Source organism: Terribacillus sp. FSL K6-0262 (assembly GCF_037977385.1).
Classification (GTDB): Bacteria; Bacillota; Bacilli; order Bacillales; family Amphibacillaceae; genus Terribacillus.
The window spans coordinates 1155001-1211592 of the sequence record NZ_CP150277.1; the positions used below are offsets into that span (position 1 = coordinate 1155001).

At 47.2% G+C, this 56592-nt stretch carries 63 protein-coding genes, 1 pseudogene and 1 riboswitch (2 of these 65 cut by a window edge); of the genes and pseudogenes, 15 read left to right on the plus strand and 49 right to left on the minus strand.

Annotated features, from left to right (window positions below):
• Positions 1 to 202 carry the beginning of a SprT family protein gene (locus MHI54_RS05930; RefSeq protein WP_340082616.1) on the minus strand. 275 nt of this gene lie to the left of the window's left edge, so the window shows 202 of its 477 coding nt (coding positions 1-202); its start codon is at positions 200 to 202; its stop codon lies off the left edge, out of view.
• An 88-nt stretch (positions 203 to 290) separates the two neighbouring features.
• On the opposite strand from MHI54_RS05930, the gene cmpA reads away from it, so the two are divergent.
• Positions 291 to 413 carry a cortex morphogenetic protein CmpA gene (gene cmpA / locus MHI54_RS05935; protein WP_095216911.1) on the plus strand — a complete coding sequence of 41 codons (123 nt, stop codon included), beginning with the start codon at positions 291 to 293 and terminating at the stop codon, positions 411 to 413.
• A 42-nt stretch (positions 414 to 455) separates the two neighbouring features.
• Here the strand turns inward: cmpA and MHI54_RS05940 are convergent, their stop codons facing one another.
• From MHI54_RS05940 to acpS, 15 genes are all read right to left on the minus strand, one after another.
• Positions 456 to 2618, minus strand: coding sequence for a Tex family protein (locus MHI54_RS05940; protein WP_340082620.1), 2163 nt, complete (start codon positions 2616 to 2618; stop codon positions 456 to 458).
• 89 nt (positions 2619 to 2707) lie between these two features.
• Entirely contained in the window at positions 2708 to 3304 is a 597-nt protein-coding gene (locus MHI54_RS05945; protein WP_233135138.1) for a SpoIIE family protein phosphatase, read from the minus strand.
• Positions 3297 to 4088: an RNA polymerase sigma factor SigB gene (gene sigB / locus MHI54_RS05950; RefSeq protein WP_093727605.1), complete on the minus strand. Its 792-nt coding sequence runs from the start codon at positions 4086 to 4088 to the stop codon at positions 3297 to 3299. The genes MHI54_RS05945 and sigB overlap by 8 nt, the downstream gene beginning before the upstream one ends.
• Positions 4060 to 4536 carry an anti-sigma B factor RsbW gene (rsbW, locus tag MHI54_RS05955; RefSeq protein WP_095216914.1) on the minus strand — a complete coding sequence of 159 codons (477 nt, stop codon included), beginning with the start codon at positions 4534 to 4536 and terminating at the stop codon, positions 4060 to 4062. Before rsbW ends, sigB begins: the two co-directional genes overlap by 29 nt.
• A 2-nt stretch (positions 4537 to 4538) precedes the next feature.
• On the minus strand, positions 4539 to 4868 hold the full coding sequence (locus tag MHI54_RS05960; protein WP_095216915.1) for an anti-sigma factor antagonist: 330 nt from the start codon (positions 4866 to 4868) through the stop codon (positions 4539 to 4541).
• A gap of 55 nt (positions 4869 to 4923) precedes the next feature.
• Positions 4924 to 5934: a PP2C family protein-serine/threonine phosphatase gene (locus MHI54_RS05965; protein WP_095216916.1), complete on the minus strand. Its 1011-nt coding sequence runs from the start codon at positions 5932 to 5934 to the stop codon at positions 4924 to 4926.
• 16 nt (positions 5935 to 5950) lie between these two features.
• Positions 5951 to 6352 (minus strand): anti-sigma regulatory factor, encoded by a 402-nt coding sequence (locus tag MHI54_RS05970; protein ID WP_095216917.1) that lies wholly within the window; start codon positions 6350 to 6352, stop codon positions 5951 to 5953.
• Between the two features lie 2 nt (positions 6353 to 6354).
• Positions 6355 to 6711, minus strand: coding sequence for an STAS domain-containing protein (locus tag MHI54_RS05975; RefSeq protein ID WP_038558142.1), 357 nt, complete (start codon positions 6709 to 6711; stop codon positions 6355 to 6357).
• Positions 6708 to 7580 (minus strand): STAS domain-containing protein, encoded by an 873-nt coding sequence (locus tag MHI54_RS05980; RefSeq protein ID WP_340082928.1) that lies wholly within the window; start codon positions 7578 to 7580, stop codon positions 6708 to 6710. Before MHI54_RS05980 ends, MHI54_RS05975 begins: the two co-directional genes overlap by 4 nt.
• Positions 7581 to 7785: 205 nt before the next feature.
• The gene (locus MHI54_RS05985; protein ID WP_093727599.1) at positions 7786 to 8136 is read right to left on the minus strand and encodes a type II toxin-antitoxin system PemK/MazF family toxin; all 351 of its coding nucleotides are present in this window, start codon (positions 8134 to 8136) and stop codon (positions 7786 to 7788) included.
• A gap of 4 nt (positions 8137 to 8140) precedes the next feature.
• A complete protein-coding gene (locus tag MHI54_RS05990; protein WP_095216919.1) occupies positions 8141 to 8416 on the minus strand; it encodes an antitoxin in 276 nt (91 codons plus the stop codon).
• Positions 8417 to 8572: 156 nt separating this feature from the next.
• Positions 8573 to 9745, minus strand: a complete 1173-nt coding sequence (gene alr / locus MHI54_RS05995) for an alanine racemase (protein ID WP_095216920.1) — start codon at positions 9743 to 9745, stop codon at positions 8573 to 8575.
• An 84-nt stretch (positions 9746 to 9829) separates the two neighbouring features.
• Positions 9830 to 10846: an outer membrane lipoprotein carrier protein LolA gene (locus tag MHI54_RS06000; RefSeq protein ID WP_095216921.1), complete on the minus strand. Its 1017-nt coding sequence runs from the start codon at positions 10844 to 10846 to the stop codon at positions 9830 to 9832.
• A gap of 50 nt (positions 10847 to 10896) precedes the next feature.
• The gene (locus MHI54_RS06005) at positions 10897 to 12408 is read right to left on the minus strand and encodes an NAD(P)H-hydrate dehydratase (RefSeq protein WP_095216922.1); all 1512 of its coding nucleotides are present in this window, start codon (positions 12406 to 12408) and stop codon (positions 10897 to 10899) included.
• Between the two features lie 61 nt (positions 12409 to 12469).
• Complete coding sequence (acpS, locus tag MHI54_RS06010) at positions 12470 to 12835, minus strand: holo-ACP synthase (RefSeq protein ID WP_095216953.1); 366 nt, start codon at positions 12833 to 12835, stop codon at positions 12470 to 12472.
• Positions 12836 to 12987: 152 nt separating this feature from the next.
• Between acpS and MHI54_RS06015 the strand changes: the two genes are divergently transcribed.
• Entirely contained in the window at positions 12988 to 13758 is a 771-nt protein-coding gene (locus tag MHI54_RS06015) for a rhomboid family intramembrane serine protease (RefSeq protein WP_095216923.1), read from the plus strand.
• A 9-nt stretch (positions 13759 to 13767) separates the two neighbouring features.
• Here the strand turns inward: MHI54_RS06015 and MHI54_RS06020 are convergent, their stop codons facing one another.
• From MHI54_RS06020 to MHI54_RS06040, 5 genes are all read right to left on the minus strand, one after another.
• Positions 13768 to 15228, minus strand: coding sequence for a PH domain-containing protein (locus MHI54_RS06020; RefSeq protein WP_095216924.1), 1461 nt, complete (start codon positions 15226 to 15228; stop codon positions 13768 to 13770).
• Positions 15221 to 15700, minus strand: coding sequence for a PH domain-containing protein (locus MHI54_RS06025; RefSeq protein ID WP_340082628.1), 480 nt, complete (start codon positions 15698 to 15700; stop codon positions 15221 to 15223). Before MHI54_RS06025 ends, MHI54_RS06020 begins: the two co-directional genes overlap by 8 nt.
• Before the next feature lie 103 nt (positions 15701 to 15803).
• Entirely contained in the window at positions 15804 to 17297 is a 1494-nt protein-coding gene (locus tag MHI54_RS06030) for a DEAD/DEAH box helicase (RefSeq protein ID WP_095216926.1), read from the minus strand.
• Between the two features lie 332 nt (positions 17298 to 17629).
• Entirely contained in the window at positions 17630 to 18322 is a 693-nt protein-coding gene (locus MHI54_RS06035; protein WP_095216954.1) for an alpha/beta fold hydrolase, read from the minus strand.
• A gap of 26 nt (positions 18323 to 18348) precedes the next feature.
• Positions 18349 to 18867: a YppG family protein gene (locus MHI54_RS06040; RefSeq protein WP_095216927.1), complete on the minus strand. Its 519-nt coding sequence runs from the start codon at positions 18865 to 18867 to the stop codon at positions 18349 to 18351.
• A gap of 335 nt (positions 18868 to 19202) precedes the next feature.
• Between MHI54_RS06040 and MHI54_RS06045 the strand changes: the two genes are divergently transcribed.
• On the plus strand, positions 19203 to 20096 hold the full coding sequence (locus tag MHI54_RS06045) for an SDR family oxidoreductase (RefSeq protein ID WP_340082629.1): 894 nt from the start codon (positions 19203 to 19205) through the stop codon (positions 20094 to 20096).
• Between the two features lie 39 nt (positions 20097 to 20135).
• Here MHI54_RS06045 and MHI54_RS06050 read toward each other — a convergent pair whose 3' ends face one another.
• The 7 genes from MHI54_RS06050 to MHI54_RS06080 all read right to left on the minus strand — a co-directional run bounded on the left by MHI54_RS06050 (position 20136) and on the right by MHI54_RS06080 (position 28179).
• Positions 20136 to 21749, minus strand: coding sequence for an ABC-F family ATP-binding cassette domain-containing protein (locus tag MHI54_RS06050; RefSeq protein ID WP_095216929.1), 1614 nt, complete (start codon positions 21747 to 21749; stop codon positions 20136 to 20138).
• Between the two features lie 340 nt (positions 21750 to 22089).
• Entirely contained in the window at positions 22090 to 22983 is an 894-nt protein-coding gene (locus MHI54_RS06055; RefSeq protein ID WP_340082630.1) for a YegS/Rv2252/BmrU family lipid kinase, read from the minus strand.
• Positions 22984 to 23068: 85 nt separating this feature from the next.
• Positions 23069 to 24409, minus strand: coding sequence for an Nramp family divalent metal transporter (locus MHI54_RS06060; RefSeq protein WP_095216931.1), 1341 nt, complete (start codon positions 24407 to 24409; stop codon positions 23069 to 23071).
• A gap of 126 nt (positions 24410 to 24535) precedes the next feature.
• Positions 24536 to 24856 carry a thioredoxin family protein gene (locus MHI54_RS06065; RefSeq protein ID WP_095216932.1) on the minus strand — a complete coding sequence of 107 codons (321 nt, stop codon included), beginning with the start codon at positions 24854 to 24856 and terminating at the stop codon, positions 24536 to 24538.
• 64 nt (positions 24857 to 24920) lie between these two features.
• Complete coding sequence (locus MHI54_RS06070) at positions 24921 to 26063, minus strand: CapA family protein (protein ID WP_095216933.1); 1143 nt, start codon at positions 26061 to 26063, stop codon at positions 24921 to 24923.
• Between the two features lie 175 nt (positions 26064 to 26238).
• Positions 26239 to 27921 (minus strand): arginine--tRNA ligase, encoded by a 1683-nt coding sequence (gene argS, locus MHI54_RS06075; RefSeq protein ID WP_340082632.1) that lies wholly within the window; start codon positions 27919 to 27921, stop codon positions 26239 to 26241.
• Positions 27922 to 27975: 54 nt separating this feature from the next.
• Positions 27976 to 28179 carry a hypothetical protein gene (locus tag MHI54_RS06080; RefSeq protein ID WP_095216935.1) on the minus strand — a complete coding sequence of 68 codons (204 nt, stop codon included), beginning with the start codon at positions 28177 to 28179 and terminating at the stop codon, positions 27976 to 27978.
• A 109-nt stretch (positions 28180 to 28288) separates the two neighbouring features.
• Between MHI54_RS06080 and MHI54_RS06085 the strand changes: the two genes are divergently transcribed.
• Positions 28289 to 28426, plus strand: coding sequence for a hypothetical protein (locus tag MHI54_RS06085; RefSeq protein WP_198946061.1), 138 nt, complete (start codon positions 28289 to 28291; stop codon positions 28424 to 28426).
• Positions 28427 to 28664: 238 nt separating this feature from the next.
• On the opposite strand, the gene MHI54_RS06090 is transcribed toward MHI54_RS06085, so the two are convergent.
• The 4 genes from MHI54_RS06090 to MHI54_RS06105 form a co-directional block, all read right to left on the minus strand.
• A complete protein-coding gene (locus tag MHI54_RS06090; protein WP_340082633.1) occupies positions 28665 to 28967 on the minus strand; it encodes a DUF1232 domain-containing protein in 303 nt (100 codons plus the stop codon).
• Positions 28968 to 29074: 107 nt separating this feature from the next.
• Positions 29075 to 30901 (minus strand): translational GTPase TypA, encoded by a 1827-nt coding sequence (gene typA, locus MHI54_RS06095; RefSeq protein ID WP_095216936.1) that lies wholly within the window; start codon positions 30899 to 30901, stop codon positions 29075 to 29077.
• Between the two features lie 100 nt (positions 30902 to 31001).
• Positions 31002 to 32318 (minus strand): HAMP domain-containing sensor histidine kinase, encoded by a 1317-nt coding sequence (locus MHI54_RS06100; protein WP_095216937.1) that lies wholly within the window; start codon positions 32316 to 32318, stop codon positions 31002 to 31004.
• Positions 32315 to 33007: a response regulator transcription factor gene (locus MHI54_RS06105; protein ID WP_095216938.1), complete on the minus strand. Its 693-nt coding sequence runs from the start codon at positions 33005 to 33007 to the stop codon at positions 32315 to 32317. The genes MHI54_RS06100 and MHI54_RS06105 overlap by 4 nt, the downstream gene beginning before the upstream one ends.
• Positions 33008 to 33186: 179 nt before the next feature.
• On the opposite strand from MHI54_RS06105, the gene MHI54_RS06110 reads away from it, so the two are divergent.
• The 3 genes from MHI54_RS06110 (at position 33187) to MHI54_RS06120 (ending at position 36809) form a co-directional block, all read left to right on the plus strand.
• Positions 33187 to 34575 (plus strand): trypsin-like peptidase domain-containing protein, encoded by a 1389-nt coding sequence (locus tag MHI54_RS06110; RefSeq protein WP_233135140.1) that lies wholly within the window; start codon positions 33187 to 33189, stop codon positions 34573 to 34575.
• A gap of 179 nt (positions 34576 to 34754) precedes the next feature.
• A complete protein-coding gene (locus MHI54_RS06115) occupies positions 34755 to 35195 on the plus strand; it encodes an NUDIX domain-containing protein (RefSeq protein ID WP_158221577.1) in 441 nt (146 codons plus the stop codon).
• A gap of 63 nt (positions 35196 to 35258) precedes the next feature.
• A complete protein-coding gene (locus tag MHI54_RS06120; RefSeq protein ID WP_095216940.1) occupies positions 35259 to 36809 on the plus strand; it encodes a glycosyltransferase in 1551 nt (516 codons plus the stop codon).
• Here MHI54_RS06120 and MHI54_RS06125 read toward each other — a convergent pair.
• Both MHI54_RS06125 and MHI54_RS06130 read right to left on the minus strand, forming a co-directional pair.
• Positions 36775 to 37443, minus strand: coding sequence for a class I SAM-dependent methyltransferase (locus MHI54_RS06125; protein ID WP_095216941.1), 669 nt, complete (start codon positions 37441 to 37443; stop codon positions 36775 to 36777). The genes MHI54_RS06120 and MHI54_RS06125 overlap by 35 nt on opposite strands.
• Positions 37444 to 37557: 114 nt before the next feature.
• Positions 37558 to 38271: a TraR/DksA C4-type zinc finger protein gene (locus tag MHI54_RS06130; RefSeq protein WP_095216942.1), complete on the minus strand. Its 714-nt coding sequence runs from the start codon at positions 38269 to 38271 to the stop codon at positions 37558 to 37560.
• A 106-nt stretch (positions 38272 to 38377) separates the two neighbouring features.
• Between MHI54_RS06130 and MHI54_RS06135 the strand changes: the two genes are divergently transcribed.
• Positions 38378 to 39043 carry a Type 1 glutamine amidotransferase-like domain-containing protein gene (locus MHI54_RS06135; RefSeq protein WP_158221578.1) on the plus strand — a complete coding sequence of 222 codons (666 nt, stop codon included), beginning with the start codon at positions 38378 to 38380 and terminating at the stop codon, positions 39041 to 39043.
• Positions 39044 to 39062: 19 nt separating this feature from the next.
• Here MHI54_RS06135 and MHI54_RS06140 read toward each other — a convergent pair whose 3' ends face one another.
• On the minus strand, positions 39063 to 41279 hold the full coding sequence (locus MHI54_RS06140) for a ribonucleoside-diphosphate reductase subunit alpha (RefSeq protein ID WP_095216944.1): 2217 nt from the start codon (positions 41277 to 41279) through the stop codon (positions 39063 to 39065).
• Between the two features lie 485 nt (positions 41280 to 41764).
• Here MHI54_RS06140 and MHI54_RS06145 point away from each other — a divergent pair, with 485 nt between their 5' ends.
• Complete coding sequence (locus tag MHI54_RS06145) at positions 41765 to 42643, plus strand: NAD(P)-dependent oxidoreductase (RefSeq protein WP_095216945.1); 879 nt, start codon at positions 41765 to 41767, stop codon at positions 42641 to 42643.
• Positions 42644 to 42669: 26 nt separating this feature from the next.
• Here MHI54_RS06145 and MHI54_RS06150 read toward each other — a convergent pair whose 3' ends face one another.
• The 4 genes from MHI54_RS06150 to MHI54_RS06165 form a co-directional block, all read right to left on the minus strand.
• Entirely contained in the window at positions 42670 to 43572 is a 903-nt protein-coding gene (locus tag MHI54_RS06150) for an AEC family transporter (RefSeq protein WP_095216946.1), read from the minus strand.
• A gap of 23 nt (positions 43573 to 43595) precedes the next feature.
• Positions 43596 to 44171, minus strand: a complete 576-nt coding sequence (locus MHI54_RS06155) for a xanthine phosphoribosyltransferase (protein ID WP_095216947.1) — start codon at positions 44169 to 44171, stop codon at positions 43596 to 43598.
• Positions 44172 to 44477 (minus strand): hypothetical protein, encoded by a 306-nt coding sequence (locus tag MHI54_RS06160; protein WP_095216948.1) that lies wholly within the window; start codon positions 44475 to 44477, stop codon positions 44172 to 44174. It lies immediately after the preceding gene.
• Between the two features lie 79 nt (positions 44478 to 44556).
• Complete coding sequence (locus tag MHI54_RS06165) at positions 44557 to 44754, minus strand: cold shock domain-containing protein (protein ID WP_077305238.1); 198 nt, start codon at positions 44752 to 44754, stop codon at positions 44557 to 44559.
• A 449-nt stretch (positions 44755 to 45203) separates the two neighbouring features.
• Between MHI54_RS06165 and corA the strand changes: the two genes are divergently transcribed.
• Together corA and MHI54_RS06175 are read left to right on the plus strand one after the other, a co-directional pair.
• The gene (corA, locus tag MHI54_RS06170) at positions 45204 to 46172 is read left to right on the plus strand and encodes a magnesium/cobalt transporter CorA (protein WP_095216949.1); all 969 of its coding nucleotides are present in this window, start codon (positions 45204 to 45206) and stop codon (positions 46170 to 46172) included.
• A gap of 113 nt (positions 46173 to 46285) precedes the next feature.
• Positions 46286 to 47245 carry a rhodanese-related sulfurtransferase gene (locus tag MHI54_RS06175; RefSeq protein ID WP_095216950.1) on the plus strand — a complete coding sequence of 320 codons (960 nt, stop codon included), beginning with the start codon at positions 46286 to 46288 and terminating at the stop codon, positions 47243 to 47245.
• Between the two features lie 103 nt (positions 47246 to 47348).
• Here the strand turns inward: MHI54_RS06175 and MHI54_RS06180 are convergent, their stop codons facing one another.
• Complete coding sequence (locus tag MHI54_RS06180) at positions 47349 to 47729, minus strand: VOC family protein (RefSeq protein WP_340082639.1); 381 nt, start codon at positions 47727 to 47729, stop codon at positions 47349 to 47351.
• Positions 47730 to 47833: 104 nt separating this feature from the next.
• On the opposite strand from MHI54_RS06180, the gene MHI54_RS06185 reads away from it, so the two are divergent.
• Positions 47834 to 48328: a glutathione peroxidase gene (locus MHI54_RS06185; protein WP_340082642.1), complete on the plus strand. Its 495-nt coding sequence runs from the start codon at positions 47834 to 47836 to the stop codon at positions 48326 to 48328.
• Between the two features lie 57 nt (positions 48329 to 48385).
• On the opposite strand, the gene MHI54_RS06190 is transcribed toward MHI54_RS06185, so the two are convergent.
• On the minus strand, positions 48386 to 48589 hold the full coding sequence (locus tag MHI54_RS06190) for a hypothetical protein (protein WP_095217053.1): 204 nt from the start codon (positions 48587 to 48589) through the stop codon (positions 48386 to 48388).
• A 170-nt stretch (positions 48590 to 48759) separates the two neighbouring features.
• On the opposite strand from MHI54_RS06190, the gene MHI54_RS06195 reads away from it, so the two are divergent.
• The gene (locus MHI54_RS06195) at positions 48760 to 49530 is read left to right on the plus strand and encodes an SDR family oxidoreductase (protein WP_340082644.1); all 771 of its coding nucleotides are present in this window, start codon (positions 48760 to 48762) and stop codon (positions 49528 to 49530) included.
• A gap of 24 nt (positions 49531 to 49554) precedes the next feature.
• Here the strand turns inward: MHI54_RS06195 and MHI54_RS06200 are convergent, their stop codons facing one another.
• The 7 genes and pseudogenes from MHI54_RS06200 to ribE (MHI54_RS06230) all read right to left on the minus strand — a co-directional run bounded on the left by MHI54_RS06200 (position 49555) and on the right by ribE (MHI54_RS06230) (position 53655).
• On the minus strand, positions 49555 to 50181 hold the full coding sequence (locus MHI54_RS06200; RefSeq protein ID WP_095217051.1) for a hypothetical protein: 627 nt from the start codon (positions 50179 to 50181) through the stop codon (positions 49555 to 49557).
• Positions 50178 to 50627: a permease prefix domain 1-containing protein gene (locus MHI54_RS06205; protein WP_095217050.1), complete on the minus strand. Its 450-nt coding sequence runs from the start codon at positions 50625 to 50627 to the stop codon at positions 50178 to 50180. The genes MHI54_RS06200 and MHI54_RS06205 overlap by 4 nt, the downstream gene beginning before the upstream one ends.
• Positions 50627 to 50950 (minus strand): PadR family transcriptional regulator, encoded by a 324-nt coding sequence (locus MHI54_RS06210; protein WP_255374718.1) that lies wholly within the window; start codon positions 50948 to 50950, stop codon positions 50627 to 50629. The genes MHI54_RS06205 and MHI54_RS06210 overlap by 1 nt, the downstream gene beginning before the upstream one ends.
• Before the next feature lie 133 nt (positions 50951 to 51083).
• Positions 51084 to 51608: a DNA topology modulation protein FlaR gene (locus MHI54_RS06215; protein ID WP_095217048.1), complete on the minus strand. Its 525-nt coding sequence runs from the start codon at positions 51606 to 51608 to the stop codon at positions 51084 to 51086.
• A 225-nt stretch (positions 51609 to 51833) separates the two neighbouring features.
• Positions 51834 to 52298: a 6,7-dimethyl-8-ribityllumazine synthase gene (gene ribE / locus MHI54_RS06220; protein WP_095217047.1), complete on the minus strand. Its 465-nt coding sequence runs from the start codon at positions 52296 to 52298 to the stop codon at positions 51834 to 51836.
• Positions 52299 to 52393: 95 nt separating this feature from the next.
• A pseudogene (ribB, locus tag MHI54_RS06225) lies at positions 52394 to 52996 on the minus strand (3,4-dihydroxy-2-butanone-4-phosphate synthase); the annotation flags it as partial.
• Positions 52997 to 53007: 11 nt separating this feature from the next.
• A complete protein-coding gene (gene ribE / locus MHI54_RS06230) occupies positions 53008 to 53655 on the minus strand; it encodes a riboflavin synthase (RefSeq protein ID WP_340082645.1) in 648 nt (215 codons plus the stop codon).
• A gap of 315 nt (positions 53656 to 53970) precedes the next feature.
• Positions 53971 to 54111: riboswitch (FMN riboswitch) on the minus strand.
• Between the two features lie 155 nt (positions 54112 to 54266).
• Here ribE (MHI54_RS06230) and MHI54_RS06235 point away from each other — a divergent pair.
• Together MHI54_RS06235 and MHI54_RS06240 are read left to right on the plus strand one after the other, a co-directional pair.
• Positions 54267 to 54887 carry a winged helix-turn-helix domain-containing protein gene (locus tag MHI54_RS06235; RefSeq protein WP_340082646.1) on the plus strand — a complete coding sequence of 207 codons (621 nt, stop codon included), beginning with the start codon at positions 54267 to 54269 and terminating at the stop codon, positions 54885 to 54887.
• Between the two features lie 2 nt (positions 54888 to 54889).
• A complete protein-coding gene (locus MHI54_RS06240; RefSeq protein ID WP_340082647.1) occupies positions 54890 to 56158 on the plus strand; it encodes an MFS transporter in 1269 nt (422 codons plus the stop codon).
• Here MHI54_RS06240 and MHI54_RS06245 read toward each other — a convergent pair whose 3' ends face one another.
• Positions 56159 to 56592: the 3' portion of a VanZ family protein gene (locus MHI54_RS06245; protein WP_095217042.1), read on the minus strand. 139 nt of this gene lie beyond the right edge of the window; the window shows 434 of its 573 coding nt (coding positions 140-573); its start codon lies off the right edge, out of view — the gene reads right to left on this strand; it ends in the stop codon at positions 56159 to 56161.

Consider the following 56592-nt stretch of genomic DNA (forward strand, 5'->3'; position numbering starts at 1 on the left):
TGATTCCAATCGTTTCTTCCTGTCCAAGCTCATCCAAATACTTAGGATTGATCTCAATGATCCTTTTCCCGGGCAGGTATCTGCCTCCAGTCGTCCTGAGACGATTATTATACCTTGCAGTATCTACAAATGGCTTTTGAAACCACATAATTGAAATTTCTTCAACTATCTGCTGCAGATTATGCATCGTTATTTCTTTCATTACATAGGCACCTCCTGTTTCTCTCATGCATATAATGCTGCAGACATTCATTTTTCCCGACATCCAAGGGCTGCAGGAGGTAAAAAGAATGCCTAATTGGTTGAAAAATCAACTATCACAAGCTTTTCTCACAAAAAACGTTAACCAATTGAAGGTGTTGAATCAATGCTGGTTCTTCTATAAGCGGAAACAGCATTCCAACGGCGGCTAAAACCCCTGTCCCAAACGGGACAGGGGTTTGTCACTGCTGTTGTCACTTCACCATTGTAAGGGCTATTCGCTGTTTGTCAATGTCCACTTTATCCACCCAGACAGTGACAACATCCCCTACCGAAGCAATATCCATCGGATGTTTTACGTATCTATCCGACATTTTGGAAATATGGACGAGTCCATCCTGTTTGACTCCTATATCGACGAACACACCGAAATCCACTACGTTCCGGACCGTTCCCTGGAGCTCCATTCCTTCCTTGAGATCTTCCATTGCCAATACATCTTGTTTCAATAATGGCTGAGCCAAATCATCACGCGGGTCTCTCCCCGGCTGATTCAGCGCCTGTATGACGTCCTGGAGCGTTAATCGACCAATACCTAACTCTGCAGCAACTTGGTCGATGTCAAGCTCCGCCAGCTTCTCCCGCAGCTGCGCGCTCCCTATATCCGCCACAGTTGCACCAAGCCGCTCCAGAAGCTGTTTTGTAGCTGTATAGCTCTCTGGATGGATCGGCGTCCTATCAAGCGGCTCCTCACCGTCCAAGACACGCAGGAAGCCGATACTCTGTTCATAAGTCTTGTTTCCAAGCCTGGGAATGGCTTTCAGCTGCTTGCGCGAGGTGAATTTACCGATCTCATTCCGCTGCTTCACGACATTTGCTGCTACCGTCTTACTAAATCCCGATACATACTGCAGCAAAGATTCGGAAGCTGTATTCACATTGACCCCGACTTGGTTCACTGCAGTCTCCACGACAAACCCCAAGGAATCATTGAGTTTTTTTTGGCTGACATCATGCTGATATTGTCCGACGCCAATCGATTTCGGATCGATCTTGACCAACTCTGCCAAAGGATCCTGTATTCTGCGGCCGATGGAAATAGCACTACGTTCCTCCACTTGCAGATCTGGAAATTCCTTTCTTGCCAATTCCGATGCTGAATACACACTCGCGCCAGCTTCGTTTACGATTATATAAGCGACACTGCTTCCGGATTGACGAATCACATCCGCAATGAATTGCTCCGTTTCCCTTGATGCAGTTCCATTTCCAATGGCAATCAGTTCGACATTGTACTTTTCAAGCAACGCATCGACGATTCTTTTGGCTCCTTTGACATCGTTGCGTGGCGCTGTAGGATAAATCACATTCTTTTCCAGCAGCTTCCCTGTCTCATCGATAACCGCCAGCTTACATCCTGTGCGGAACGCCGGGTCCACTCCCAATACGACGCGGCCCTTCAATGGCGGCTGAAGCAAGAGATTTTTCAGGTTCTCCGAGAAAATTTTAATCGCTTGTTCCTCTGCCTTCTCCGACAGCATGGAACGAATTTCCCGTTCCACCGATGGCTGGATGAGACGCTTATAGCTATCCTCGATCACTGCCTCCAATGCTGCAGCTACTTCAGCAGATGCCCCTTGTCTGATGATTTTACGTTTAAGATAAGCTAGGATGACATCCACAGGCGGCTCGATCGTAACACGCAATATCCCTTCCTTCTCACCTCGGTTGACAGCCAAGGTCCGATGGGAAGCCATTTGCCGGATCGGCTCCTGATACGCATAGTACATTTCGTATACGCCTTTGTCATCGTCTTCCGCCTTTTTGACTTTGGTCAAAAGAACACCTTGCTTCTCTGTCTTATCTCTAATATAATCCCGAAAAGCCGGTTGCTCACTGATCCATTCCGCTACTATATCACCGGCACCTTGCAGCACTTCCGCCTCGGAATGCAGCTCTTTTTCAGGATCCAGATAGTTTTGCGCTTCTTTTTCCGGATCTCGGATGGTTTGTTCATAAAGTCCTTTTGCAAGGGGCTCCAATCCTTTTTCCTTCGCAATCGTTGCCTTTGTCCTCCGCTTTTGCTTGTATGGACGATATAAATCCTCTATGCGCTGCAGCTGCATGGCAGCCAGAATGTCGCGCTTGAGCTCCTCTGTCAGTTTTCCTTGCTCCTCGATCAAACGGATCACTTCCGTTTTCCGTTGGTGAAGCTGCTGTGCATATTCCCACTTATCCTGAATCGCCTTGATTTCAACTTCATCCAGAGCTCCAGTCTGCTCTTTCCGGTAACGGGCAATAAACGGTACGGTATTTCCCTCTCCCAGCAGGTGGATGACCTGTCTGATGGATGATTGTTTGATGGATGTTTCTTTTTCGACCCATTGTATGAGCCTGTCTTGAATCGATGGTTCCAATTTTGTTCCTCCTGACTGCTGCTATCCTCATTGTATCAGAATTGCTGGGCAGATAAAAAAAGGATCGGCACCTGCGCGAGGTACCAATCCTATTCTGTGTATTTCATGGCAATCAATGTTATATCATCTTCATGCGGCTTTTGTTTGGTGAGAGCGAACATATCCCTTATTTTCCGAACATCCTTTTCCTTGAAAAGTTCCTGCGTAAGCTCGTTATCGGAAACACCATCAGAAAACATAACGAATATCATATCATCTTGCAGGATTCCCCGTGAAATCTTATATTTCCTCGGATACCCGGCAAGAAACCCTTGGCTCGGTATACATCGCTCTTTTTTACCACTTGTGATTGTCATGATCCCGATATTGCCAATGGAAGTGAAGGAATAAGTGCTTGTCCGATAATCCACCTTCAAGATACCCAGCACGACTCCGCGTTTACCGACCAATACCTCGTTCGATCTTCTGATCAGCTCATCGATTCCGCTATGCACATGGGCACGGATCACATCTATCACTACCTGTGATGACTCTTTGGCAAATTCCCCGCTTCCAAGTCCATCAGCCAGCACACAGATGAATTCATGTTCCGATTCATGGTAGAAATAACTATCTCCGCAATAATAATTGCCTTTTTTAGGCTCCTGAAACGCCGACACATCCATATGGAGATAGAAATCACTCAAAGCTGTCCGCACCTTCGGCTTGCAGGGCCTCCCGCAGTTTACGCAAAGCTCTGCGCTGCAGACGCGATACATGCATCTGAGAAATACCGAGTCTTTCCCCTGTATCTTTTTGGCTCATATTCTCGAAGTATGTGCAGCGAAGTATCTCCTGCTCCCGCTCACTGAGAATTGGAAGCACCTTTTCCAGCAGCATTCTGCGGTCTATGTCTTCGTAGCCATTATCCGTCGAGCCTACCAAATCGAGGATAGCCACCGTGCTGCCATCCGAGTCAGCCTCAATCTTTCTGTCGACAGACAATGCCTTATAGCTTTTGCCCATTTCCATCGTTTCCAAAATGTCTTCCTCGGACACTTCCAGATAAGCAGCGATTTCAGCCACGGTCGGGGATTTTTGATTTTCTGTCGTCAGTTCATCGATTGCCTTGCGTATTTTCGGACCCAGCTCTTTGATCCGCCGCGGTACATGGACACTCCATGTCTTATCACGAATGAAGCGTTTGATTTCCCCGATGATTGTCGGGATGGCAAATGATTCAAAGGATTTGCCGAAATCAGGATTATATCTCCTGATTGCTGCAAGCAGGCCCAGCATGCCGACCTGGACCAAATCTTCATGGATGGAGCTGTTCTTGGAATATTTCCTTGCTATGGATACGACGAGGTCTTTGTATGTGAGTACGATTTTTTCTTGGATTTCTTCATCTGTGGGATGCTTTTGCAGATGATCTATCCATTTATAAACCTCATCCTCACGGTTATTGTGTGGTTGAGATTTGGTCGTCATCTAGCCCCACCTCATTTTCATGAAGGTATTTCGTCATGAGGACGATCACTCCAGAATCGCTGTTGATTTCCACTTTGTCCATCAACGCATCTATCAGGAATAAACCAAAACCGCCCTCCCTCAGCTGTTCGATGGGTTCTGCTGCCTCATACGGGCCAATATTCCTTTTTACTTGATCCAAGTTGAAGCTGTCGCCATGATCGGCGACCATCACTTCGAGACGATTTTCATATACGCCGAAACCGATCGTAACTTCGCCATCTTCATCCTTTTCATATGCATGGTTAACCGTGTTCGTCACCGCCTCGGAAATTGCAACCTTCAAATCCTCGATATCCTCATAGGAAAAACCCATCCGGTTTGCAACACCTGAAGCAGTCAAGCGAATCACACCAACGTATTCTGGTTTAGCCGGTACTTTGATCTCGATAAAATCGAAAGATTCCATAATTAATAGCCACCTCGTACTGTTTTGTCAACATCGATCACATCGATCAAACCTGTAATCTCGAACAAACGGTATACACGATCCTGCAGCTGTACGAGCTTCAATTCACTGTTGTTTTCTTTCGTCGATTTCAACCCGCTAACGAATACGCCCAATCCGGTACTGTCCATATAATTCACCTGCTCCAGATTGACTTCGACTTTATTCCCCTCTTTACTCGTCAGGGATAAAAGTGTTTCTTTCAATTTAGGAGCTGTATAGGCATCTATTTCACCAGCTAAAAGAACAATTGATTTCCCTGCTTGTTCTTGTACGTCAACAGTTAAGTTCATCATGTACCTCCTAAGGGCTAGTTACCATCCTATGTAATACCCGTGTCTTCTCGATTCAAACATCTTTTTTGATAATTATTAAGGTAAAGTCATCCCGCAGATGAAAATCCTGCAGTTTTTCGAAATGTTTATATACGTTTTCCACCAATTCCTGTGCTGGGAGATGGGAAAAACTCTTGATGACCTCCAGCACTTCCTCACTCTCGATGAAACGATCTCCCTGACGGCATTCGGTAACGCCGTCCGTCAGCAGGATGATCATATCCCCTGCATGGATTTCCCTTTCATATTGGCGGTATTGGGCCGTATCCGTAACACCGAGGACGACCCCTTTCGCCCTGATCTCTTCGAATGCATCCTCGGCAGCATGATAATAAAAACCAGGTTCATGCCCTGCTGATGAGTAAGTGATCGTGCTGGCCTCCGGATTGAAAAGAGCATAAAACATCGTGATGAACATGCTGGGATCGACATTGCGCTCCACAACCCGATTAAGGCTTTCAAGAATCTCACTCGGTTTTTTATGCTCGGACGGAAAACTTTCCATCGCATATTTGATCATGGACATACATAATGCCGCTGGGATACCTTTACCGATCACATCAGCCACTGTGATACCTACAGTACCATCTTCATGATGAATGAAGTGATGGTAATCACCATTCATCTGATTCGCAGGTACGCTGACAACACCGATATCAAAGCCTTCCACATCAGGCTTTTCAGTCGACAGCAACGTATTCTGCATCCGAGCAGCCACGGAGATCTCCGATTTGATCTCGAGCTGCTCTTCCCTCAGATCCTGGAATTCCTGAAGCGCCAAACCGTAGGAAATCATCACCTCCAATAGGAAGCTCATCGAGTGCTGTATATTCTCTGGAAGATCCGGATAGATATCTTCCAGCGCATTGATATGCGTGTTGATGATCTCCTCCAGCGATATATTGTGCTGGATGGAGCGTTTACTTATCTGCTCCGCCTCATATAGGGCAGACTCATCCTGTGTATCGATGTATTGCTTGAGCAGTTCCCGATAGTGGGACAGATCTAGCTTAAGCGCATCCACCTGGCATCATCCTCCTCTAACGGACCCATTTCACGACGCGGATTTCCGTCCCTTCGCCTATCTTTGAAGTAATATCAAATTCATCCATCAGGCGTTTTACACCAGGAAGACCTGCGCCCAGACCTCCGGATGTGGAAAAACCATCCTCCATTACCTGACTGATATCTTTAATACCTGGACCTGTATCGATTGCGACGATGCAAATCCCGCGCGAACCGACATTCTCCACTTCATCAAAGCAGATTTTTCCGCTTCCGGCATAAAGATAGATATTACGTGCAAGCTCCGAAATAGCAGTTGCGATACGAGCTTGATCGACGATCCCAAAGCCCAGCTTTTTCGAAAAGTCGCGGCCGAATTGTCTTGCACCGACAATGTCCCATTCTTTCTGTATATTCACACAGGTTCTGAAGTCCATTTTCACTCCTCCAGTTCCTGGCGCAATTTGATCAATCCTTGTTCTAAATCTAATGCTGTCGTTACCTCATTCAAATGAATGCCCAAATCGATAAGTGTCACGGCCACAGCTGGCTGGATTCCGGTCAGGACGACCTTTGCCCCCATCAAGTCGGACATTGTCACTACATCGCCCAATACTTTGGCGATGAAGGAGTCGATGATGTCGACGGAAGTCAAGTCGATGACCACTCCTGTCGCCCCGCTCTGATGGATTTTATTGAGCAAGTCTTCCTGGAATTGAATCGCAGTCTGGTCATCCAGATCGATCTGGATACTGATCAGCAAATAGTTATGCAGCTTCAATATTGGGATTCTCACGGTTGTTCACTCCCATCAAGCGAATCGATCAGCTCTTCAATCGTCTGTTCTTCGCTGTTTGTTTGTACGATCATTTTGTTCGTCATTTCAAGAGCGGTAGTGAATCCCTTGCGAAGGGAGCTCTTCGTCGGGAACTTACTGAGATCTATCCCCAGATTCACAATCGTCTGGGCAATCTCCGGTCTGATACCGACAAGGATGCAAGTGGACCCGATCAGCCTCACTGCTTCTGCAGCCTGGATGATATGATGTGCGACCATGGTATCCACAACCGGTACACCAGTAATATCAATCAGCACTACCTCTGCATGATGCTTGATTACGCCATCGAGTAAATTCTCCATGATGAATTTGGCCCGCTCCGTATCAATGGTTCCAATCAGCGGCATGACTGTGATATTATCCATGACCGGGATCAAAGGTGCAGATAATTCCTGCAATGCGACACGCTGAAGGGATACTGTATTTTCCCAGTTGCCGGAATATTCATTCACCAGCTGGTTGATGAACGGATTCACAAGCTCATCCACATGCCTTAACACTTTCGACACAGGGACATCCAACTCTTCGTGATCGACAAGGAACTCCACTGCGACGCGTTTGAAAAGCTGCAGGCCATCCGTCAGATAGCTGAGCGGCCAGCCCAGATTGATGACTCGTTCTGTAAAGCTGTCCAGATCGGAAGTCAAGCTCTCCTTCTCGACACTGCCGAAAATGATATCGACGAATTCCCGGTTCGTGTTTTCGAAAAGATCCTGCGAAATAGTGGAAATCACGACATTTTTCTGTTTCTCTGCGACTTCCTCAAGCCACATATGAATCAGATTGTCACTGTTTTCAACCAGAATCTCCTTCAGATTTTTTGCCATCATGAAACCCCCGTATTGTAACGTTCACCTTGTAAAAAGCCGTTTTTGCAGTCATATGCTCAAGGCCACTTTATCTACTTATTAATCTAACACCAATACGCCCACCTTGCCAATAAGGCGGCTGCTTTTTAGTATATACCATAATCCAACAGGACTGAAATCAAAACAAAAAAGCCCTTACGTCACCGTAAGGGCTGGTCCGTTCCTAGAACTCTGTAAGGCCTAGGCTTATTTCAAGTGCTCGATTGATATTTCCCATCATCTGTGGGTCAAGCTGGGTGATCTTATCCGTCAGCCGCTGCTTGTCGATTGTTCGGATCTGTTCCAGAAGAATGACGGAATCCCGCTCAAATCCATACTTCTTGGCATCGATCTCCACATGGGTCGGCAGCTTGGCTTTTTGGATCTGTGCCGTTATTGCCGCTATGATGACGGTCGGACTGAATCGATTGCCGATATCATTCTGCAGGACCAACACCGGGCGTACGCCCCCCTGTTCTGATCCCACTACCGGGGACAGGTCGGCGAAATAGACTTCGCCTCTTTTAACGATCAAGGGCCTACACCCCGCTTACAAGGCGCTCTAACGTTACTTCTGCCTCCTCTTCAGCTTGGAAAGCTTCTGAAGCGATATTAAGATTGATACGTGCCATCTCCATGTAACCCTTCTGCATGGTCTCACGGATATTCTTTCTTTCCTGCACGTATGACTTCGTTGCTTGATAGAAGAAATGATCGAGACTATTGTTATTATTCTGCATCAAACCATCCACCTCATTCAGGAGTTTCTTAGGCAGCTTTACAACGATTTCTTGTAAGCCTTCGGACACAACCATACACCTCCACCAATTCACTCGGGTCGATTCTGTAAAAATCCATTTTCATCATACCATCCGAGCATTGTGTTTGCAAAGGACTCTCCGGAACTTTTTGATAAAAAAAGCCTTTTTCAAACAAAAAGCTTGGGAGGAAGGCTGGCTTCCTGCCGAAAATTACAAGCTTTCGCCGGGAGAAAGCGCATTGGTGACTTCGACAATCTCACCAGAGCGTTTATAAACGCGAGGCATCCGGGCGGCGATGAGGCAAGGAACCTCATAATTTATGGTATCGACCCAGTCTGCCACTTCATCCATGCTGATAAATGCATCCTGCTGCGGACCGATGAGAACGACCTCTGTACCGTTCGGATAGGCTTTATCAAGCCTCACCATGCATTGATCCATGCAAACCCTGCCGACAACAGGCATTCGTTTGCCATCTACAAGTACTTCGAAGCCCTGCATCTTGCGGATCCAGCCATCAGCATAGCCGATCGGCAGGGTCCCGATCCATTCGGGTTTATTTGTTTCATAGGTTGCACCGTAACTTACCGCTTCATGCGCTTCAAGCTGCTTCACATGCACAAGTCTGCTGTGCAGGGAAAACGCTTGGCGGAGATTGATCGGATGTTCCTCTTTGACGACCTTTGACGGATATAGTCCGTACATGCCGATTCCAAAACGGACAAAATCCGACTCATCCGCAGCGAAGCGCATACTGGCTGCGCTATTGTCCGTATGCACGATGATTGGGTGCTGCCACTCTTCCCGCAGCGATTGGAACAGCTTATCAAACTTACTCCGCTGTCCTTCAAAGTAAGCTAAATCCGCATCGTCAGCTGTTGCAAAATGCGTATAGACACCTTCAAGGTGAAGGGATGGGACATCGAGCAGCGGCAAGACCTCCCGTACTTCCTCCTCCGTCCGAAAACCTAATCTTCCCATTCCGGTATCCAGCTTCATATGCAGCTGCAGCGGCTTGCGGAATTGCTGTGCACGTACGGTCTCCAGCCAATCCTTGCGGTAGAAAGTCAGTGAGATATCATGATCTGCAGCTATTGCCGCATCCTCCGGCCTAGTCGCCCCAAGCACAAGGATGGCTGCATGAATGCCATTTTTGCGCAGATGGATTGCCTCATCCAAAAAGGCGACAGCCAGGGCTTGGGCCCCGGCATCCAGTGCCGTCTGCGCGACTTGGACATACCCATGTCCGTATGCATTAGCTTTGACAACTGCATAAATCCCTTTGTCTTCTCCGATATGTGCTGCCAGTTGCTTTATATTATATTCAACATGATCGAGATTTATTTCCACCCAGGAATCCCGATAAAATTGGTCATTCCGCATATGTATTCATCTCCTAGATTTTTTACCTTTGCTTATTATAACAGGAAAACAAAAAAGCAGACTCGGTTCGTCTGCTTCGAATCATCATTTCATGGCCTGGCCGTTTATGGATGCAGCCACTTCCTGTATTTCTTCCCGGGTCAATTCCTCGCTGGCCAGCATATAATCCACACCATCATGTGTCCATGTCAGACTGGAAGATGTAATGGCTCCCACAGTGAAACCAAGGCTGAATGGTTCTCCGCTGGCAGGTGTGGCAGCAGCCGGCGCGGTTTCCGAAACGTCCGCACGCTCCTGAATCAAAGTGAAACTCTTTTCTCCTTCATACGTCAGGATGACGCGTTCCTTCCCATCCACACTTACTTCCTTCTCCTCGGCAAGCGTCGCACCGACTGTTTCAGTAGGATACAGCACAGTCAGCCCTTGTTGTTCCGTTGGCACGGCCGAAGCAGGCACGCCGGATAAGGAACCGGTCAGGTTATTTTCCAGTTCAAAATCCTTGTCTGTGAACTTCGGATCCAGTTTGAAGGCAGAGAACGCCACTTCAACCATTGGTTTCTTATCTTTATCCAGCACTTTCACAAGCTCGGGTGTATACGTCTTTTTATTGAAATAGATCTCTTGATAAGGCAGTGTCGTATTGTTTTGATATGTCGTTTTCGTCTGGAAAACATAATGCTCCTCCGTTGTCTCGAAAGAAGCATCATCATCCTTCAGGACATCCTGGACCAGCGACTGGTACAAATAAGGCTGACTGCTGTTATAAGGCCATTCGCTTTGGAATTTGAAGCTTTTCTTCAAAGCGGGGGTGAGCACGAATACACCATCCTTATTTCGCAGGATCACCTGACTGCCTTGCTCGTCAGCATCGTTTTTCAATAAAACGCGGTAATGGTCGTCTTTTTGGTACCATATATCGATTCCGTAGGCCTGCTGTTCTTCTCCTGTGTTCAGCTTCATAGTGGCTTCGGCCTTGTAGCCTTGCAGCTCAGCAGATGTCTCTTCCAGATTTTGGACCACTTCCTCCCGGGAAGCATCGCCGCAGCCGGCTAGTAAGAATAAAAAGGCAGCAAAGACAATCAAACCAGCAAATCTTTTCATGGTCACACTCCTTTGTCAGCTATAAAGCGAACAAAGAGAACATGCCACCCTCAATCGGAAATGTCACGAAAGACCTTGGCCAGTCCTTTCATGAGATCAGTTGCCAGCAGATCCTGCTGCGAATGCATATCGCCGACCAGTACATCCGCCGCTTTGCCATGGACATAGACTCCGTTTGCGATTGCCTCCATCAGATCATCATGCTGCATCAGCATGGCCAGCAGGATACCAGAAAGTACATCCCCGCTTCCGCCTTTCCCAAGACCAGGGTTTCCTGTCGTATTGACCACCTGGCTGCCATCAGGGGCAGTAATGATCGTATACGTCCCTTTCAGCACGAGATGTACCTGATGTACAATCGCAAATTTCCTCGCGAGCTCAAACGGGCGCTCCAGGAGCTCTGGAACCTTCATATCCAAGAGCATCGCCATTTCTCCAGGATGCGGCGTCAATATCGTCGGAGCTTGCCTATTCCGCAGGATCTCCAGGTCGGATTTGATATGATGAAGGCCATCTGCATCCACCAGGACAGGAACCTCAGCCTGCTCCAGCACCCGCCTGGTCAAGGCTGCTGTCGCTTCGCTCCTTCCCATGCCCATGCCGACGGCGATCCCATCATATGCACTCACATCAAGTGTTTCCGTATCGACTATCACGCCATTTTCTCCTTCCAACACAGTGAATGTCGCTTCAGCCAAGTGAGCTGAGACAGATGGAATGACTTGGCGTAATGTACCGACGGTAAGAAGACCCGCTCCCGCTCTTAAAGCAGCCATGCTGGACATCGTAACCGATCCCGGCATCTCCATTCCTCCTCCGATGAGGAATCCTTTGCCATGGGTCCCCTTGTGTGAGAAAGGCTGCCGGATGGGGAATGACCGCTTCACGTCCTGTACTGTCCATATTCTGGCACCAGCTTGTCTGCCTAAATAAGCAGCTGGCAGACCGATGGATACGGTATCCCATATCCCGTAATAGGCTGCTGTCTTCTGGATGAATGCACTTGGCTTTGGCGCTTCGATGACGAAGGTATAATCCGCCCGGACCGCCTCATCGAATCCCGAGGCATCATCCGCAGGTACACCGGAAGGCAAATCAATCGCAATGACAAGTGCAGCCGAATCGTTGACAGCCTGTACCGTTTCCGTATAGGGACTTTTCAGCTCCCCCCGGATACCCAGGCCGAGCATTGCATCGACGATGACATCCGCTTTTTCCAAAGCCAGCCGGAATGTATCTGCTTCAACGTCCATCACTTCACCGCCAAGACGGTCATAGACTTGCTGATGCACGGCTGCGTCAGCTGTCAAATTTCGCCCGACCTGCACGGCAGCCGCATCATATCCTTCATTCAGCAGTGTTCTGGCTACCACATATCCATCGCCGCCATTATTTCCAGAGCCACAGAGGACAAGTATCCGGTCCGTGGTTCCGATCAGCGGTTTCATCCGTTCAGCGATGGCCCGGCCAGCAGATTCCATCAGGATGCTGCCGTTTATTCCGATATCCTCCATCGCATGACGATCCACTTCGTACATTTCCTTTGCGGTGACAATATACACGCTGTTCCCTCCTACCCGCACTACAATCTATGAGACATGCTTGAAAAATATGCAGACAAGTCTATTCACCCTGTGTGATGATGACTTGCGCTGCGGCATATGCATCCGAATGTGTAATCGACAAGAATACCAGTTCCCCCTCTGTCTGGTCGGCAGATGTCAGCACTGGCGCCCCAGCCTCATTGGGTAAAATTTCGATATCATGGAGCCCCAGTTTTCCCAATCCGGTTCCTCTGGCTTTCGCATAAGCTTCCTTGGCAGCAAAACGTCCAGCTGCGAATTCCACCTTGCGTTTATCGGATGTCAGTGATTCATAGTGCGTTTTTTCTGATTTTGTCAGGATCCTGTCCAGGATACGTTCATTATGCCCTATCGCTTTTTTGATTCGTGCTAATTCTGTAATATCTAAACCAATACCCTTTATCACGGGTGCACAACCTACCTTCCAGCTGAATTTCCCTACCAAGTATTGTACCCTATATGTATAAAAGCAGGGAGGAAAGTTATAGGATGTAAACAAAGCAAATTTCCATGCTTTGCGCTATGCTGATCAACAGAAGGTATGAAGGAGGAATTCGATTGTTCCGCAGGACCGAAAGCTTTAAAGAATATTTATATGCTTATCCTGTTATCAGCTTTATCGTGGCAGCCAATCTGCTGCTTTGGCTCATAACCGGACTGTTTCAGACGCCAGTCGGGAACAGCCTGTATCAATTAGGAGCAGGCGTAAATCTATTTATCTCGGGCGGGGAATACTGGCGTCTCGTCACTCCGATTTTCCTGCACGCCCCCGGCAGCATCTCGCACGTGCTTTTCAACTGTTTTTCCCTGGTGATCTTCGGACCTGCCCTTGAGCAAATGCTGGGAAAGCTGAAATTCAGCTTGTTTTACCTGCTTACGGGAATCATCGGTAATACCGTTACGTATATACTGGATCCTTATAGCTTCGTGAGTCATATCGGTGCCTCCGGTGCAATCTATGGATTGTTCGGAAGTTATCTGTTCATGGTTTATTTCCGCAAGCATTTGATCGATCCAGGAAATGCACAATTGATACTCATCATTTTTATTGTCGGTATCATCATGTCCCTATTTTCCGCAAATATAAACCTCACCGCCCATCTGGCGGGAGCTGCGGCGGGATTTGTACTGGCACCGCTCTTCCTTGTCAAAGCACAGCCATTCTCGATCTACCGGAACAAACGCCCCCGCCAGGGTGATGACGAGGCGGGATTTGATCCAGACCGCTGGAAAAAGCGTCCGTATGGCAGACGTACCAATAAAAAGCTGATCCTCTGGATTGTCATTGCAGTCTTGGTGCTGATCGGAATTTACGACTATATGAATTGAACCGCACATTTACTGTGCGGTTCTTTTTGGGCTTCGGAAGGAATACCAATCATAGGCCTCATCTGCATCCTTCTCATCCAAATGCTTTACTTTAAAGCTGCTTCCTGCAGCACCTCCCGATGCGACTGCTATCTTCAAAGTCCCAAGCTGCTTCTTTGATTGGAAGTAATGCTGGGATTCATGGAAGGACTGCACCTTTTTGCGATGCGAATGAACAGTGACACGTGTCAGTTCACGATAACGCATGGTCAGCATACCCTGCGTCCATGATACTCCTGCATCCCGATGGTCCAAGACACCGAATAGGATGGACAGCACTACGAGCGGAAGAGCAAATAGCCCATATCCGCCGAAGAAATAAATGAGCACACCCGTGATAAGAATGGATATTGCTGCCGGCAGGAATAGATACCTCATCAAAGCCCGCTTCGGCGGTTTCCGATAAGCGGTCCCGACTACATATTCAGGCAGCATGGCATCCAAAAAATCACGAAGCTCTTTTCGTCTAAGCAGCGGGAATAAAACAGTGGAAACACTCTTTTGATCCTTACCAGCTTCCCCACCTGCTATTTCCACACTGACCGCCAGCAGCCCGAATGGCTGACGGAATATATTCTCTTCCACTTTCAGTGCCTGTATCCTGTGCAATGGGATGGTCATTTCCTTTCGTTCCAAAAGCCCTCTTTGGATGAAAAGCTCATTCCCTTGTTTCGTTATTTCAAAGGAACAGTATTTCAGTATGGTACCGACCATCGCCACCATCCAAGTGACTGCCAAACTGCCGGCCGCAAAAAGGATGGACAAAAGCAGACTTTGCTTCAGCAGCCAGTGATAGAAGAAAGAATAGATGTTGATATCCATGACATTGTCAGCTTGCTGTGTGATTGCAAATAGAAAACCAAAGATGATCCCTGTACCGCCCGATGTGGCAGCAGCTGCCAACAAACGCCGGAAACTGAGCCGGCAGCTCACTCTATGCTCTGAAAGCTGTGTATCCTCTGCATTTTCAAGCACAGTATCTTGCTCTTTTCTTTTGACGAATTGCTGGATTGCTGCTGCATCCGATTTGGAAAGAGCCGGGATCACTCCCTCGGCTTCTTTCCCCCCGCCTGCTGTCTGTACTTCCAGCTTCACCAAACCAAATAATCTGTGAAAGATATTGGCACTTGTATTCACAGAATGGATGCGATGTTTGGAAATATATCTTTTTTTCCGGACAAAGATCCCAGACTCAATGCGAAGTTCATCTTGTTCCATCCGATACGTAAAACGGTACCAATACAAAAAGGCAAACAAGCCATCCAAAAGCAATACGATTCCGATAAGTGCATAAGGACTCCACCAAAATAATTCCGTCAATTCCCTTAATAATGCGATGAAAGCAATGACCAGCGGAACAATGGCATCCTTGATAAGCTTCAGCATCCGGAGGACGATGCTGATCGGATGCATCCGTTTCGGTTCAGACATCTTCTTCCTCCACGCGAGCAAGCACTCCGATCCTATCCCGCAGCTCCAGCGCTTCCTCCAAAGCGAGAGCTGGTATTTGATGAGTGGTTGCAGCTGTCGAGACAGATACCGTAGCCAAACCGAATTTCTTGAGTATCGGACCTTGCTCCGTATCGACATGCTGCACCCGGATCATCGGTATAATTGTCTGCGTGACAATGAAAATACCGCTTTGTATGTATATTTCCTGCTCAAACACCTCATAACGCCATCTCTTCCACCGAACTGCCGGAAGCAGCCAGATAAAAAAGAATAAAGCAGCGATGATCACACCCCATCCAATATACAGGACCAAATCCGGTATGGACCAGGCATCTTGAAAATATGTGACGACTCCTGCCGCAATGACCACAAGCAGCATATACAGACTCGCATTTATCCTCCAAACCTTCTTCGCGCTTGATGCAATTCTATTGCGCGGCTGTGCCTTCATGATACTCCACCCTCTTTCCAGTCATATCATACGATTGAACTAGTGATTTGTTTCACCATAAAGACCATAAAAAACAGACACCTTCTCAGGTGTCTGTCTCCGATCAATTATCGTTATTGCGTTTGCCGCGGTAGCCGCCGCTGTTATTGCGTTTGCCTTGACCTTGATAATTGCGGCTGCGAGGCTTACCATTGCGACCGCCATAACCGCGTCTGTCGCCGTTACCGCCGCGGGAACCACCGCGATATTTCTTCTTATCCTTGAAACTGCCTTTCACACTGACAGGAGCAAGGGAAGTAATACGGACCGGTGTATTACGACGCTCTTTTGTCAGCATTTTCAGTGCAGCTGCAACGACTGTTTCTGCTCCGAACTGCTCGATCAGCTCGTTCGCTTTCTCGTTGTATGCTTTCAGATCCTTGTTTTCGATCGTGCGCATCATTTTCTCGATCGCAATCTGCTGCTGTCCTTGGGCAGCTTCATCATTTGTCGGAGCTGGTTTACGAGCAATCTTGCTCTTTGTCGTTTTTTCGATCAAATGCAAGTGCGGGACTTCTCTCGGCGTGATGAAGGAGACTGCTTGTCCGCCTTTACCAGCACGTCCTGTACGTCCGATGCGGTGTACGTAACTTTCCGGATCCTGCGGAATATCAAAGTTATATACATGTGTAACGTTGGAGATATCAAGACCGCGGGCAGCAACATCAGTTGCTACCAAGATTTCCACTCGGCCATTTTTGAATTTGTTCAACACGGACATACGCTTGCCTTGTGTAAGATCGCCATGGATGCCTTCTGCGCGGAATCCGCGAGCCTGCAATCCTTCCGTCACTTCATCAACACGTTTCTTCGTTCTGCCGAATACGATTGCCAATGTCGGCTCATCGATATCAAGCAAATTGGAAAGTGTATCGAATTTCTGTCTTTCCTGAATTTCGATGTAAGACTGGTCGATGTTCGTCACAGTCATCTCTTTTGCTTTTACTTTGACTTCCGTAGGGTCTTTCATCAATTTTGTACCGATATCACGGATTTCCCTCGGCATTGTCGCACTGAAGAGCAATGTCTGGCGCTCTTCCGGGATCGATGCAAGGATTTCACGGATATCATCGATGAAGCCCATGTTCAGCATTTCGTCTGCTTCATCCAATACAGCAGTGTGTACATTGCTGATATTGATTGTTTTGCGGCGGATATGGTCAAGCAGTCGACCAGGTGTCGCAACGACGATATGCGGACCTTCTCTTAATGAACGGATCTGACGGTCCATATGCTGACCGCCATAAACCGGCAGCGTACGGATGCCCTTGAATTGGCCAAGGCGGTGGAGCTCTTCTCCGACCTGGATGGCAAGCTCACGCGTTGGTGCAATTACCAGGCCTTGGATCTGACGCTTGGAGCGATCGATTTTGCTGATCATCGGAATACCGAAGGCAGCTGTTTTACCAGTACCAGTCTGCGCTTGACCTAGTACGTCTTTTCCTTCCAAAGCGAAAGGAATCGTTTCGGCTTGGATCGGTGTCGCCTCTTCAAATCCCATCTTATCTAATGCTTTCAAAATTGGTTCCGAAATACCTAATGAACTAAATGTTGTCAATTTCTTTTTACTCCTTTATATAAAAAAAGTCTCACTGATGAAGCACGGCAGTTATACACAATAAAAAAGCCTTCCTCCACGCTTGGGAAGAGGCCTTAAGCAAGCATTCATTGGATTTAATTATAGTAACATACTATTTGTCTGAATTCTACCTATATCTATGATTACACGTATATCTACATGCATGATATCCCATTAAAGCCCTTCCAAAAGAGTCACATTATCTTTGGAACTCCCTATGCGCTTTTCAAGCAGCACACTGCCAATCTTCACAGCTGTCCTTATATTTTCTCCCCAGCTGAAGGATATTAAACACCCCACCGCTGGAAAATTCACGCCTCAAGCAGGAATTCCTCCACTTGTGTGCAGATCTGGTCGATATCCGGACCGAGGCAGATCAAGTGCTTCGATTCATCGAAAAGAACCATCTTCTGATTTTCAGAACCTAGATGCTTGTGCAGATACTTGACGGTCCGATATGGCACCAGGCTATCCTGGATTCCCTGTACGATGAAAACCGGACAAGAGACAGCAGGCAATGATTTCTTCGTATAATCCACACACTTCTTGAATTCCAAGAATGCCCGCAACGGAACCTTGCCCCTCTTTTCTTTCCGGAGTAAATTCAAATCCTCGATGACATCACCGCTCATCTGCTTCTTCATATATTGCCAAGCCTCCAGCGTGAGCAGCTTCCAGTTCAGGTACTTCCCTGAAGCTGACAGCAGCACAAGCTTGTCTGCACCATATTTTGCAGCTAAGTGGGAAGCAATCATCCCGCCCATCGAGAAACCGATGACGTAGATCTGCGAGCATTCCTGCGCCAGCCGTTCATATGCCCCTTCTGCAGCCTCTATCCATTCCCTGTGCCCGACTCCGCGCAAGGATAGCTCATCAGTGGTCCCGTGGCCAGGTAAAGCAACCTTCTCGACTTTCCAATCAGTATGATTCATCAAATACTCAGTCAAAGGCTCCACTTCATATGTGCCGCCAGTGAAGCCATGTATACACAATATTCCTGTCATACGATCATCTTCGCTTTCCATTGTCTTTATTTCAATATCTTCAAAAATGAACCAAGTGATTTGACGATAGGGGATACTTGCTGAACTGTCGATGCCATTTGTCCGACAGTCGACATCATCTTATTGATATCCATTTGACCATTCTTATCCTGAAAATAAGATGCCAGGCCTTTCGTCAGCTGTGATTGCTGCTTTGGCTGATAGACATTCGGCGGCTGCGCGAAGGCATGCCAGTACGGCGCAAGAGGCGGTTTCTTAAAATAATCATAAGGTGTCACCTGCTGCGGCGGCTGCCCTTGCTGCTGCCATCCCCCCCACTGAGTGAAGTGCTCGGGCGGAAAAGGATTATAAGTATAAGGACCTGCCTGCCTGTTAGTATCACCAACATTTTCATTCGCTTGCATCCAATCATGATTGTACATCATATCATATCGCTCTTGGGGCTCGGTTTGATAAATTGGTTCGTAATAATAGCGCTGCCGGCCATCGCTCATCTGTTGTTGCTGCATATGGGAGCGTGGCTCTGCCGTATTATAATAATACATCTCCACCACACCTTTCCTGTTTCTCTTTTATCCTATGTGAGGCGAAGGGCGGGCGTTATCACTAAGTATAAAAAGAAATCAAAACCAACGCCTATGCTGATTTTTGCTCGATGGCCAATTCGGAGCAGATCGGACTGCTCCCATACCGCTGATCATCACTTGTACATTGTCCTGCAATTATACCTCCGCCTATTCCCTTGCTCCTAGTGCTTAAAACCTATTTCTCAACACATTTACATTACTTTGTCATGCAACCCTTTACATAACGAAAATGCAGTTTGAGTTATTCCATACGTGGTATCAATAGCATATACAACGATACAAAAAGGAGCTGTATGAATATGCCAAAGGATCCAAAAACACAATACTATCACGATACTTTCCCCCAACAATTACAAGACCCTCCCGGCCTGCAGAAGGATATGGAGCCAAAGCCTGATTGCGGGGAAGAAAGCTATAAAGGCTCCGGTAAACTGATCGGCCGAAAAGCACTGGTTACAGGCGGTGACTCCGGCATCGGCCGTGCAGCTGCGATTGCATACGCCAGGGAAGGTGCTGATGTTGCCATCAACTACCTTCCCCAGGAGCAGCCTGATGCCGAGGAAGTGAAGGAATTGATCGAGGCAGAAGGCAGAAAAGCCGTACTCATTCCCGGGGATCTTAAAAACGAAAGATTCAATTATAAGCTGGTAGAAGAAGCTGTCGAAGAATTAGGCGGATTGGATATCCTTGCGCTTGTCGCCGGTAAGCAGCAGGCCGTCGAGGACATCGCCGACCTGACTACCGAACAGCTCAAATCAACATTCGAGACCAATGTCTATCCGCTGTACTGGCTGACAAAAGCCGCTCTTCCGCATCTGCCAGCGGGATCTTCCATCATCACGACGACTTCCGTGGAAGGCTTCGATCCTTCTCCGATGCTCTTGGATTATGCGGCAACCAAGAGCACGATCATCGGATTCACAAAGGGGCTGGCCAAACAAATCGCTGATAAGGGCATCCGGGTGAACTCTGTTGCACCTGGTCCGATTTGGACTCCTCTCCAGATTTCCGGCGGACAGCTGCAGGATAATATCCCTGAGTTCGGCTCCAGCACACCAGCCACACCTATCGGCCGCGCCGGACAGCCGGTCGAATTGTCCAGCGTCTATGTATTCCTTGCTTCCGAGGAATCTAGTTACGTAACGGCACAAGTGTACAGCATCACCGGCGGGATTCCTACAGCATAAAGAAAAGCTGCGAGCAATCGCTCGCAGCTTTTTATTGCTTTATCTTTTCCAACGGCCTTTCGTCTGTTCATAATTACCAGGATGGCGATGCAGCACCCCCTCCTCCAGGTAAGCTGTCTGATCAAAGCATGTATTCAAAAGATGCCGATCATGGCTGATACCCAGCACTGTCCCGTCGAAACGCCCCAGCGCCTCCTCCAACACTTCCCTGGATTCCAAATCCAAATGGTTTGTCGGTTCATCCAGGATAAGCAGATTGATTCCTTGATGCATGAAAATCGCCAGCTTCAGCCGCATTCTTTCTCCGCCGCTCAATCGCCCGATCGGCTGGAATACAGCATAGCCATAAAACAGGAAGGCTGCCAGCATATGTCTCGCTTGGGCTTCTGTCACAGAAATGACCGCCCGGAAGTAATCGATCATCCGCATGGCTGGATCAGCATCCCCCAAAGGATGCTGAGGCAAATACCCTATCCGCACCGAGCTTCCGACTTTGACACTTCCGCCATCGGCCTCCAAGCAGCCAAGAACGATCTTGACCAAAGTTGATTTGCCGCTACCGTTATCGCCGACAATGGCCAATCTTTCTTTATAGCGTAGATGCAGTGTGATATCCCGCAGCACTTCCCTGCCGCCAAAACGCTTGCCTATGGATTCCAAGCGGATGACATCCTCCCCGCTGCGCTCATCGGCAGCAAGCTTGAGTTTCATTTTAGCCGGATCAATATTCGGCCTGGATAGCTTCTCCATCCTCTCCAGCGCCCTTTCCATATTACGGGCGCGCTTATGCAGCCCTTCATTGGGCGGATTCGCCTGATTCGCCCACAGCTTCAGGCGCTTGATTGTTTCCTTCATCTTCTTGATTTTTTTCTGCTGTTCTTTGTATGCTTCGAATTCCTGCAGCAGCTTCGCTTCTTTTTGTTTCAGATAGGATGTGAAATTGCCAGTATAGACAGTCACTTCCCCATCCTCCAAATCAGCGATTCGCGAGACTGTTGCATCCAGAAAATATTGATCATGCGAAATGATGCATACGGCTCCCGCGTAATTTGCGAGGAAGCTTTCCAGCCACTCGATCGCGGACAAATCAAGGTGGTTCGTCGGTTCATCCAGCAGCAGTAAATCAGGCTGCTGCAGAAGTACAAATGCCAAACCAACTTTTGTTTTTTCCCCTCCGCTGAGACGGGTGAAAGGCTCCTGGAGTAAATGGGCAATATGCAAGCCATTTGCTGTCCGCGCAATCCGAGCATCCATTTCATAGCCGCCAGCTTCTGAAAAAGCTGTCTGTATTTCTCCATAAGCCGCCAATGCTTTATCCAATTTGTCCGGATCCAGCATCTGCTCCTCCAACTTCCTCATTTTCTCCTGCAGGACAGCCAGTTCCTCAAATGCCCCCATCAAGTAATCCTTGACTGTCCCTTCATGCCCGCCAGGAATTTGTTCCAAGTAGCCAATCTTTGCTTGCTTGCGTATGAATACCTGCCCATCGTCACAAGCTTCCATACCGACGATCAATTTGAAAATAGTTGATTTGCCGCTGCCATTCCTTCCTACCAAACCTAGCTTTTCCCCTGGTTTCAGCTCCAGGTTGAGCTTTTCAAACAATATGTTGCCGCCCATGATTTTTTTGACATCCTTCAGTGTAATCAACATAATATCCGCTCCTTTTCTATAAAAAAAGCCAGACAGCAAGACTGTCTGACTCTGACAAATGGGGAAAAATGGGTACAAAAAAACCACACGCAGGGTGTGGTTCTCTTGAAACGCCTTTCCTAATCGATCATGTTGTAGAGAAATAGATCCTGCACATTATTCATTATTCAGTTGGTAAAAAAGGGCATACGTATCCCGTTACCAACAAAAACATGAATAATCGCGCGGCGATGCAATAGATTCTGATCGGCTTCACGCGAAAGTGTGTGCAACATCTGATTCCCCTCCTTTTTCATAGTAAGTATATCCAGTATATAGGATACGGAACATAATTGTCAAACTATTCTCCGATTATCATATCAAGGTGTCCAGGTAGTATTTTCACTTCCCCAAGTGTTTCCCGATAAACCTCTCCGTCCATATCGATAGGCTTGCCGGCTGGAGAATGAAAGCGGATTTTTTCTGCTTCCAGAATATCTACCTCCGTCAAATCTGAAAGCACCGTCTTATCCTGCTTAATCTGGAGCAGTTCTTTAAAGCTGGTAAGATTGGAATTCTTTACGAATATTACATGGAGTTTGCCATCATCAGGCCTGATATCCGGTCCTGCGAACTCTCTTGTGCCGATAAAACGGCCATTCATCACTAGGATCATGACTGCTTCTCCTGCCAATCTCGCTCCATCGATTTCCATTTCAAATGCAAATGGTTCTGCCTGATTAACCGTCCGCATTGTACTGATAAAATAGGAAAGCACTCCTAAGCGCGCTTTCTGATCTTCATCGATATTATTCGATGCATCGGCAATCAGCCCCACTCCCCAGAAATTCAAGAAGTACGAATCCTCATACTGACCGAGGTCTATTGATGCAGTCTTTCCGTCGGCGATTACAGCTGCTGCTTTCTTTAAGTTTTGCGGAAGGCCAAGCATGCGGCTGAAATCATTGCATGTACCGCCGGGGATGATTGCAACTGTAGGCCGCTTAGGTAAAGGCGCAATGCTATTGATCACTTGATGGATGGTACCGTCACCGCCATGGATGATCAACAGATCGATATGCTCCGCCGCCTCCCGGCTGCAGCTTACCAATTCCTCCAGATCATTCGTTTGGATGATTTTCAGCTGCTTGATCGATGCTGCAAGCTTCGGCAGCGTCTGGTTAAGTTCCTGTTCGATTTGGGCATCATCCATATTCCCATTCACTAAGTATATTGCACGGTTGAAAGTTTGCATCGTTCTCCTCTCCTTCCCTGTTATTTTCCCTTCAACTTGGATCGGCTAAACTTTGGTACAAAAAAAGCCGGCTGAAAAACCGGCTTCATAAAGCATGCCCTGTCACGATCATATAACCAAGCATGAATGCATTCAGGCAGACAATCAATCCAGTCGCCGTCCAAGCCAGTACCTTGATATGCGGCTTGTTCGCGAATGCTCCCATCTTCTTCTTGCTGCTGGTGAACAGAACCAGCGGAATGACAGCAAAAGACAGCTGCAGACTAAGGATCACCTGACTCCAAACAAGCAAATCACCTGTGCTTGAAGGACCGTATATCCCTACCACGATGAGAGCCGGAATGATGGCAATGATCCTTGTGACGAGTCGTCTGACCCATGGTTTTATCCGGAATTGAATGAAACCTTCCATGACGATCTGACCTGTCAGCGTTCCAGTGATGGTCGAAGACTGACCAGACAGTAGCAGCGCGAATCCGAACAGGAAGCTGGCTGCACCGGCACCGATCACTGGACTGAGCAGCTTATAGGCATCCTCGATTCCTTCCACATGCTGTCCGATTGTATGGAAAGCGGCTGCTCCAAGGATCAAAATGGCCGAATTGACAAAGAATGCCACCCCAAGAGAGAAGGTTGAATCGATATAGGCGAAGCGGACAGCTTCCTTCTTCCCCTTTTCGGTATCTTGGTAATTCCTTGTCTGCACGATGGATGAATGCAGATATAGATTATGCGGCATGACTGTTGCACCTAGTATACCAAGCGCCAGGAACAAAACTGATGGATCGGTGACGATTTCCGGTGAAGGGATATAGCCTTTCACTGCTTCTGACAGGGCGGGATGCGAGAATATCATCTCGAATAGGAAGCAGCCCGCAATGGTTACCATCAAAACGGTGATGATGGCCTCCATCCAGCGGAAACCTTTTTTCTGCAGTAATAGCAGCAAAAGCACATCCAGGGCCGTAATGATGATACCTGCCATGATCGGGATATGAAATAGCAGATTCAATGCTATGGCCGATCCCAAAACTTCCGCCAAATCCGTTGCAATGATTGCCAGCTCCGTCAGCAGCCAAAGCACCACGACCACTTTTTTCGGAAAAGCATCCCTTGTCGCTTGTGCCAGATCGCGACCGGTAACGATGCCAAGCTTGGCAGCGAGCCCCTGCATGAGCATGGCGATCAAATTCGACAGTAAGACGACTGCCAGCAAGGTATACCCAAAAGATGAACCTGCCGAGATCGAAGTCTCCCAGTTCCCCGGATCAATGAAACCGACCGCCACCAGGACTCCTGGTCCCATAAACGCGAAAAGCTTTTTGAAGAAGCTGCCATTCTCCGGAATGGCCACACTATGGTTCGACTCCTCCAGGCTTGCATTCCCTGCTCGCTGGAGCCAGCCTTTATCTCGTTCTTTACTCATAAAGATCGCTTCTTTCTAGTAGTTGTTAGCATGAGTTTACCAAAGGAAACTTTTTTAGTCAAAGAAAAGATAGGGGTTATAAAAAAAGCTTCCCCGCTGATTCAGGGAAGCTTCTCAGCTTATTTCTTATCCAAGCTGCTGTTGAAGGAACGCGATGACCTCTTCAGGGGATTTCGCATTTGCACTATGCAAGTGCGCCAGCTTCTCGCCATTCTGGAATAGGAGAATGCTTGGGATCCCCATTACTTCTTGTTCCGCTGCAACATCTGGGACTTCATCATTATTCAGCTCATACCACTTATAATTGCCGTATTCAGCCAGCACCTGATCGATAAACATATTCATGCGTGTACAATCCGGGCACCAATCCGCGAAGAACTTGACGATCACCGGCTCTTCACTCATGATGATTTCGTTGAACTTTTCTTTTGTATGGATTTGTTCCATTATCTGTCTCCCCCTTCTGCTTTTCCTTCTAAAGATACGGTACACACGAAAGGGAATCAAGCAGTTAGCTTGATGGATCTTCCTCTATAAAGGTGAGGTCCGGCGCAAGCCTCGCCATATGCTTTTTCTTTTCTTCATATATCCCCTTCAGCTCCGGCAGCTGATGCATCGGCTCAATACGATAATGATGCCAATCCGTGAAAGATAGGTACGTCAGCAGCATTCTCGGGGACCCTGCGGTCACTTCATTGCCATCCTTTTCGATATCAAATTGGAAGACTCCGCCGATACGCCGATCCATTCCATCCTGTGCAGCAATAAAATTCCCAAGCGAATAGATGACAAGCGTCTTATTACCGTCTTTACCAGTCAGCCAATCAACCGGCTGCAGCACATGCGGATGACAGCCCAATACCGCTGTCGCTCCTTGGTCAGCAGCGTATTGAGCCAGCTCTCTTTGTTCATCGCTGGGATCATCCTCGTATTCAGTTCCAAAATGCAAGCTGACGATGACAGCATCCGCTTCCTGTTTTGCTTTTTGGATATCTTCTTTTATCTGCTGCTTGTCAATCAGATTGACTAGATGATCTTCTCCTTTGGGTACAGGAATACCATTGGTACCATACGTGTAGCTAAGGAAGGCAGCAGAGATACCCTCTGCCGTTTTTTCTATTGTTAGCTTTTCGCTATCTACCTTGTTTGCATACGCTCCAGTATATGCCATACCAATCTTCTCATACTGCGCTGTTGCATGCTTCACACCAGCTGCTCCTTGATCAAGCGTATGATTATTGGCCATCGTGACGACGTCCACCCCGACGTCCTTTAAAGTATCACCTATTTCATCAGGACTGTTAAAGGTCGGATAAGAGGAGAGCCCCAGTGCTTCCCCGCCCATGATCGACTCCTGATTCGCTACGGTAAGTGTCGATTCTCCAAGATATGGCTTGATATCCTGGAACATCGGATCGAAATCATAGCCGCTCCCTTTTTTTGCCTCTGTATAGATGGAACTATGCAAGAGCACATCACCGATTGCTGTTATCGAAATCGATGATGGAATGGCTGGCTGTTCTTTTTGTTCCAGCTCGATTGTCTTTTGCTGAACTGTATGGACCGCTTGCGGCTGCTGTGCTGGAACACCGCCACTGCACGCTGCCAATAAAAGAAGACCCGAAAATGCAGGAAAGAATGCTTTGATTTTCATGCGTAACCGCCTGTTTTTTGTTATTTATCCGTATTATAAGCGGATGCTCGTATCAATGATAGTACGTTTTGCATAAAAACCTCGAATGATGGCAAACAGGAAAGAACACAGCCTTTCACCGATCGACATACAGATTCCCGATATCCCGATTCCTGGGCAGGATCCTATTAGTGGATTACATCTGTTTCGGTGCTGCAATGCCGAGTAGGCGAAGCCCTTCTGCCAATACCGCGGCTGCTGCTTCGACGATGGCTAAGCGAGCACCAAGGTCATCATTTTCTTCCAAGATGCGCACCTTTCCATAGTAGCTGTTGAATGCCTGCGCAAGATCGATCACGTATTTGGCAATACGGGAAGAATCGTAGTGGGCAGCTGCGGCATCAACTGCTTCCGGGAACTGGATCAGCTGGGAGAGTACCGGCCAGGCATCCGCGGCGGCTTCTGCAGAAACTTCTGGATTGCAGCGGATATCACCTGCTTTAGCAAGCAGCGTACAAGCCCGGGCATGCGTATATTGCGCATACGGTCCTGTCTCTCCTTCTACGCGCAGCATATCCTCCAGGGAAAACTCGATATCACGGATGCGTTCATGCTTCAAATCATGAAATAACACCGCCCCGACCCCGACCTGCCTTGCTATTTCCTCTTTATCGACTAAATCAGGATTTTTCTCCGCTATATTTGCGGCAGCCAGCTGAATCGCCTGCTTCAGCACCTTATCGAGCAGCACCAGCTTCCCTTTCCTGGTTGACATCTTCTTGCCATCCTGCAAAACCATGCCGAATGGGATATGGCTGATTCCATCCGCCCACTCATAGCCCATCTTCTTGAGTACCAGCTTCAGCTGCTGAAAATGCAGGCTCTGTTCATGACCGACAACATACAGACTTTTGGAAAATCCATAGGTTTCCTTACGGTAAATGGCTGCGGCCAGATCACGTGTCGCGTATAATGTGGCACCATCCTTCTTCTTGATCAGGCTGGGCGGAAGCTCCTGTTCATCCAAGCGGACCACTTGCGCGCCTTCCGACCAACTTAGCAGCTCCTTTTGTTCCAATTCCGCGACCACACGTTCCATTTTGTCATTATAAAACGCTTCTCCTGCATCCGAGTCAAAGTGTACGCCCATCATTTGATACACACGCCCGAATTCCTTCATCGATTCGTCACGGAACCAGCGCCAAAGCTTATTTGCATACACGTCACCTTGCTCCAATTTCCGGAACCAGTCTCTTCCTTCCTGCTCCAGCTGCTCATCATCGGCTGCTTCTTCATGGAAGCGGACATACAGCTTCAGCAATTCCGGAATCGTATTCCCACGAACCTTCTCTTCGTCTCCCCATTTTTCATAAGCACATATGAGCTTGCCGAATTGTGTGCCCCAGTCACCGACATGATTGATCCTGACAACGTCATAGCCTTGCTTTTCCAGCAATAGACTGATGCTGTTCCCGATGACAGTCGAGCGAAGATGCCCCATGGAGAAGGGCTTTGCAATATTAGGAGAGGAAAGATCGATTGTTATGACCTGCCCCTTCCCGACAGCTGAACTTCCGTAACGCTCACGCTGTTGATGAATATCACGCAGCACGCGGCTTGCGGCAAGCTTCTTATCGAGTGTGAAGTTGACATAGCCACCCATTGCCGTGATGGCAGAAAATACATCATGCGATAAGTCTTTAGCTAATCCGGCTGCAATGATGTGCGGTGCTTGCCTTTTTTCCTTCGCCAAAGCAAAGCATGGAAAGGCATAGTCTCCATGCTGCAGCTTTTTCGGTCTCTCCATTTGTTTCTCGATTTCATCTGCCGATTGGTGCAGGGACTTGGCCAATAATGCTGCTGCAATTGTTTTGTACATGTTTCATTTCCTCCTTCAAATTAAAAAACCGCCCCTTCCACTTGGAAGAGACGGTTACCCGCGGTGCCACTCTAATTGTCCTGATCGGACCTGCTCAATTGGATAACGGGAATGATAGCTCCCGGCAGCCCCTACTGCTTCACGTACGTTCAGGGCTGCAGCCAAGAAAGTCCGGTTCCTGCCGCCTTCCGCATCCCGCTTCCACCGTCCGGGACTCGCTTTTGTTTCCAGCTGCAGTACTCTCTTTCTTATCGGCATGTGTATATTGTTTTTTATTATAGCTTTTTTAACGAAAGATGCAACCCTTGTTTAGAACCCGTGTCACAAGGGTAAACTTTTGTTAACCCGTAAAAAGGAGGATGATCGCATGGCTAAGCAATATGGCAACTATCAGCCTGTACGGATGAATGGTGTCAGTCTATCTGATGCTCGTGAGGTCGCATTCCGCAAAGAATTCAAACAAGCGGATATAGCCGGCGGCTTCCGTAAGAAGAAAAACAGATAAGTTATCGAAAACCTGCTGTCCAAAAAGACAGCAGGATTTTTTTTGAATACTTTTCCTTCTTGCTTCCGTCGTTATTTATAGCAGGCAAGACAGGAGGAGAGAAGAATGATAGCAATCAGTACACGATGAAAAAAGCAAAGGAAACGACTGTATCCGTATTGCTCGTAAACTGTAAAACCTCCCGATCCCAGGACCTCTTCTTTCCCGAGCGAAAAAAAGCGCCCACCTGGGTGCTTTTTCATATATCTATCACTTTATTATCGTTTCGATCAATAGCATATTTCGCTTTGATATGTGCCGGGGCCATCTTGATGATAAGCTGCAGGATGAGTGTTGCGACTGCCAAATCATCGACGATACCAATTCCGATGAGGAAATCCGGTACCAAATCAAACGGGAAGACAAAGTACAGGACAATCAATGCAATGGCGGTTACCTTCTTGGCTGCTGCCACCTCTTTAGCTGTGAAGAAAGCTTTCAGAAATGGAATCGACTTGCGGAAATTGAACAGAAAACGGAGCCTGCTCCATAGTCTGGTCATATCATCCTTCCTTTCTGCCCCATCTGGAGCTATTCCCATTTTAAGGGATGAAACTCCATTCCACAACATAAAAGCAAAAGCCCAGCATCAGGATGCCGGGCTTCCGATTATGCTTTTTTCTTTTTCGCTGCTTTTTCACGTTCGTTCTTGTTAAGGATTTTCTTACGAAGACGGATGGACTCCGGTGTAACCTCGCAATACTCATCATCGTTCAAGTACTCGATTGCCTCTTCAAGGGACAAATCACGCGTCTTGCGAATAGTGGACGTTTGGTCCTTCGTCGCAGAACGGACGTTAGTCAAATGTTTCTCAACAGTGATATTGACTGTCAGATCGTTGTCACGGCTATGCTCTCCAACGATCATACCGGCATAGACATCCGTGCCAGGCGGTACGAAGATGACGCCGCGGTCTTCCAATTTCATGATACCGTAGGTTGATGCTTTACCTTGTTCAAGGGCGACAAGCACACCTTTGGATCTTCCGCCCACTTGTCCGGAAACGACTGGCTCATAGCCATCGAATGTATGGTTCAAGATACCGAATCCGCGTGTTTGGGACATGAATTCAGTGGAATATCCGATCAATCCACGGGAAGGTACACGGAACTCAAGACGCACTTGACCATTTCCTTGGTTGATCATGTCGACCATTTCCCCTTTACGGGAACCCAAGGATTCCATGACTGCCCCAGTGTATTCTTCCGGCACATCCGCTTGTACGCGTTCTACCGGTTCGCACATTTTACCGTCGATTTCCTTGAGGATTACCTGCGGTTTGGACAATTGAAGCTCATAGCCTTCGCGGCGCATGTTCTCGATCAGGATGGAAAGGTGAAGCTCTCCACGTCCGGATACTGTCCAAGCGTCAGGGGAATCGGTTGGTTCCACACGGAGACTGACATCTGTCTCAAGCTGGTTAAGCAGACGCTCCTCGATTTTACGGGAAGTGATGTACTTACCTTCCTTACCGGCGAACGGACTGTTGTTCACCAGGAATGTCATCTGCAATGTCGGTTCATCGATACGCGGAACCGGCAATGCCTCCTGCTGGTCCACGGAGCAGACGGTCTCTCCGACGTTGATGTCCTCAAGACCGGCAACTGCAACGATGTCACCAGCTTTGGCTTCTGTGATCTCGATTCGTTTCAAACCGATGAAGCCGAATAGCTTCGTAATGCGGAAGTTCTTCACGGATCCGTCTTTCTTCATCAGGGCAACCTGATCACCGACTTTGACGGAGCCGCGGAAAATACGTCCGATACCGATACGGCCCAGGAAGTCATTGTAATCCAAGATGGTGACCTGGAACTGCAAGCCTTCATCAGCGTTGTCGATCGGTGCCGGAATGTTATCCATGATCGTTTTGAAGATGGCATCCATGGATTCTACCTGCTCGTCGGGCTCCTCGCCGGAAGTACCGTTCAATGCAGAAGCGTAGACAACAGGGAATTCAAGCTGGTCATCATCTGCGCCCAATTCGATGAACAAATCAAGCACTTCGTCGATGACATGCTCGGGGCGTGCGCTTGGTTTGTCGATTTTGTTCACGACTACAACCGGAGTAAGCTTTTGCTCCAAGGCTTTTTTCAATACGAAACGAGTCTGGGGCATTGCACCTTCATAAGCATCCACGACTAGTAAAACACCGTCTACCATTTTCAGTACGCGTTCCACCTCACCGCCGAAATCGGCGTGTCCTGGTGTATCCAATATGTTAATGCGTGTATCGTTATAATTAATCGCAGTGTTTTTCGCTAAGATTGTGATTCCGCGCTCTTTTTCCAAGTCATTGGAATCCATTGCGCGCTCATCCACGTGCTCATTATCACGGAAGGTACCAGAATATTTCAGCAACTGGTCGACCAAAGTCGTTTTTCCGTGGTCAACGTGGGCAATAATCGCGATATTGCGAATATCTTCTCTAAATTGCATGTATACATGTCTCCTCTTCTTCATGTAATCCTAACCGACTACAACCTGTTAATTATACCACAGTTCATAACCGGTACAATAGGATAGGTAAACATTAACATTATAATATTATCGTAAAGCTTGCGCCGCCCAGATCGGATTTCCCTGCACGGATGATACCGTTATGCCGTTCCACGATCGCACGCGAGATCGCCAGGCCGAGTCCGGTTTCTCCGCCTTCACCTTTGACGAAGCGCTGGAACATATTCGGCAGCAGGTCATCGTCGATACCCGGACCATCATCATTGATTTTGATCTCAACTTGCTTGAAGCTGCTTGGCTGCACCGAGATATGCACCCTGCTATGGGCATGCCGGATTGCATTGGACGTTATATTCATCATTGCCCGAAGCAGTTTCTCTTTATCCCCATTAATCACGATTGCAGCAGGTTTATTGTAGGTAAGCTGGATATCCTTGTCGCTTGCAAGAGGCAAGGCACGATCGATCGTCAAATCGACTAGCTCTTTGATCTCCATTTTCTCTTCTTTGTAAATACCTTCTTCACTGTCGAGCTTGGCCAGCAGGATCATTTCGTTGATAAGCTGCTTCAAACGCTTGATCTCGGATACAACGACTTCGAGTCCGTGTTCTTGATCCTTGCCTGTGAAGACACCATCTTTGATTCCCTCCGCGTATCCTTGGATCGTCATGAGCGGTGTTTTCAATTCATGGCTGGCGTTTTGGAAGAATTGCCGCTGGGATGTGATATAGCGGTTCAATTCCTTGGCCATCTCGATTGCACTTTGTTCCACTTCTTTGATTTCACCGCTGGCTTTCACGGATTTTATATTATCGAATTCACGCCGTTCGATTTTCTTCAGCTGATATTTTAATTCCGTGAGCGGCTTGACCAGACGCTGTGTCAGATAAGTGCTGATTAAGATGGCTATCATGACACCGATCAGGAACACAAGGAATATACGCTGAAAGAAGCTTTCCTGCACCTCTTCCAATTCACGAATCGGGCGGAGGATGACCATATTTTGATTCTCGCTGGTTCTGATCGATTTAACCACATAGCTATTGCGGTTCTCCTGCCAGATTGTATTCTTATTGGTCGGGGCGGTATCATATTTGGCTGCAAATCGTTCTGCGTCGATCCGAACAAGGTTGGTATAGGTCACCTGCTCTGTTTCTTCATCATAAATGAACATTTTGAGATCCAAATTATTGAGCATGGAATCAAGCGTAGCAGCAGGAATGGTATCTACACCGCTAATCGCTGTAATTAAAATTTGGCCGCTTTCCTCGAGCTGTCTCGTCTCATTTGTAACAAGCAGTCCCCGGATTTGCGAATACAGGGTAATAGCTGTGAATCCCATCACAATAATCAGCAAAGTTGTAAATGCAATATTAAGCTGGGTCTTCAGTCTCATGCTTCGTTCATCCTGAACCGATACCCGAAGCCCCAGACTGTTTCAATCGGGATACCGTCCATCTTCTTGCGCAATCGCTTCACTAAATCATCCACTGCACGATCACTGCCAAAATAGTCTTCCCCCCATACTTGTGTCAGCAATTCATCACGCGAAAAAGCCCGGTTCGGATTCTGGACCAGTATCACAAGCATTTCGAATTCCTTCGCTGTCACTTCCACTTCTGCTTCATGCCAGTAGACACGGCGTTCTCCTAATTGAAGCTGCAAGTCACCTGCCTGCAAATCCATTTGTTTGACTTGCTGTGCCCCTTGATTCGTTTGCGGGTTCCATCTCTTGAACAACCGTTTCACACGCGCGACCAATTCCCTGGGGCTGAAGGGCTTGGTCAAATAATCATCCCCTCCAAGCTCCAAACCGAGGATTCGGTCGATCTCTTCGTCCTTTGCTGAGATGATGATGATCGGCACTTCGCTTGTCTGACGGATTTTATTGCAAAGCGCGTATCCATCCATACCTGGCAGCATGATATCCATGATCCACATATCCGGTATTTCTTGATCGGCAATTTCAAGTGCCAGCTCTGCTGTTTCGGCTACACTGATCCGATAGCCTTCCTTTTTCAAATAGGCTTCTACTATATTCCGTATATTTTGATCGTCTTCGACAACGATTATATGATGCGTCATTTTGTCGTACCCCTTTCCTCTCTACGGTTATTTTCCCACAAAATCACAAAAAGAAAAGACTTTCCTGTCAATTGCCCATTCCACATATTTTACATAATTGCTCCAAAAAGATGCCAAAACCAGACAGTAGAATGTGTAGTATAGAACGACGCATATACAACACGAAAGAGGTGTCTTACATGAATAGAGAAAATGACAATCAATACAATGAGCATCCAGAAGGATGGCAGCACGATACAAACGAACAAGAGCCGGCTTATATGGACGATCAGCATAAGGATGCTGAGTCGATAGAGGAAACACCACCTAAATACAGACAAGCAATTCAAGTGGAAGAACCGATCAAAGAGCAGCAGCCGCCAAAGCAAAAAGGAAAAGTATGGACGGGCTTCGTCAGCGGTATCGCAGGCGGTATCTTGGTACTTGCTATTGTGGCCATCCTTGTTTTCACAAATGTGATTTCCTTTGGTTCCAATACAGCCAGCCCATCGACGATGGGTACAAATAATACATCCACGACGGAATCAAGCAACAAGACATTGGCAACTCAGACAAGTACCCAAAACCTGACCAGTGCCATCCAGGATGCCTCGGCAGCAGTAGTGGGAGTCGAGAATCTGCAGCAAACGGATTTGTTCTCTGAATCAGAGGAAGCCGGTTCCGGTTCCGGTGTCATTTATAAGAAAGAGAATGGCAAGGCATACATCGTGACGAACAATCACGTTGTCGACGGAGCGACCAGCCTGGAAGTCACGCTAGCCAATGGCGAAAAAGCAAAAGCGACATTGCTTGGAACAGACCAGATAAGCGACCTGGCTGTACTTGAGATCGACGGAGCCAACGTAGATACAGTAGCTACATTCGGTACTTCAGATGACCTTACAGTCGGACAGCAAGCCATTGCCATCGGTAATCCATTGGGAGCTGAATTCGCAGGTTCCGTGACACAAGGTATCATCAGCGGATTGGATCGTTCCGTAGCAGTCGATTCAAATAACGATGGTACAGAGGATTGGGTAACGGAGGTTTTACAGACAGATGCAGCGATCAACCCTGGTAACAGCGGCGGTGCACTCATCAATGCAAACGGGGAAGTCATCGGTATCAACTCCATGAAGATTGCGCAGGAAGAGGTTGAAGGAATCGGTTTTGCCATCCCGATCGATGCTGCCAAACCAATCATCAACCAACTGGAGAAATCCGGTAAAGTGGAACGCCCATATGTCGGCATTGGTGCAGTCAGCCTCGATCAAGTGCCGCAAGTAAATGCACAGCAAACCTTGAACCTGCCGGAAGGTGTGACACAGGGTGTCGTACTTGCCCAAGTGGTAGAGAACTCACCGGCAGCTGATGCAGGCTTGCAGCAATACGATGTCATTACGAAAATCGATGATCAGGATATCACCAGCATGGTTGATTTGCGCTCTTATCTTTATTCCGATAAGAAAATCGGTGATAAGGTAACCGTCACGTATTACCGTGATGGTAAGAAAGAAACAACAAAACTGACATTAGCCAAGGATCAAACGGCACAGTCGGAACAATCCACACAACAACAACAACAATAAGCTCTGCTTATTGATCAGATAGATGCAGGCCGCACCCTTAACGAAACCAAACATGATATCCCCAAATGTCATTTTAGCGGCCGAACATGCTCTCGCCCGAGCTTTCCAAAAAAGCGATCACCGAATCATTTTCAGGTGATCGCTTTTTTATTTATAATCCTATAAGGAGGTGGAATGATTTGGTTGAAAAAGTTTTGGCTTATATCATCCGAAACCATAAAGATATCCAGCAACTGCTTGTGCACACGCATCGGGATATACCAGAAGCAGGAAGACAAATTCCCGGCGGTACAGTCGATCCTGGCGAGGATTTACTGGATGCCTTGCATCGAGAGATTTTCGAAGAATCCGGATTGCAGGATCTTCCTGCGGCCGAAATGCTGGGCAGTGCACCATTTCGCCATCCGCACAAGCAAGAACTCCAGCTTCGCCATTTCTTCGTGATTCCTACAAAAAAGCCCCTTCCCGACACATGGGAACATCAGGTTTTTGGCAATGGCGCCGACAACGGAATGATTTTCCGATATAGGTGGATGGACCTCCAAGCCATTCCGCCGCTCGCAGCTTCACAAGATCAATTCCTGCATCAGTTAAGAAAAAAGACATTTAAAATCGACTGAACAGGCACATGACATGCTCCGGGAAAATACACTATAAACAGATTACATAAAGGAGCATGGTTCATGTATAACATATTGATCGGTACAACCGTCAAACAAGATCCCGCCATATTAACTGCCTACTTAGATTCCCTCAAAAATCTGCAATCAAAGGACATATCCATTTCCTATTGTTTCATCGATGATAATGACGAGCCCGAATCCAGTTCTTTACTTCATGATTTTGCCGCAAAAAATGGCGCTGTCATCCTGCCATCCGAAACAGCCGATACATACCATAAGGATGAGCATACACATTACTGGACGGAAGCCCTGATTTGGAAAGTGGCTGCACTGAAGAATAAGCTCATTTCCTATGCGATCGAGCAGAAAATGGATTATATCTTTTTCGTCGATTCCGATATCGTTCTGCACCCAGCCACCTTGAAGCAATTACTGGCAAATCGGAAAGATATCATCTCCTGTATTTTTTGGACAGAGTGGCAGCCTGGCACGCAAGCATTGCCGCAAGTATGGCTGAAGGATGAATATGATCAATTCCTGAAGCACCGGGGAGAATCATTATCCGAGGAAGAACGGATGGGCCGGCATCAAAAATTCCTTGAACAGATGCAGCAGCCTGGACTATACGAAGTCGGCGGCCTCGGTGCTTGTACATTGATCAGCAGGGAAGCATTGGAAAAAGGTGTTCACTTCGGGGAAATCCCGAACCTCTCCTTTTGGGGGGAAGATCGCCACTTCTGCATCCGTGCTGCCGCACTCGGCATCCCCTTGTATGTGGATACACATTACCCAGCGTTCCATCTTTACCGAAAAGCCGATCTAGCGAAGCTCCCCGCCTTCCGATGGGAGAATGAATGGCCCGGTTATAATGTTCGGGTCGCGAAAACCAGCGGTAATACACTCACTTTATCCATGATCGTCAAAAATGAAGCCGATCGATTTTTGGAACATTCCCTGCGTTCTTCCCTGCCAGCGGTGGATCAAGCTGTCATCATCGATGATCATAGCTCAGATGATACGAAGACCATTTGCCGCAAGCTTTGCGAGGAATACGATGTCCCGCTGAAATTGATTGAAAATCCTGCATCCACATTCAGCAATGAAGTGAAGCTTCGGAAACAGCAGTGGCAGGAAACCATTGCTGTCAAACCTGATTGGATTCTTAATCTCGATGCTGATGAAGTACTGGATGACACCTTTCTTACGGAAAAAGACCAGCTGCTGAACCAAGCTGGCCTCGACCTTTATTCCTTCCGTCTATATGATTTCTGGGATGAAGAACACTATCGGGAAGATCAGTATTGGCAGGCCCATTTGTTCTATCGCCCCTTCCTGCTGCGCCATCAGCCGGCATTTCCTTACAAGTGGCTGGACACCCCGCTGCATTGCGGGCGCTTCCCGGAGAATATCTTTCAGCTGCCCAACAGTCTCAGCACCGTACGCATCAAGCATTTTGGCTGGGCCAGAACGGAAGATCGTATACGGAAATACGAGCGTTACCGCAAGCAGGATCCCCAAGCTCTCTACGGTCAGAAAGAGCAATATGAAAGTATCCTTGATCCCCATCCAAACCTGATCAAGTGGACGGAGGTTTCTTCTTCCGAAAAATAGCCCGGTAGCAATACAGCCGTCCCCATTGGTCATCGAACAATGCACCTGCAGGCATTTCCGAATGGACCGGACCGGCATATTCAAATCCAGCAAGTTCAGCCAATGTTTCGAGGATGCCAATATCGACGGTTGGATAATCGAATGTCAAAATAACATGCCCCTCCGGCTTCAGCGTGCGGCTGAATTGCTCCCAAGCGCGCTTTTGCACACTTACGTCCAGATGCTCCATTACCGAGATACAAAAAATCTTATCGAAAAAAGCATCTTCATACGGCAAGGATGTCAAATCTGCCTGGGTGCGATGAATTGCCCGAAGCAGTCCTTCTGGCAGGCGAGCAGCTTCCTCAGGACCGAAATCATTGATCACATCATTCAGGATCGCTTGATCATCTGTTATCCTGCCATCTATATCACATGCATAGACTGTTTTAGCTGAGGCCGCTAAATGAAACTTGAATGGATGACTGATTCCGGAAGCAGCATCCAATACGATATCATCTGCTTCCACAAAAGAAGCTGCCCATTCATATTCATAGCTGCGGCTCCACCAAGCATCCGGTAATTTCAGCACGAAATCACGTGCCGCTTGATCATCATGCTTGAAAAATCTTGAAGTCCATGCCTCTGTCAACATGCTTCAACCCCTTTTTTAAAATACGTGACGTGTAGTACAACGTATTCCGCGGGATGGGCATGTATGCTTTCTTTCTCCTTACTTAACGGAACCGGGTATCTCAGCCCGGCTTATTCATTCATCATAGAGAATCGATTTGACATCGGCATCCTCGAGATAATCCTCATACTTTTCATGGTCTTCATTCACACCATCATAATGTCCGTCCATATCTGCCAAGAGAAAATTCTCGATATCCTGTGCTCCTCCTGTCTCTTCATCTGAGTTCACTGCCATATAATCATAATCCTTTTCTGCATTCACAAAATCGGAGGGTGTCTCCGACGAGCCGTACGCTTGCAGATCCTGCAAGGTATCCTCTCCGTCATAAAAGGTGTGCTCTGTATCTTCCTCATCATCTTTCCCTTCAAGGTCCTCGAGCCGAGGATGAATGACAGCTTCCTCTGCCGGTCTGTCATGCAGCGTCATTCGCTGCGGTTTATATTCCGCAAGCGTTTCTGCCGTCGGCATCGCCAGCAGCCGTTCTTCCGGGATTGGCTTTCCTGAAATCTTACAGATACCATAGGTTCCATCTTCTATTCGGCCGAGTGCGGCTTTGATATCCTGCAGCTCTTGCTCCAAATGATCATTCAAGGCGATATCCTTCTCCCGCTCGTATAATTCCGTTGCTGTATCACCGGGATGGTTATCATAGTTGCTTAACTCACCCATGGCATCCTTCGTATAGGACATCTCGGTGCCAAAATGGTCCTTCAGCGCCTGCTTCAATTCCTGCATACGATTTTCCAGCATTTCCTTACAGGCATTCAATGTTTGTTGTCTGACCATGCACTTTCCTCCTGTTCATTTCCTGCTGCCACTTAGTATGCGACAGAAAACCCATCTCTATTAAGACAGCACTTATTGTATAATCAGGAAAATGGAGGCGAAGCCTATGCAAACCCGAAAATTGTATCTGCTCGGAGGAAACACATCCCAGGAAGAAGCCAATGTACACTTTGCCCAAGCAGCAGGCGGTCCAAAAGCGTATATTGCCCTATTGATCGTCTATCGGGAAGGCTGGGAAGCTTTCCTGCCGCGTTATACAATCCACTGGACCGCCCAAGGCGTCCGAGAGGATAATATTGCCGTTATCGTACCCGATGAGACGGGGTATTTAGATACCGAAAAGGCAGCGAATATAATAAAAAATGCCACCGGTGTCTTCATAGGAGGCGGACATTCCGAAACATACTATTCCCGCTATACGAAGCAGCCCTTCAAGCAGCTGCTGACAGAAAAATATCATGCCGGCATACCGCTGGCAGGGAATAGCGCGGGAGCCTTGATCATGCCTGAAACTGTTTTACTCTCCCCGCATGATACAGACCATCAGCAAGCTTGGAGCGGACCTGGTCTTGGTCTCCTTCAAAACCAGCTGATCAGTGTCCACTTCTCCCAATGGCAGGATGAGCCGAACCTCCTTGCCGGTCTGAATCAGCATAATATCCCCCTCGGATATGGCATAGATGAGGACGCCTGTTTATATCTTGAGAACGAGCTGCCTGCAGCAGTCTTCGGGAACGAACAAGTGAAATGCATAGAAAAAGGGACCCTGTGAATAGGGTCCCTTTTTTCTATTAGTTGGATGTAGAACGCAAATAGTAAGATGTCTTGATTCCGGAGTCCCAAACAGCCATATGCAAATCAAGCAAATCTTTTGCTTTGATGGAGTTCGGTACATACATATTGAAAGAAATTGCCTGGTCGATATGCTTTTGGCGCGCTGCGTTCTGCTTCACGCTCCATTGCTGATCGATTTCATAAGCGGATTTATAGAAACGGTCCGTATCCTCATTCAAATCAGGTGCAGTGACAGGGATTTTATAATCCTTCTTCTCTTCGGAATAGAACTTGCTGAAAATCGGATCTGTAGTCGCAGTGCTTCCAGCAATCAGTGCAGTGGAAGAGTTCGGCGCCACTGCCATTAAATAAGCATTGCGCATGCCGTTTTCCTTCACTTGCTCCTTCAGGCCTTTCCAGTCAAGCTCGGAATCACCAGTGGTATAGCCTTTGTTGTCGAAGTAGCTGCCGTCTGCCCATTCAGAACCTTCGAAAATAGGATATGCACCTTTTTCTTTCGCGATTTCCATACTGGATTTGATAGTCAGGTAAGCGATTTTCTCGTAAAGCTCATCTGCATATGCAACAGCCTCATCACTTTCCCAATCGATCTGTTTCAAAGCAAGCAAATGATGCCAGCCGAATGTTCCGAGTCCGATGGCACGATATTTCTGATTCGTGAGCTGCGCTTGCAGGACAGGGATCGTATTCAAATCGATGACGTTATCCAGCATGCGGACTTGAATCGGAATCAAACGCTCCAACACGTCCTCTGTAACTGCTTTTGCCAAAGAGATGGAAGATAGGTTGCATACGACGAAATCCCCCGGCTCTTTCGTGATGATGATCTTGCCGTCCTTTGTTGTCTGTTCCGTCATGAGCGTCGGGCTCTGGTTCTGCATGATTTCCGTGCATAGGTTGCTGGAATAAATCATGCCTGCATGCTTGTTGGCATTTTGACGGTTGACTTCATCACGATAGAACATGAATGGACCACCTGTTTCCAGCTGGCTGCGCAGGATGCGCTTCATCACATTGATTGCCGGTACCTCTTCTTTATGCAAGTCCGGATTCTCCACACACGCCCAGTACTTCTCACGGAAAGATCCTTCGCCTCTTGTTTCATCATAGAAATCTTCCAAGGAGAAGCCCATCACGCGGCGGACTTCATGCGGGTCGAACAGATACCAATTACCCCGTGCTTGCACTTGTTCCATGAAGATATCAGGCAGGCAGACACCTGTGAATAAATCGTGTGTACGCTGACGTTCATCACCATTATTCAGTTTCGCATCAAGGAATGGGAAGATATCCTTATGCCAAATATCAAGATACGTGGCAATAGCACCTTTGCGCTGACCAAGCTGATCGACGCTGACCGCCGTATTGTTCAGCTGTTTCATCCACGGAAGCACACCAGAAGAAGCACCTTCAAAGCCTTTGATGGCACTGCCCCGGCTGCGGATCTTACCTAGATAGACCCCGATACCGCCGCCGTTCTTGGATAAGTTGGCAATATCTGTGTTGCTGTCGAAGATACCCTGCAGACTGTCATCGACTGTATCGATGAAGCAGCTGGAAAGCTGACCGTAGCTCTTGCCTGAATTGGACAGAGTTGGCGTGGCAACCGTCATATAAAGGTTGCTCAATGCCCAGTAAGCTTCTGCAACAAGCTCTTTCCGGGATTCCTCAGGCTCCTTGCTCATGATGGTCATGGCGATGATCATGAATCTTTCCTGCGGCAGCTCGTATGTACCGCCTTTGTGATCAGTCGCCAAATAACGATCTGCAAGTGTACGCAAGCCGATATAGGTGAACAAACCATCTTTTTTATGATCGATCAAGCTGTTGTAGTAGTTGATTTCCTCTTCACTGTATGTGTCGAGAAGGAATTTGTTGTAGATACCGATTTCAGTCAATTGCTGAATCAAGCTGTAGAAGGATCCATACTTATCTTCGAAATTATATCCTCTGTTTTGTGACGCTTGGAAATAAAGCTGTTCCAGGTATAGGCTGGCTGCGATATATGTCCATTGCGGCTCTTCTTCATCCAGCTGTGCCAAGCCTTCCAAGATCAGCTGGTTCAACCATTCCTTTTCCGATGACCACGCCTTTTGTTCCATCAGGCGCTCGCCATATTGCACCAAATGCTTGGCATCAGCCGGCGCAAAGCGTGATTCGAGCACGGATGCCACATGCTCTTTCCAATTGACTGTCTGTGTCGTATCTAACATGTTGAAACTTCCTCCTCCAAAAAATACAGGTGTAATAGTAAGTACTTCTTTTTCCCCTAAACGCACAAAGTGAGCAACTACCAGGAAGCTGTCTCTTCTGCCCGCCCTACTAGATACAGTAGTAGCATAGATCAGAATCGACAAATAAAAAGTGTCACAGAACACTGTCTATCAGGCTGATGAAGCGATTTCCCCATCCACCTGTCGATACCCGGCTTGCTCGCCTTCGAAACTATATATAGTAGTAATTCATGTCTGAACTAACAAGATGTTGTATAAATGACTTTACCATACATCCCTCACTCTTTCAATCGCTACTTTCTGCCGCAGTCATATTTCACAATCTATCTTAGAATAAAAACTGCCATCTTTCGAGGTTTTTCGCTGTCGAAAAATTGTTTGTGATTTTCACCCAAAATATCTCCATCACTCGACATTCCAGCTGCTAAGCGGTACGATGAAAACAGAATCGAAGGAGGGATAATATGGGGACAATCAAAAAGGTCGGATTCATCGGTACAGGCGTCATGGGGAAAAGCATGAGCCGCAATTTGATGCAGGCTGGTTTTGAGCTGGCAGTCTACACAAGGACGAAGGCAAAAGCAGAAGAATTGATCGATGCAGGAGCCGTTTGGCACGATACACCTGCAAGTCTAGCTGCAAGTGTGGATGCCATCATCACAATGGTCGGCTATCCCAGTGATGTGCAGGAAGTTTACTTTGGCGAAAACGGGATTCTCCAGCACGCCAAGCCCGGTACATACGTGATCGATATGACGACTTCCAAACCGGCCCTTGCGGAGGAAATTCATGCTGCAGCAAAAGATAAAGGGCTCTTTGCTTTGGATGCTCCCGTTTCAGGCGGAGATGTCGGCGCCAAAAACGGGAAACTCGCCATCATGGTCGGCGGCGACGAAGATGCATTCCAAGCCGCACTGCCGCTTTTCGAAGCAATGGGGGAAAATATCATCCTCCAAGGTCCCGCCGGCTCCGGACAGCATACGAAGCTGATCAACCAGGTGACGATCGCTAGCAATATGGTCGGTGTTTGTGAAGCTATTGCCTATGCAGAATACGCTGGCATGGATCCATCAAAGGTGCTTCAATCGATTACGACGGGCGCTGCCGGCAGTTTCAGCCTGAGCAATCTTGCTCCCCGGATGATCAGGGGGGATTATGATCCAGGCTTCTATGTAAAGCACTTTATCAAGGACATGAAGCTTGCCTTGGAAGCCGCCCGGGAAATGGGCTTGATGACCCCAGGATTGGAATTGAGCCTTTCCTTGTATGAACGCCTGGCAGCAAACGGCGACGAAGACCTCGGCACACAAGCTTTGATCAAGCTATTCACGAAGAAAGCATAAGCAAAGAGGCCAGGAAACTGGCCTCTTTATACAAGTATATACAGCAAAAGCGGCAAGGTGATGAGACTGAGAAGTGTGCTGATCATGGTCGCACTTGATACATAAGCAGGCTTGGCACCGAATTCAAGCGCATAAAGCGTCGTATTTGCAGCAGTTGGCATTGCGGCTACCAAAATCATGATCTGTTTCACCATGTCATCCACAGGGAGGAATAAGGTGAAAAGATAAGCAATCGCAGGAGAGATGAGCAGTTTCAGCACGAGCGCATAAGTAAGGCGCTCATATTCAAAGGATTTCAATGAAATATTGGCCAGCTGCATACCAAGCACGATCATGACGGTAGGGATTGCTGCATCAGCTACGAGATGGATGGCTTCGGTGACCGGTCCGCTGAGCGGTATGGATGAGACTTGAAACAAAATACCGAGCAGAGCCCCATAAATGATCGGTATTTTCAAGACGGACAAGAGGGTGCCGCGGAGCGATAATACGGCGCCGCCTCCCTTGGCAGCAACGAATACGCCGATTGTAACCATGACGAGCTGCTGCAATACAAGCAGGATGACCGCATAATCAAAGCCCGCCGCCCCGAAAACGAACAGCACGAGCGGTGTTCCGTAATTTCCATTGTTCATGAAAGAAGCCCCAAGCATAAGGCTGTATGTATCCTGTCGATCGTATCCACGCAGCAAACTGATGATATAACAAATCAATAAAAGCGCAAGACAGATCCCGACTACGAAAATGGCAAGGTAGATATAATCCACACTCATGCGATTCTCATAAAAAGTTTGAAAAGCCAATACCGGCGACAGCAGATAAACCGACATCTTCGAAATGCTTCTGATGTCGAATTTCAACAGTTTTTGTCCAATGAAACCAAGAAGGAAAATGCCGAAAATCGGCAAAAGTGTCAATATGTAAGCCAAAGACTATCATCCTATCACATTATTTATGATTTCAGAAACTCTATCTTCCCTTCTCCGATCCGAGCAATCCGGGCAAGGGACACGACATCGATTCCCAACTCCTCCAAACGCTTCCGTCCATTCTGGAAGCTTTTCTCGATTACGATCCCGATACCTGCTACTTCAGCACCAGCTTGTTCTAAAATACTGATCAATCCAGCTGCAGCTTCCCCATTCGCAAGAAAATCATCGATGATGAGCACATGATCCTCTGATGATAATCTATCTTTTGAAATCGTCACATCCGAGTAGACTTGCTTCGTGAACGAATAGACGGATTCACAGTACACATCACCCTTCATCGTCAGCGATTTCTGCTTTTTCGCATAAACAACCGGGACGTTGAAGGCCAAACCAGTCATCAGCGCCGGTGCAATACCGCCTGATTCGATTGTTACAATCTTTGTCACTGGTTTGTGCCTGAAATTCCGCTGGAACTCCTTCCCTATTTCATAAAGGAGGGACGTATCCATTTCATGATTCAAAAAGCTATCCACTTTAACGATTGTGTCCCCAATGATGGTGCCTCTTTCCAGAATTGCTTTTTCGAGCAGTTCCATCTATCGTTTCCCCTTCCTTTCTTCTGCAGCCGAAGCGACAACGAAAGCCAAATCATCATTACCGAAAAATTGCAGCACTTCCACAACCATATCATCCGAAATATCGGATGCCTCCTCCTTGGGCAGAACTTCATCCAAAGCCTCCAGCAATGCTTCATTTTTCCCTTGATCCGGATAGGCTTGTCCGTACAAGGAAACAGCATCCAAACCTTGATTCGCGCACCACTGGGTAAATATCCGTATCATCATCCGCTCATCTTCCTGGTACTTTTCGATGATCTTTTTGGACAGCTCCTCTTGGCTCATCAGCAGTCACACCTCCTGAAAATGATAAAAGACGCATCCTGGAAAAATCCAGAATGCGCCTCTGTCGTCGTATGATATATTACAGACGAGTTACGTTAGCAGCTTGTGGGCCGCGGTTGCCTTCAACGATTTCGAATTCAACTTCTTGACCTTCGTCAAGAGTTTTGAAGCCGTCAGCTTGGATAGCAGAGAAGTGTACGAATACGTCGTCACCGTCTTCTCTTTCGATGAAACCAAAACCTTTGTCTGCGTTAAACCATTTTACTTTTCCAGTCATTTAAATGACCTCCTTACAATAGAAGTACAAAAGTACAGGTATTGAATCGTTATACCTTTACACCACTTATTGTGAAAGAGATCGTAAAGATTATTCAACCGTTTCCTTTTGCTCTTTAAGAGTACCCTTTTTTCAATAAGAATGCAAGTCAATTCTAACTTTTTCTCCAAATTAAATTCAGAATGAGACCTACGCCCTATAAAAACGCTTACATCATTGGCTTTGTAAGCGGAATCCGCTTTCATAAAGACGTAATTAGACCTGTGACCATTGGCATTTATTACAAGTTATTTTTCGGAAAACATGTGATTTCCCTTCCATTTTCTCCATCGGTTTTCTTTTCCATACCCGATTTCTAGAAGGAATATTCCAGTTGACAGTCCTTACCCCTTTTTTTATAGTGACTATAGCTTTTGTGAAAGAATAAACGTAATGAAAGGGGTGGCAGCATGATTAAGACGTATCTTTATGATCATAAAACAGACTCGATGCATACGAATATTTCATTGCAGGACAGCAATAGGCATTTGGAGGATCCCGATAATCTGCTATGGATTGATGCCTATGATGTGAAATCCCATGAATTGCATGAGCTGGCGGGGATATTCGATTTCCACCCGCTGGCAATCGAGGACTGCCTGCATGACAGCCCGCGCGCAAAGGTTGATGATTATGATGCATACAAATTTTTCGTCTTCCATGCCCTGCGTTACAACGAGGAAAGTGACAACGAAATCACGACGCTTGAGCTGAATGTCTTTTTAGGACCCAATTATGTCGTTACCATCCACAAGCATAAGCTGCGCTGGCTCGGCCAGATGGATGCCATCTGCTCCCGCTCCTCCCGCTTCATGAATCAAGGGGCCGACTTCCTGCTATATGCACTCGCGGATGGCATCACGGATGAATACTTCCCTGTCCTGGATCGGATCGGCATCCGGATCGAAGAGCTTGAAGATGAGATGTACAGTGAAGGAGTCAAAGAGGTAACCGAAGAGTTCCTTGCCTTGAAACGGACGATCATTCTGATCAGGCGGGTGATTCTCCCGCAGCGGCGTATTTTCCTGAATGTGAACGGCAAATGGAAATTCGATATCCAGGAAGAGAATGTGCCCTTCTATACGGACTTGATCGATCACCTGGAACGTATCGTCGACTCCACCGAGACTTTCCGTGATTTGGTGAATAGTGCATTGGATACGTATTATTCCATCATCAGCGCCAAGTCGACGGAAAAACTGAACTTCCTGACGATCATTTCCACCGTCATGCTACCGCTCACATTCGTGACCGGATTTTTCGGGATGAATCTCCCTATACCATTCCAAGACAGCCCTTGGACAACAGCAGGGGTCACCGTCCTTCTTGTACTGATCACTTTTGGCATGTGGTATTATTTCAAAAACAAATTGTTTTAATTTCCATTTGTACTGGAATTCCATACGTGTTAAAATATTTGATTGCAAGAGTATGAATAACGACATCCCCTAAATTTGTATCTTGCAAATATAAATGACAGGTGGAAAAAAAGATGAGCGACTATCGAGTATTATTGTATTACAACTATGTAGATATTGAAGATCCGGAAGCTTTCGCTAAAGAACATTTGGAGAAATGCAAGGAGCTCGGACTGAAAGGCCGTATCCTTGTTGCCAAAGAAGGTATCAATGGCACTTGCTCCGGCACAGTCGAACAGACACAGGCTTATATGGACATGATGCATGCGAAACCAGGTTTTGAAGATATGATCTTTAAAATCGATGAGGCAGATGGACATGCTTTCAAGAAAATGCATGTACGCCACCGCCCTGAATTGGTGACGCTGCGTCTTGAAGATGATATAGACCCTCGCGAGGTCACAGGTGAATACCTGTCTCCGAAGGAATTTTATGAAGCGATGCAGGACGAGAACACCGTTGTCCTTGATGCCCGTAATGATTATGAATACGATCTTGGCCACTTCCGCGGCGCGATCCGTCCTGACATCGAGACATTCCGCGACCTGCCGAACTGGGTCCGCGAAAACAAAGACAAATTGGAAGGCAAACGCGTATTGACATATTGCACAGGCGGTATCCGCTGCGAGAAATTCTCCGGCTGGCTCGTACGCGAGGGCTTTGAGGATGTTGCCCAACTGCATGGCGGTATTGCCACTTACGGAAAAGATCCCGAAGTACAAGGTAAACTCTGGGACGGCAGAATGTATGTATTCGATTCCCGCATTTCCGTACCGGTCAACCAAACAGAGCATGTTGTCGTAGGTAAGGATTACTTCGACGGCAAACCTTGTGAACGTTATGTGAATTGTGCAGATCCTTCCTGCAACCGCCAGTTCCTTTGCTCGGAAGAAAACGAGCATAAGTATCTTCGCGGCTGCTCCGACAGCTGCCGCCGTTCCCCGCGTAACATGTACGTGGCAGAACACGGCTTGACTCCGGAAGAAGTGGAAGAACGCCTTGCAAAACTTGAGGACGAAAAAGTAGCAAACTGATGGATAAGGATGTAAAGCCAGCACAGGCTTTACATCCTTTTTCATTGTTGTGGAAGTCAGCTGAAAACAAACATTCGCTTTATTAGGAAAAAGCCGCACAGCATCAACTGTGCGGCTTTTTCCATTCCAGGAATTCGAGGCGGTTGCCAAAGGGATCGTCCACATAGATTCGATCTGCACCGGGCAAATCCTCATCATCGATAAAGTCCACGCTATGGTCACTCAAGTGACGCCGTAGCGATGCGAGTCCTTCGACCTCAAAAGCCGGATGGGCTTTTCGTGCAGGGGAAAAAGGTTCTTCCACACCCATGTGAACAGCAATTGCGTTGCAGCTGAACCAAACACCGCCTCTTGCCTGCAATGTGGCAGGCTTTTCAATTTCCTCAAAATCAAGGACATCCACAAAGAACTGCCTTGCTTGGTCTTCACTGCCGCGAGGACAGGCAAGCTGCACATGATCCAGCTGTTTCAGGAAAAATTCCATTGGATAACCCCCTTTTCCTATATTCTACCATTGAAAATTTGGATTGTTATCGCTTATTTACGGTTTATGCTACATTGGAGATGCAAGCAGAGGAGGAAGCCGATATGACAGTATACGATTATTCAGCAGTTACCTTAGAGGGAAAACAAGTCAGTCTCAGCGATTATGCAGGCAAGGTGCTCGTCATTGTGAATACAGCAAGTAAATGCGGTTTTGCACCCCAATTGGAACAGCTTCAGGAGTTATATAAAGATTATCAAGAAAAGGGCCTGGTCATCCTCGGCTTTCCGAGTAATCAATTCATGAATCAGGAACCCGGCAGCAGTGAAGAAATCGCAGCTGTTTGCCAGCGCAATTACGGCGTCAGCTTCCCGATGTTTGAAAAAGTGAAGGTGAACGGCCCTGAGGCCCACCCGCTTTATAAGCACCTGACCAGTCAGGCAGGCGGACTATTTTCCAAAAGCATCAAATGGAATTTCACAAAGTTCCTCGTCGATGCGGAAGGAAATGTCGTCGAGCGCTTTGCTCCCAAGACCAGTCCGATGGATATGAAACCAGTCATCGAGAAACTGCTCGACCAAGCACAAATGAGCAGATGACATACCTGCTCATGTTTAGGTTATGAACAAAAACCCTGCATCCGCCTGATGCAGGGTTCATTGTTCCGGATCCGAGTCGGAGGACTGCTTTGTCCGCCGCTTATGCCGATCATCTTGGAGATCCCTCTCCACTTCATCCACAGGTATATCATCCATCATCATATCCTGTTCATTCTCGAGTTGCTTTTCCCGATTCTCACTTTCTGCTTTGGAAAATCCATGCTTATCCTTGTCGCCTTTGGCGCCATTTTTTTGTACCATCTCTTCCCTCCTCCTTCCTTTGTAAGCCCTTTCCCCTTCTTCCATTGAGAAAAACATTCCTGCGGCTTTGTAACCGGCCCCTGCAAAGGGTATACTAGGAGTAGATAGCGTTTCTTCCGCCCGGCAATAGGGTACATGCTTATAAAGATTGTCAAATGAGGTGAAGCACAATGAAACCAACTGCGCTAATTACAGGAGCTTCCAGCGGAATCGGCTACCATATAGCCAAATGGTTCGCCAAATCGGGCTATGACCTTATCATCGTAGCGCGTTCCAAGGACAAACTCCTATCGCTGCAAACAGAATTGCAAGATTCGAATGTGACTGTCATTCCTCATGATTTGTCCGTACCTAACAGCGCATATGAATTATATGAGAAAATACGTGATGAAGGAAAAACCGTCGAGGTGCTTGTGAACAATGCCGGCTTCGGGCTTAGCGGTAAATTTGAGGATACGAGCTTTGAGACACAGCAAAAACTGCTGCATCTGAACATGGTTTCATTGGCAAACCTGACTCGTCTGTTCATCGATGATATCATTCATTCCCCGTATCGGAACGTACCGAATGGGATTTTGAATATCTCAAGCATGGCGGCCTTCCTGCCTGGCCCGTATATGGCAGCATATCACGCATCCAAAGCATTCGTTCAGCGCTATTCAGAAGCACTTGCCGAGGAATTAGCCGAAGACGGCGTGACCGTGACGGCACTTTGCCCTGGTCCCACACAGACGGAATTCTTCAAACGTGCCGGGAATGACACAATCATGTCTTCGTTCCGCGATGCACCAGAAGATGTGGCGCGTCAAGGTTTCCTAGGATTCATAAAAGGAAAAAGGGTCGTATTCCCATCTGCGAACATCCATGCAGCCGTCCTGCTCATGAAGCTCCTGCCGAGCAGTCTGCTTAGTAAAATTGCCAAGAATATGTATACAAGCTAAAAGACACTCCAAGAGGGTGTCTTTTTATCTGCTTAGATGGCGGCGATGGCTGTAGAAATAAGCAGACAGTGGCCACCAGGCTGCAGCAAAAATCGGATAGATCGCCCAAATCACCGATGGCGAATAAGCAATGTTCACAAACAGGAAAAACACGCTAAGTGCTCCAAACCCTAATACGGAAAAAAATAAACTGGAACTGCGATGACCTATGATCGACAATGGCCACCAGCTCATCGCAAAAATCACAAAACCATACCAAGGATTATCATGACCGAAATATGAATGCAGACCGTAATAATAGATGCAGACTGCCAGGCTGATGATCAGCGCCGGGCCCAGATTCGCTAAATGTTTCCGAAACATGATTGCGACCGGCCATAAGACCAAGCCGCCGATAGTGTACAAATACCATGGAATCGATGGGGAATCCACGAGATTCTCCCTTACGATCACCGCACCGATTATGATCGCCGACAGCCATGTCACCAATGCCAATTGTTTTGGCAGCAGAAGCTGTAAAGCAGCGATGACAGCGGCTCCCAAACTATACGTATACCAAATCTCCTGGGGTGTAGTCACCAAATTGATGTAAACAGAAAATGCTCCCAAGCTGATCAACATAAACGCAACCAGCACTCTCCATGGATTCATCGCTGCATCACCTTTCTTTTTCTAGCTTTCAGCCAAACGAATGCCATACTCACCGGCCACCAAAGAATGGCAAATGTCGGATAAACGAACCAGATTTCATTCGGTGTATAGTACATATTTATAAAGATGAGCAAAGCAATGATCAGCGCACTGCCACAGATGGAAAACCCTAGATTCAATGTACTCATATCTTCTTTTTGCTTCCTATTCTTCGTTGCTGCATCCTTCGGTTTATGCTGGAGAAGGAATTCCTTTTTCACTTCCGATAAATTACCGAAATCGACGATTGCCTTATTGACTGCATCCTCTTCCGTTTTTCCTTCGAGCATGAAATCAGCCGCTTTCTCTTCCAGCGAATCCTTTATTTCTTCCTTTAACGTCACTACCTGTTCGGTCTCTGGCAGATCGGAAAACTGTTCCTCTACATACGTACTGATCTTTTGCATCAAACACCCTCCATGAATATATCGATTAATTGTTTCGCTTCTTTCCATTCTTTTGCCGCTTCATGCAAATACGCCTTCCCAAGTGTCGTGATCGTATAATACTTACGCTTGCCTCCATGTGATTTTTCCCCTTGGTAGGACTCTATCAGTTCACGGCGCTCCAGCCGCTGGAAAACAGCATAAAGCGTCGCTTCCTTGATCTGGAATGCATCGTGCGTCCAAGCTGCTATGTCTTTCGAAATCTGATAGCCATATTTATCCCCGTCCATCAGCAGACGAAGGATGATGGAATCCAGATGCCCTCGAATCGTATCACTCCGAATTTGGTATCCCTTCCTTCCAAATTACTCTGTCTGATAAAGTAATCATAATCGAAATTACTCTGCGTGTCAAAGTAATATTTGCATCTTTTTTCCAAAAACAAAAGCAGACTATTCAGCCTGCTTCAAAATGACTCTAATCACAACGCAAATATTCGATTACATCTGCTTTATTTTCAGCGACAATCACTTTATGTCCATCATTAACAAATCTGTCCAAGATGCAAGGCTTGGCCGTACGTTCAAAATAACGATTCCATTTGAACATATTCAGGAAGATACGCAAAGTTGGTTTATAATTGGCTGATTCCAAACCTGCTTTCTGGCGCAGATAACGCTTGATGATCCGCAGCTGCCTCACCTTATATCCCGGCTCCAGCAGGATGATTACATCCGCATGATGCAGGCTGTCCTCCACCCAATCATCTGTATGCACTCCTTCGATGATCCACGCAGCCGCTCTGGTGATCTCTTTCAGGATCTCCCGCTTTTCAGTGTCGGCACGGCGTCTGTCGCCCTCTGCATTGCGCTCCCAAACAACATTATCCAGCTCGTAGTGAGCAGCATCCAACAGGGCCGACAAATCCCTGGCAAGCGTCGTTTTGCCGCTGCCGACAGAACCGATGATATGTATTTTCTTTGCCCTATAATTCGTGTTCATGCGACGATACTCCCTTGCGTACTCTGTTCAATACTATTATCAATCAGGATGAGATGGTCCACTTCTTCCTTTTCTTCCTCCAATCCAATCCATGGATCAAATGATAATGTTGGTTTCGTTACCTCGCCCGTTAATTCATATCGTATTTATGACCACCCACTAAAATATACGATATTTTCAGAATATAAAAAAGAAGCAGGGGAAATCCCCTGCTTCTCACTTAGATTAGATCAATTTTAGCAAATTAGCCATCTCAATCGCAGAAACGGCTGCTTCAGCCCCTTTATTGCCTGCTTTCGTACCTGCTCGTTCGATAGCCTGCTCAATCGTATTCGTTGTCAGCACCCCGAAGATAATCGGGATTCCTGCCTTATCTGCAGCACTTGCGACACCTTTTGCGACTTCATTGCTGACATAATCGAAATGTGGTGTAGAACCTTTGATAACAGTCCCCAATGTGATGACAGCATCATATTTCCCACCCTGGGCAAGTTTATTGGCTGCAAGGGGGATTTCAAATGCACCCGGGACCCATGCCACATCCACATTCGCTTCATCGACACCATGACGCTTCAGGGTATCGATGGCGCCGCTTAATAATTTACTGGTGATGAACTCATTGAATCTCCCTACAACAATACCAATCTTCAAATCTGTGCCTACTACATTTCCTTCCAGTACGTTAACCATATGAATACTCCTTTGTATATGGACAATCCAGTCCCATTTTTTAGTTATCTATTTCTTAATCGATGCTGATGACTGGTTTAACTTTTTACCTTGTTTTCATGCAGCTGTCGATATGCAATCAAATCTGCAATCGTGATAATGGGCAGCTTGTGTTTTTCAGCCAGCTTTTCAAGTTCCGGCATGCGAGCCATTGTCCCATCGTCATTCATGATTTCACAAATATAACCAGCTTCAGCTGTGCCGGCCAATGCAGCCAAGTCAACAGCTGCTTCGGTATGACCAGGACGCTCCAGGACTCCGTTCGGTTTGGCAATCAGCGGAAAGATATGTCCCGGTCGCTGGAAATCAGTCGGTAAGCTGGCTGCATCAGCCAGCTTACCGATTGTATGGGCACGCTCGAATGCGCTGATACCAGTAGTGGAATCGATATGATCGATGCTGACAGTAAATGCTGTTCCATGCGGGTCCGTATTTTCACTTACCATCGGGGGCAAATCCAATCTTTCAGCAATTTCCCGGGAAATAGGTGCACATATCAGACCTTTTCCGACAGAAGCCATGAAATTTACCGTTTCAGGACTTGCAAATGCTGCCAAGGCCATTAAATCCCCTTCATTCTCCCTTTTCTCATCATCTGTGATGATGATGGCTTTACCGCTTTTCAAATGGTCGAGCGCATTGGCTATTGTCGTTTTCATTCGTTTCCCTCCTAATCCATGAATCCGTGCTGTGCCAATGTTTCTGTCGTAATGCCAGCAGGCCGGGGACTTTTTTGATATTCCATAAGCCGTTCCATGTATTTGGCCAGCTGGTCAAATTCAAGATTCACTTGACCGCCGGCTATTTTATCCCCTAAAATCGTCGCCTTCCTTGTCTCAGGAATAAGCGAAATGGTAAACAAATCATCCTTCACATCAAACACAGTCAATGACACACCATCAACGGAAATCGATCCTTTTTTCATTAAATACTGCAGACCTTCCGTGACGCCAATATCAATATAACGTGCATTCGACTCTTCCCGGATAGCTAGGATAGTGCCCGTCGTATCGACGTGACCGCTCACGAAATGGCCGCCCAGTCTGCCGCTCGGCTGAAGTGCTGGTTCCAAGTTCACTGCATCTGCACTGCGTACATTCGATAAAGAACTGTCGCGGAACGTTTCTGGCATCACATCGACCTGGAAAGCATGCGATGTAAAGCTAGTGACTGTGAGACAGACACCGTTAACCGCTATACTGTCCCCGATATGCATATCTTTGGTCAGTTTCTCGCTGGCAATGGTAAGCTGCATCGCCTTTTCCTGTTGATTGACAGCAATCACGCTGCCTACTTCCTGGATGATTCCAGTAAACACATTTCCTCCTCCTATTCTTTTCATCTTCCTCAGACTTGAAGTCATCTGACGTATTACGAATGGGAATATTACCGTCTCGGGGCAATGTGACGGTTGAGCGGGGGATGAGAGATCATCTAACAGAGCATATGCGCATCACTAAATTTTTTAGATGACGAAATAAGAGGTACAAGTTTTGTCTTGTCCCTTCACACACTATCCTTCATATAAAAAGCCCCAGAATCAAAAATTCTGGGGCTTAGGAATTCAAAAGTATAGTGAAACAAGCTATCGTCACTTGACGAAAAGCTTTTGCTGGCGTGTGGATAGCACGCCGTTTCCTCTTTCCCATCCAGACTATACTGTCGGCTTTGGAATCTCACCAAATCCACCGTTATAAAAACGGGTCACGGACTGAAGACAGCTGCGCTGCCTATCACCGCCGGTCGGGAATTACACCCTGCCCCAAGAGAAAACCTATTCGATTGCTTTTACTTTAACATATTTTTTATCTCGTTGTACAGCAGGAAAAAAGTCTGAAAATCAAGTTGGCAATATGTGGAACAATAGCTAAACAAAATCAGTAAAATAAAGTTGACCGTTCAAGATTAATTTACACAGGGGGGATTTTAATGAAACAGGCAATGGCATTGACTACCTTTGAGCAGCTGAAAGCGATCAGTGACCCGCTTCGTGCCGAAATGATCATGAAGCTGATCGAAACCTCTCATACTGGTCAGCAGCTGGCTGTCCTGTTGGAAACAAGCAGACCAAAGATCCATTATCATCTGAAAGAGTTGGAGAAAAACGGGTTGATCGAGGTGATCCGCACCGAAGAGAAGCATGGAATTATACAGAAATTCTATCGAGCCGCTGCAAGAGGCTTTTTTCCATCGGAAAATCTGCTTCCTTATGCAGAAGAACTCAGCGAATCGACGAGGCAGCTATATATACAAATGACCAATAAGACACGTTCAGCGGTTCTAGCCGCACCAGAATCCTCGTTTGCCAAAATTGCCGGCTCCACTGACCCGAAAGACTGGGACGCCATCGGCAGCATATGGGAAGTAAGTGCAACCGAAGCTGATTTCAAAGAATTCATCCAGGGCTTAGCCGGCTTGATGCAAACACTGCGTGAAAAGAGTGAAGCTGCAGAGAACGACCCGGATGGCAAGCTCTATCATTTCTCCGCCTTCGGTTTTGAAATCGATACACCATCGTTTGATCAAATTGAACTGGAAGAGGAGGACTGAGGATGTTCTCCATTTTAAAACAGCGGAATTACGGTCTGCTTTTCTCGGGGAGGATTGTCACCAATATCGGGGACAGTATTTATTTCATCGCCGCAATGTGGCTCGTTTATGACTTAAGCGGCAGCGCATTCTATTCGGGTCTTGCTGGATTCCTGACACAAATACCGAATATATTGCAGTTCCTGATCGGCCCGCTGGTCGACCGCTGGCCGATACGCCGGACGCTAGTATGGACCCAGGCACTCCAAGCCGTGCTCATCCTGCTGATTCCGCTCGCAGCTTGGCAGGGTTTTCTAACTGTTACACTGGTGCTCCTACTCATGCCTCTATTGGCTTGTATCGATGCATTCGCATATCCTACCGAAACAAAAGCATTGCCCCTTGTACTGAAAAAAGAAGAACTGCCCGCCGGCAATGCATTATTTTCCTTCGCTTATCAAGGCGTCGATTTAATTTTCCATGCCATTGCAGGGGTGCTGCTTGCCTTTTTTGGAGCAACATTATTATTCATCATCGACTCGTTCACCTTTTGCATTGCATTTCTTTTATTCAGCTTCATTAAAATTCCGCATCAAAAAGCACAGACTGCTATGTCTGGCACTGCTCGTTCAGCTATTCATTCTTACCTCACGGAATTGAAAGAGGGACTCAAGATATTATTCACGACCATTTTGGCTGCTGCACTGTTTGGGGCAGTATTATGCAACCTGGCTATTGGTGCAGCCATGGCTGTGATGCCGGCATTCGCAGACGAACGGCAAGGAGCTGCTGTATATGGTTTGTATTTGGCTTCTATGTCTTGCGGGGCCTTGATAGGAGCGCTATCAGCAGCCTCTTTCAGCAAACTTCCAATCGGCAAAGCGACAATCTTCACCATGTTCTTAGCTGCTGCAATATGGGCAGCTGCCGCCTTTGTGCCATGGACTTGGCTGAGTGTGATTCTATTCGGGCTCGCTTGGGTGCCTGTCGGCTGTATCAATGTCACATTTGCCACGATGTTACAGACGTTACTGCCTGTTTCCATGATCGGAAGAGTAACAAGTGCAAGCGCAAGCTTCAGCACGATTGCCACTCCGCTTGGATCATTGACCGGTGGATATGCGGCGACACATATTCCCGTCACTTGGGTCTTTTGCGCTGCTGGTACCGGCCTAGCCTTGCTTTCCATAACATGGCTACTGTATCCAAAATTGCGCAAGCTGGGACCGCTGGCTTCCCTTTCTCCCGAATTACTGGGATTCAAAGAACATGCCCAGCAGGAATCAAGCTGATCACTGCTTGTCCTTTTTCAATAATGGACGCAGTGCAACCCAATAGAATGCATAGCCCAGCATAGCTCCCAATACATTCAGGATGACATCATCGATATCGACAGAGCGATAATTATAACCGACAAAATAATTGAGCAGACCTTGTGTCGATTCGATTGCCGTACTGAACACCAATCCGCAGAGGACGACGACAAAGAACGATCTGATCCGGCGAATGAGCAAAGGCAGATAAAAGCCGAGCGGTACGAATAAGAGTATATTGCCTCCTAGATTTTTAAGTGCCAGCCCGTAACCGAAGCCATCGATTTGTGTGGTATGCCAGATTTGCATGATGGAAGCGAGTGGCGATGTATTCCAGCGGTAGCTTGTTTCCAGCTGCTGATTCTCTTCGATGAGGTTCTGATCCACAGGCAACGGGAAGAATGTAAGACAAA

Excerpts from the sequence above, each read along its gene's own strand:
- corA (WP_095216949.1), top strand. The coding sequence starts at position 45,204 with ATGATTAAGACGTATCTTTATGATCATAAAACAGACTCGATGCATACG.
- MHI54_RS06120 (WP_095216940.1), top strand. The coding sequence starts at position 35,259 with ATGTATAACATATTGATCGGTACAACCGTCAAACAAGATCCCGCCATA.
- MHI54_RS06160 (WP_095216948.1), bottom strand. The coding sequence starts at position 44,477 with ATGAGCCAAGAGGAGCTGTCCAAAAAGATCATCGAAAAGTACCAGGAA.
- MHI54_RS06195 (WP_340082644.1), top strand. The coding sequence starts at position 48,760 with ATGAAACCAACTGCGCTAATTACAGGAGCTTCCAGCGGAATCGGCTAC.
- MHI54_RS06065 (WP_095216932.1), bottom strand. The coding sequence starts at position 24,856 with ATGGAACAAATCCATACAAAAGAAAAGTTCAACGAAATCATCATGAGT.
- MHI54_RS06175 (WP_095216950.1), top strand. The coding sequence starts at position 46,286 with ATGAGCGACTATCGAGTATTATTGTATTACAACTATGTAGATATTGAA.
- sigB (WP_093727605.1), bottom strand. The coding sequence starts at position 4,088 with ATGACGACCAAATCTCAACCACACAATAACCGTGAGGATGAGGTTTAT.
- ribE (WP_095217047.1), bottom strand. The coding sequence starts at position 52,298 with ATGGTTAACGTACTGGAAGGAAATGTAGTAGGCACAGATTTGAAGATT.
- MHI54_RS06165 (WP_077305238.1), bottom strand. The coding sequence starts at position 44,754 with ATGACTGGAAAAGTAAAATGGTTTAACGCAGACAAAGGTTTTGGTTTC.
- MHI54_RS06135 (WP_158221578.1), top strand. The coding sequence starts at position 38,378 with ATGCAAACCCGAAAATTGTATCTGCTCGGAGGAAACACATCCCAGGAA.
- argS (WP_340082632.1), bottom strand. The coding sequence starts at position 27,921 with ATGTACAAAACAATTGCAGCAGCATTATTGGCCAAGTCCCTGCACCAA.
- MHI54_RS06190 (WP_095217053.1), bottom strand. The coding sequence starts at position 48,589 with ATGGTACAAAAAAATGGCGCCAAAGGCGACAAGGATAAGCATGGATTT.
- MHI54_RS06205 (WP_095217050.1), bottom strand. The coding sequence starts at position 50,627 with ATGCAAAAGATCAGTACGTATGTAGAGGAACAGTTTTCCGATCTGCCA.
- MHI54_RS06145 (WP_095216945.1), top strand. The coding sequence starts at position 41,765 with ATGGGGACAATCAAAAAGGTCGGATTCATCGGTACAGGCGTCATGGGG.
- MHI54_RS06000 (WP_095216921.1), bottom strand. The coding sequence starts at position 10,846 with ATGAAAAGATTTGCTGGTTTGATTGTCTTTGCTGCCTTTTTATTCTTA.
- cmpA (WP_095216911.1), top strand. The coding sequence starts at position 291 with ATGCCTAATTGGTTGAAAAATCAACTATCACAAGCTTTTCTCACAAAA.
- MHI54_RS05960 (WP_095216915.1), bottom strand. The coding sequence starts at position 4,868 with ATGAACTTAACTGTTGACGTACAAGAACAAGCAGGGAAATCAATTGTT.
- MHI54_RS06130 (WP_095216942.1), bottom strand. The coding sequence starts at position 38,271 with ATGGTCAGACAACAAACATTGAATGCCTGTAAGGAAATGCTGGAAAAT.
- MHI54_RS06055 (WP_340082630.1), bottom strand. The coding sequence starts at position 22,983 with ATGCAAACTTTCAACCGTGCAATATACTTAGTGAATGGGAATATGGAT.
- MHI54_RS06200 (WP_095217051.1), bottom strand. The coding sequence starts at position 50,181 with ATGAATCCATGGAGAGTGCTGGTTGCGTTTATGTTGATCAGCTTGGGA.
- MHI54_RS06050 (WP_095216929.1), bottom strand. The coding sequence starts at position 21,749 with ATGTTGATTACACTGAAGGATGTCAAAAAAATCATGGGCGGCAACATA.
- MHI54_RS06180 (WP_340082639.1), bottom strand. The coding sequence starts at position 47,729 with ATGGAATTTTTCCTGAAACAGCTGGATCATGTGCAGCTTGCCTGTCCT.
- MHI54_RS06125 (WP_095216941.1), bottom strand. The coding sequence starts at position 37,443 with ATGTTGACAGAGGCATGGACTTCAAGATTTTTCAAGCATGATGATCAA.
- MHI54_RS06140 (WP_095216944.1), bottom strand. The coding sequence starts at position 41,279 with ATGTTAGATACGACACAGACAGTCAATTGGAAAGAGCATGTGGCATCC.
- MHI54_RS06060 (WP_095216931.1), bottom strand. The coding sequence starts at position 24,409 with ATGAGTAAAGAACGAGATAAAGGCTGGCTCCAGCGAGCAGGGAATGCA.
- MHI54_RS06035 (WP_095216954.1), bottom strand. The coding sequence starts at position 18,322 with ATGACAGGAATATTGTGTATACATGGCTTCACTGGCGGCACATATGAA.
- alr (WP_095216920.1), bottom strand. The coding sequence starts at position 9,745 with ATGCGGAATGACCAATTTTATCGGGATTCCTGGGTGGAAATAAATCTC.
- MHI54_RS06045 (WP_340082629.1), top strand. The coding sequence starts at position 19,203 with ATGAATATGCCAAAGGATCCAAAAACACAATACTATCACGATACTTTC.
- MHI54_RS06025 (WP_340082628.1), bottom strand. The coding sequence starts at position 15,700 with ATGAAGGCACAGCCGCGCAATAGAATTGCATCAAGCGCGAAGAAGGTT.
- MHI54_RS06070 (WP_095216933.1), bottom strand. The coding sequence starts at position 26,063 with ATGAAAATCAAAGCATTCTTTCCTGCATTTTCGGGTCTTCTTTTATTG.
- MHI54_RS05970 (WP_095216917.1), bottom strand. The coding sequence starts at position 6,352 with ATGGACTTCAGAACCTGTGTGAATATACAGAAAGAATGGGACATTGTC.
- MHI54_RS06105 (WP_095216938.1), bottom strand. The coding sequence starts at position 33,007 with ATGACGCATCATATAATCGTTGTCGAAGACGATCAAAATATACGGAAT.
- MHI54_RS06040 (WP_095216927.1), bottom strand. The coding sequence starts at position 18,867 with ATGTATTATTATAATACGGCAGAGCCACGCTCCCATATGCAGCAACAA.
- MHI54_RS06090 (WP_340082633.1), bottom strand. The coding sequence starts at position 28,967 with ATGACCAGACTATGGAGCAGGCTCCGTTTTCTGTTCAATTTCCGCAAG.
- MHI54_RS06240 (WP_340082647.1), top strand. The coding sequence starts at position 54,890 with ATGTTCTCCATTTTAAAACAGCGGAATTACGGTCTGCTTTTCTCGGGG.
- MHI54_RS06110 (WP_233135140.1), top strand. The coding sequence starts at position 33,187 with ATGAATAGAGAAAATGACAATCAATACAATGAGCATCCAGAAGGATGG.
- MHI54_RS06020 (WP_095216924.1), bottom strand. The coding sequence starts at position 15,228 with ATGTCTGAACCGAAACGGATGCATCCGATCAGCATCGTCCTCCGGATG.
- MHI54_RS05980 (WP_340082928.1), bottom strand. The coding sequence starts at position 7,580 with ATGGCAAAAAATCTGAAGGAGATTCTGGTTGAAAACAGTGACAATCTG.
- rsbW (WP_095216914.1), bottom strand. The coding sequence starts at position 4,536 with ATGGAATCTTTCGATTTTATCGAGATCAAAGTACCGGCTAAACCAGAA.
- MHI54_RS06155 (WP_095216947.1), bottom strand. The coding sequence starts at position 44,171 with ATGGAACTGCTCGAAAAAGCAATTCTGGAAAGAGGCACCATCATTGGG.
- MHI54_RS06185 (WP_340082642.1), top strand. The coding sequence starts at position 47,834 with ATGACAGTATACGATTATTCAGCAGTTACCTTAGAGGGAAAACAAGTC.
- MHI54_RS05990 (WP_095216919.1), bottom strand. The coding sequence starts at position 8,416 with ATGGTTGTGTCCGAAGGCTTACAAGAAATCGTTGTAAAGCTGCCTAAG.
- typA (WP_095216936.1), bottom strand. The coding sequence starts at position 30,901 with ATGCAATTTAGAGAAGATATTCGCAATATCGCGATTATTGCCCACGTT.
- MHI54_RS06085 (WP_198946061.1), top strand. The coding sequence starts at position 28,289 with ATGGCTAAGCAATATGGCAACTATCAGCCTGTACGGATGAATGGTGTC.
- MHI54_RS06100 (WP_095216937.1), bottom strand. The coding sequence starts at position 32,318 with ATGAGACTGAAGACCCAGCTTAATATTGCATTTACAACTTTGCTGATT.
- MHI54_RS06215 (WP_095217048.1), bottom strand. The coding sequence starts at position 51,608 with ATGAACACGAATTATAGGGCAAAGAAAATACATATCATCGGTTCTGTC.
- MHI54_RS06235 (WP_340082646.1), top strand. The coding sequence starts at position 54,267 with ATGAAACAGGCAATGGCATTGACTACCTTTGAGCAGCTGAAAGCGATC.
- MHI54_RS06080 (WP_095216935.1), bottom strand. The coding sequence starts at position 28,179 with ATGCCGATAAGAAAGAGAGTACTGCAGCTGGAAACAAAAGCGAGTCCC.